This window comes from Cellulomonas soli (assembly GCF_052036975.1).
Classification (GTDB): domain Bacteria; phylum Actinomycetota; class Actinomycetes; order Actinomycetales; family Cellulomonadaceae; genus Cellulomonas; species Cellulomonas soli_A.
The window spans coordinates 1-40,545 of record NZ_JBQIAR010000021.1 but is presented as its reverse complement, the minus strand read 5'-3'; the positions used below and the strand labels follow the sequence as shown (position 1 = coordinate 40,545).

Genomic DNA, 40,545 nt, shown 5'->3' with positions numbered 1-40,545 from the left:
CTGCCCTGACTCCCCCGCCGACACGGCGGGACCTCGGGCGAGCGGGCGATGACGAGAGCCCCGCGCGGGCTGTACACTCGCGTTTACAACGATGCAATTGCCGGACAGCGATGTCCGCCCCCTCCAGGAGTGCCCCGATGACTCAGCGCGCCACCGTCCTGCTCCACCCCGACTTCCGTGTGGGGGCCGTCGACCGCCGCCTGTTCGGCTCGTTCGTCGAGCACCTCGGCCGCGCCGTCTACACGGGCATCTACGAGCCCGGTCACGACACGGCCGACGAGCACGGCTTCCGTCGCGACGTCGCCGACCTCACGCACGAGCTCGGTGTGAGCATGGTCCGCTACCCGGGCGGCAACTTCGTCTCCAACTACAACTGGGAGGACGGCGTCGGCCCGGTCGAGCAGCGCAAGCCGTTCATCGACCTCGCCTGGCGCACGATCGAGCCCAACACGATCGGCACCGACGAGTTCCTGCAGTGGGCCGAGCGCGAGGGCATCGAGCCGATGATGGCCGTGAACCTCGGCACCCGCGGCGTCGCCGCCGCCGCGGCACTCGTCGAGTACGTCAACGGCGAGGCCGGCAGCAAGTGGGCCGACATGCGCATCGCGAACGGCCGCGAGAAGCCCTACGGCGTGAAGCTGTGGTGCCTGGGCAACGAGATGGACGGCCCGTGGCAGATCGGCCACAAGGACGCCCACGAGTACGGCAAGCTCGCCGGCGAGGCCGGCAAGGCCATGAAGCTCGTCGACCCGAACATCGAGCTCGTCGTCTGCGGCTCGTCCTCCATGTACATGGACACGTTCGGCGAGTGGGAGCAGACGGTCCTGTCGTACACCTACGACATCGTCGACCACATCTCCATGCACGCGTACTACGAGGAGCTCGACGGGGACCGCGCCTCGTTCCTCGGCTCCGCCACCGCGATGGACCGGTTCATCCGCCGCGTCGTCGCGTCGGCCGACGCCGTCGGTGCGCGCAAGCGCTCGGACAAGACCATCACCATCTCGTTCGACGAGTGGAACGTCTGGTACCTGGAGTCGCGGTTCCCCGGCGAGGCGAACCTGCCGTTGCAGAAGGACGCCCCGCGCATCATCGAGGACATCTACTCGGGCCTCGACGCCGTGGTCGTCGGCGATCTGCTGAACACGCTGGTCAACCACGCCGACCGGGTGCCCGTCGCGTGCCTCGCACAGCTCGTCAACGTCATCGCGCCGATCATGACCGAGCCGGGTGGCGAGGCCTGGAAGCAGCCGACGTTCTTCCCGTTCGCGCAGGCCGCCCGGACCGCGCGCGGCACTGCCCTCGACCTGCGCGTCGACGCCCCCGTCTTCACCACGAAGCGTCACGGTGACGTGCCGACCGTCACCGCGGCCGCCACGTGGGACGAGACGGACGGCTCGCTGGCCCTGTTCCTCACCAACCGCACCGCCGAGCCGGTCGACGTGACGATCTCGCACCTCGGCGCGAGCATCACCCTGACCGCCGGCCTCGAGGTGACCGCGGACCACGAGCCGGCCGTCGCCGGACCGGCGCACGCCGCCACGGTCGCCGAGAAGCACGTGCGCGTGATCGACGCCCCCGCGGTGCGCATCGAGAAGGACGGCAGCACCGTCGTCACGCTCGCCCCCGAGTCGTGGACCGCCTTCGAGGGGTCCGCCGCGCGCGCCTGACCCGACGCGGCTCCGGTCCGCACCCACCGCCGCAGGCCGGTACCCCTCCCACCGGGGGTGCCGGCCTGCGGCGCGTCCACCCGACCCGGCACCCGCGGGGAGAGCACGCGCCGGACGCAGCGCGCCGCAGGCGAGGAGGTGCGAGGGTAGCCCCGACGGATGCCGCGTGACGTCGAGGGACGGAGGGCGTGTGGACCCGATGGTCGCGAGCTTCGCCGTGCTGGGCGGGGCCATCGTGCTGTTCGCCTGGAACCGGTTGCCCGTCGGCATCGTCGCGATCCTGACCGCGCTCGCCCTGTGGCTGACAGGTGCGGTCGACCTCGACACCGCACTGGCCGGGTTCGGGGACCCCATCGTCATCTTCATCGCCACGCTGTTCGTCATCAGCGAAGGCCTCGAGCAGTCCGGCGTCACGGCCTGGGCAGGCCAGGTGCTGACCGCGAAGGCCGGCACCGGGCGCACCCGCCTGCTCGTCGCACTCATGGCGCTGGGCGCGGTGATGGCCGCGGTCGTCACCCCGAACGGCGCGGCGGCCGCCCTGCTCCCCGTCGCGGTGATCGCGGCCCGCAAGGCCGGCGAGAGCACGTCCCAGATGCTGATGCCGCTGGCGTTCGCGGCCAGCGCCGGGGCGCTCCTGGCGTTGTCGGGCAGCACGGTCAACGTCATCGTGTCCGAGGCGCTGGCCGCCGAGACCGGCCGCCCGTTCCGGTTCTTCGAGTTCGCGGTCGTCGGTGTGCCGCTGGTGGCCGTGACCGTCGCCGTCGCGGCGCTCGGCGGGCGGTTCCTGCTGCCCCGACGGACCCCCGACTCGCTGCCCTCGGACTTCAGCCGGCACGTCGACACCCTGGTCGAGCACTACCAGCTGGACCACGGCTTCTTCCGGTTGCGGGTGGACGCCGGTGCGGCGGCGGTCGGTCACCCGTGGCCGACGCTGGCCGGTCCCGACGACCTGCAGGCGATCGGCCTGCAGGACCTCACCGGCGAGCCGGCGCCACTGGGGCGGGCCCTGGAGCCCGGCGACGTGCTCGTGGTGACCGGCGCCGTGGAGTCGGTCAGTGCGGCGGCCGCCGACCACGGCATGACGGTGGTCCGCACCCCGCTGACCCGGGCGACGCGCACCGAGCTGCTGAACAAGGAGGTCGGTGTCGCCGAGCTGGTCGTCCCGCCGCGCTCCGACGCGATCGGGCGCACGTTCTTCCCCGGGATCGTGCGCGACGACGTGACCGTGCTCGGCATCAACCGGCTCGGCCGGGAGCGCGGCGCCGAGCCGACGGCGCTCGCCGAGGGCGACATGCTGCTGGTGCACGGCACGTGGCCGGCGATCGAGGCGCTCGCGTACGACCAGGAGGTGCTGGTCGTCGACTCCCCCGAGCTGGTGCGCCGGCAGACCGTCGCACTCGGCAGCACCGCACCGCGAGCCCTCGCCGTGCTGGCGGTGACCATCGTGCTGCTGGCCGGGGGCATCACGACACCGGCGGTGGCCGGTCTGGTCGGTGCGGTGCTCATGGTGCTCACGGGTGTCGTCAGCTCGCAGCAGGCCTACCGCGCGATCTCGTGGCAGACCGTGGTGCTGGTCGGCGGGCTCATCCCGCTGTCGGTGGCGATCCAGACCAGCGGTGCGGCCGAGGTGATCGCCGACGCCATGATCCGGCTCGTGGGCGACGGCGGCGGGTACGCGCTGCTGGCCGCGTTGTTCCTGCTCACCGCCACGCTCGGGCAGGTGGTGAGCAACACGGCCACCGTGCTCATCGTGACGCCCATCGCGGTGGCGGCGGCGACCGAGACGGGCGTGGCGCTCGCCCCGGTGCTCATGCTCGTGGCCGTGGCGGGCGCCGCCTCGTTCCTCACCCCGATCGCGACACCGGCGAACATGCTCGTGATGGGCCCCGGTGGGTACCGGTTCGGCGACTACTGGAAGCTCGGGCTGTCCACCATGGTCACCTGGCTGGCCGTCGCCCTTCTCGTCATCCCGCTGGTGTGGCCGTTCACCTGACCCCCGCACCCCGACCCCGCAGACCGCCGCCCGCAGCGCACCAGTCGCACCACTCCCAGCACACGCAACACACGCAGCACACCAGGAGAGCAGAGGACCACCGATGACCAGCGACAGCACCGAGCTCGACCTCGTCCCGTCCGACACCGCCGTCCGAGCCGTGCAGGTCACGGTCGTCGCCGAGGCACCCGCGGGCGCGACAGTCGGCATCGGGGTCGGTTCCGACGGCGACGTCTCCGCCATCCTCGGCCTCAACCGGGGCCAGCTGGAACGCTGGGGCTTCGCCGGACGCTCCGGGCAGACCTTCGCCGTCCCCGGCGAGCGACCGACGGTGGCGGTCGGGACGGGCGTGTCCGCCGACCTGACGCCGGCCGTGCTGCGGGACGCCGCCGCGGCGTTCGCCCGCGCGGTCGCCCGCGACGACGTCGTCGTGACCTCGCTGGCCGACACGCCGGGCGTCGATGCGGGGCAGGCCGCGCAGGCCGTCGTCGAGGGCGTGCTGCTCGGTCGCTACCGGTTCGACGAGCTGCGCACGGCAGCCACCACTGTGCCGGTCGAGGAGATCGTGCTGGTGCTCGCCGGCGCCGACCAGGCGCGGCTCGAGCTGGCCCGGGCCGGTGCCCGCACCGGCCAGGTGATGGCCCGTGCGACGGCCGTCTCGCGCGACCTGGCCAACTTCCCGCCCGGGTACCTGACGGCCCCGGCGTTCGCCGACGTCGCGGTGCGGCTGGGCGAGGCCGCCGGCCTCGAGGTGCAGGTGTACGACAAGGCAGCCCTGGTCGAGCTCGGCTGCGGGGGGCTGCTGGGCGTCAACGCCGGCTCCGTCGTGGAACCGCGCATGATCCGCCTGACGTACACGCCCACGGGTACCCCCGCCGGGCACCTGGGCCTGGTCGGCAAGGGCATCACCTACGACTCGGGCGGCATCTCGCTCAAGCCGTCCAACGCGATGCATGCCGCGATGAAGATGGACATGGCGGGCGCCGGCTCGGTGCTCGCCGCCATGACCGTGCTGGCCGAGCTCGAGGTGCCGGTGACGGTGTCCGCGTACCTGGCCTGCACCGACAACATGCCCTCGGGTTCGGCCACCAAGCTCGGCGACGTGCTGACCAGCCGCGCCGGCCGCACGATCGAGGTCCTGAACACCGACGCCGAGGGGCGCCTGGTGATGGTCGACGCGATCGCCCTGGCCCTCGAGGACGGCGTGGACGCGATCGTCGACATCGCGACGCTGACGGGCGCCTGCCTGGCGGCCCTCGGGACGCGCAGCGCCGGGCTGATCGGCAACGACGACGCACTGGCCGCGCTCGTCGAGGACGCCGCCCAGCTGACCGACGAGACGGTCTGGCGTCTGCCCCTGGACCGGCGCTACCGCTCCCAGCTGGACTCGGAGGTCGCCGACATCAAGAACCTCGGCGGGGAGTTCGCCGGCGCGATCACCGCCGCGCTGTTCCTGGCCGAGTGGGTCGGCGCGACGCCGTGGGCGCACCTGGACATCGCCGGCCCGATGAAGTCCGACACGGACGACGCGTGGCGCACCAAGGGGGCCACGGGGTTCGGGGCGCGGCTGCTCGCGGAGGTCGCCCGCACCTGGTCACCGGAGGGCGCTCCGGCCTGACCGTCGACCCTGACGGGGTGCCCGTCGCACACGCCACGGCCCACCTGCCGGCACCTGCCGGGGTGGGCCGTGGCGTGTGCAGGCCGTGTCAGGCCAGATGGACAGGTGCCCCGGGGCCGAGCGGCAGACCCAGCAAGTACCAGACGATCAGCAACGCCGTCCATGCCACCATCAGCACGACCGTGTACGGGAGCATCAGCGAGATGATCGACCCGACACCGGTCTTGCGGTGGTACTTCTCGGCGAAGATCACGATGAGCGCGAAGTACGGCATGAGCGGTGTGACGATGTTGATCGGCGAGTCACCCACCCGGTAGGCGGCGAGCGCCAGCTCGGGTGCCAGGCCCAGCTGGATGAACAGCGGCACGAAGATCGGCGCGAAGATCGCCCACTTGGGCACCACACCGCCGATGAAGATGTCGATCACCGCGGTCATCAGCACGAACCCCAGCAGCAGCCACACCGGGTGCAGCCCGGCGGTCTCCAGCGCGTCGGCCATGTTGACCGCGGCGATCGTGCCCAGCTGGGAGTAGTTGAAGTAGGCGATGAACTGGCTGATGACCAGCAGCAGGAAGATCAGACCGGCCAGGCCGGCGATGGTCTTCGTCATCGGGTTGATGACGTCCATGGACCCCTTCACCGTGCCGGCGCCCTTGCCGTAGCACAGGCCCATCACGAAGAAGTAGACGAGGATCAGGAAGATGATGCTGCTCATGAGGGGCGACCCCTCGAGCAGCGAACCGGTCTCCGGGTTGCGCAGCACCGCGTTCGGCGGCAGGGACAGCGCCAGGACCACGGCCGTCACCCCGAGCAGGCCCCACCCGGCGAACCGCAGGCCGCGCCGCTCCGCGGCCGTGAGGTCGTGCTCGCTGGCGCTGCCGTCACCCAGCTGCGACGGGTCGGGAGCCTCGGCGTCGGCGTCGTAGCGCCCCAGCCGCGGCTCGACGATCTTCTCGGTGACCCACGTCGCCAGCAGCGTGACCAGGATCGTCGAGACGATCCCGAAGTAGAGGTTGCCGGTGATGGCGACCTGGTCGGCCGGGTTCGGGATCGACTCGTTGGTGATCTCCGTGAGCATCCCGTCGGCGGGGGTGATCAGCAGGTTGACGCCGAACCCGCCGCCCACGCCCGCGAACGCCGCCGCGAGTCCGGCCAACGGGTGACGCCCCAAGGAGTAGAAGACGGCGGCAGCCAACGGGATCAGCACCAGGTACCCGGCGTCGGTGGCGATCGAGGAGAGCACCCCCAGGAACACCACGATCACCGTGATGAAGCGCCGCGGCGTGACCTTGACGAGTCGTTTGATGAAGGCTCCGATGAGCCCGGTCGACTCGGCGAACCCGACACCGATCATCGCCACGACGATCACGCCGACGACGCCGAAGTCGTTGAAGTTCGACACCGGCGAGGTGAAGATGAACCGCAGCCCGTCGGCCGTCAGCAGCGACCTCGCGGCGACCGTGACGGTCTCGGTGACCGGCTCGTCGCCCTCGACGATCTCCTCCCCGAGCGACGCCTCGCTGTCGACGTCCGTGGTCACCACGGCCTGCTCGAAGGTGACCTCGGACCCGGCCAGGTAGAACACGTGCGACAGCACGAGCACCAGCGCGATGAGCGCCAGGAAGATCATCACCGGGTGCGGGACCTTGTTGCCCGCACGTTCGATCGCGCCCAGCATCCGATCGATACGAGAAGGTCGCTCCACTGCCTCTGCCGCCATGCTCGCCTCTTCCAGGGAGCGCAGACCGCTGCCGGGCGGCGGCCTGACGTGGGGATTCGCCGACGCGCGCAGACTATCGACGCCACGCACGCCGCGCGCGCGGACGGGGCCAGCGGTGGCCGACGCCCGCCGGCGGGTGTACGAACACCTCGGAGGACTCCGTCCCCACCGAGGAGGGACACCGCGATGCCCCTGCAGCTGGCGCCCGGTCTGCACCGGGTCGGTTTCGAGCCGGAGGTGCACGGCTTCGCGTTCCCGAACGCGTTCGTCGACACCCTGGTGACCTTGCCCGGCGGGTCCACGATCAGCACGGCGGGTCGGTGCGGCGGCATGGCCGCGCTCGCCCTCGACCACTTCCACGCCGGGCTGCCGGCGCCCCGGTGGGGACCCTCGCTGTGGGCTCCGTCGCGGGTGCCGCCCGACGAGCACTGGTTGTCCGTGGCGATCCGGGACCGGCAGCTCGACTCGTTCCTGGTCGGTTCCGCCCTGAAGTTCCTCACCTGGTCGCTGCAGGGCGACGGGCCGACCTGGGTGCTGCCCGGCATCACCCGCCGCACCGAGCAGGACGAGCTGCCCCGCCTGGCCTCCCTGCTGCGCGCCGGGGTGCCGGTGATCCTCGGCCTCGTCGTCGCCCGGGACCTGCGCAGCGTCGCCCAGAACCACCAGGTCGTCGCCTACGGCTACGAGTACGACATCGTGGCGGGTCGCACCACGATCCTCGTGCACGACCCGAACTCCCCCGGACGCGAGGTCACCCTGGTCGGCCACGACGACCGGGCCGGCTGGGTCGCCTCGAACGGGCGCGTGTGGCGGGGCTTCTTCGTGCACGACTACGTGCGGCACGAGCCGCCCGCCCTGACCCGCGACCCGGCGGACCCCGCACGACCGATCCGCCTCGGCGACCACCTGGTGCTCGTGCACGCGTGGACCGGGCGCGTGCTGCACGGCGCCGAGGACCGCTACCGGCACGCGGGGACGTCCGGCCAGCACCGGGTCACCGCCGACGACTCCGTCGACGGCACCCGCTGGCAGGTGCAGCCGCGCCACGACCGCCGGGAACGGACGGACGTCACCGACGCGGTGACCAGCGGTGACGTGGTGCGGCTGCGTCTGCAGGGCACCGACCGGCACCTGCACAGCCACCGTGGCGTCCCCTCCCCGACCACCCACCAGCAGGAGGTCACGACGTTCGCGGACCGCGACCGCAACGACGACTGGCGGGTGGTGGTCGACGGCGACGGCCCGTGGCTGGCCGGGTCGCGCATCCGGCTCGAGCACGTGCGCACCGGTGCGGCCCTGCAGACGCACCCCGCACCGGACGCGGGGGGCACCGACGGCGAGCAGGAGGTCACCGCCTCCTCGCTGCCCGGCCCCCACGGCTGGTGGACGACCCTCGAGGTCGGCTGACACGCGCGCGGGGCCCGCCCTGCGTCAGCAGGACAGGCCCCGTCGGTCGGCGGGCCGATCAGGCGGCCGCCGTGGCCCACTTCTGGTTGGCCGTCCCGGCGCACGACCAGATCTGCAGCAGCGCACCGTTCGCGCCGTTCCAGTCCGTGACGTCCAGGCACCGGCCGGCCTGCGGGTTGACCAGGTCACCGGCGTCCGTCAGCACCCACTCCTGCGCCGGGTTGCCCGAGCAGTTCGCGATCTGCACGGGTGCACCGTCACCGAACGGGCCCCACGCGACGTCCAGGCACTGCCCGTTCTGCGTGCGGATCGTGCCGTCGACCATCTGCCACTGCTGGTTGCTGCTGCCGGCGCAGTCCCACAGCTGCACCCGCACGCCGTCGCCGAAGTTCCACGCCGGCACGTCCAGGCACTTGCCGTTCCATGCGCTGATCACAGCGACCTTGCCGGTGCCGCTCGCCGCGCCGTCGTCGACCGTGCCGTCGTCGCCGGTCCCCCCGTCGCCGGTGCCTGCGTCGCCCGCACCGGCACCGGCGTCGCCGCCTCCGGTGGCACCGGTCAGCGGTGACAGGTCGATGCGGGCCGAGGTCGGGTCGCCCGAGTGCACGAGCGACTCGAACGCGCCGACGTCGTCGAACGCGAACGCGTAGGCGCGGCCGTCGACCATCGCGGCGTGCACGGCCTTCGCGTACAGGTTGACCGGTGACGACCGGTAGAACTGGCTGCCGTCGGTCACCGGCTCGACCGTGCTGGTGCCGAGCGTGCCGCGGTTCAGCGCGGCACACAGGGTCCGGGCGATCGGCCCGACCACCTGGTCGTTCGGTGCGGCGAGCGCACCGTCACAGCCCCACACGTCGGCCGACGACGGCGTGGAGAACGCGGCCACCTCGGTCCCGCGGGTGTCCGTGAACCGCAGCTTCCCGCCCGAGGTGCGGCCCGTGTAGGTGACGGACGGCTGGTCCTTGAACGGTGAGACGGTGAGGGTGCGGGTCGTGTACGCGGTCCATGCCGTGGCGATCGCCGGGTCGAGGTACCGGGTGTCGAGCAGGCCCGCGCCGGCCGCCTTGCCCGGGGCGAGCACGCGCAGCACGGTGCCGTCGTCCCGGGTGACGACCGTCGAGGCCCACGCCGGGTCGGCCTGCAGCGCCGCGACGACCTGGTCACGGCCGCCATCGACCATCTGCCCTGTGGACGAGGTGCGGCCGTCGGACCCGGTGACGGAGACGGCGTGCGGCACGGCGAACATGTCGACCTGCGAGCTGTTGATCCAGAGCCCGGCGTCGTTGTAGGTCAGCTCGCTCCAGTCGAACAGGATGTCGGCCGTGGGGTCGCCGGACGCCCACGGTGCGGGCTGCACGAGCCCGTCGGGCGTGAGCGAGAACGGCAGGGTGTCACCGAACGAGAAGTAGATCCGCCCGGAGAACCCGCGCGGCACCTTCACGGTGGTGCTGCCGCCGGTCGCGGTGCCGTTGATCGAGACGTCCGGTGCCGGTGACGGCGGGTTGCTGCCGGCGGGCCACGTGTGGAACGCGCCGGAGCCGTCGACCCAGCCCAGCTTCCCGCTGGCCAGGTCGGTGCCGAGCACGTAGAGGTGGACTGCGTCCCCCAGCCCGGTCTGGTTGGCCACCGTGATCGGCAGCACGTCGGGTCCGGTCGCCTGGGCGGGTGCCACGGCACCTGGTCCGGCCAGCAGGGCCAGTGCCCCCACGGCCAGGGCCGCTCCTCGGATGGTTCTGCGCATGGTCGTTCCTCTCGCCCCCCCGACGGTGCCGCGGGCGGACCCGCGGCGGTACCACGCCCGCCACCCGTCGGGCGGGTGGTGCGGACGCACATCCCGGTCACCCCTCAGGGGGGCGGATGTCCGAAATGTCACGAAAGGGTAACAGCGGGAGGGTGCCGGTTCGCCGCCCGACCTCGGCCTTCACCAGGCCCTCACCTCCTGTTCGGAGAGCCGGGCCCGGGCGCGACGACGCCCCGGTCCCTCCGAGGGAACCGGGGCGTCGTCGGTCGTGCAGGGGCCCAGAGGCGTCAGGCGGGCGAGAGCCCCGTGCCGCTGTCGCCACGGGTCGCGGCGGGCGGTGCGGCCGGCACATCCGTGCCGGAACCTGCCGTGCCGACCGGGGCGCCGACGGCGACCGGCTCGGCCGCGTGCTCGCCCTTGGGGACGCCGCGGAAGATGAACTCGCCGAGCAGCCCCTCGCCCTGCGCATCCACGATGACCTTCTGGCCGGCCTTGAGCTCGCCGAACAGGATCTTCTCGGACAGCGCGTCCTCGATGTCCCGCTGGATCGCACGGCGCAGCGGCCGGGCGCCCAGGACCGGGTCGTAGCCCTTCTCCGACAGGAGCTTCTTGGCCGCCTCGGTGACCTCGATGCCCATGTCCTTGTCGCGCAGGCGCTTGTCGAGCTTGGCGATCATCAGGTCGACGATCTGGAAGATCTCCGGCTGCGACAGCTGCGGGAACACGACCACGTCGTCGACGCGGTTGAGGAACTCCGGACGGAAGTGCGTCTTGAGCTCGTCGTTGACCTTGGCCTTCATGCGCTCGTACGACGTCGACAGGTCGCCGCCGGCCTGGAAGCCGGTCATGACGCCCTTGGCGATGTCCCGCGTGCCGAGGTTCGTGGTCATGATGATGACGGTGTTCTTGAAGTCGACCACCCGGCCCTGCGAGTCGGTCAGGCGACCGTCCTCGAGGATCTGCAGCAGCGAGTTGAAGATGTCCGCGTGCGCCTTCTCGACCTCGTCGAACAGCACGACGGAGAACGGACGGCGGCGCACCTTCTCGGTGAGCTGACCGCCCTCGTCGTACCCGACGTAGCCGGGGGGCGAGCCGAACAGCCGCGACACGGTGTGCTTCTCGGAGAACTCCGACATGTCGAGCTGGATCAGCGCGTCCTCGTCCCCGAACAGGAACTCGGCGAGCGCCTTGGCCAGCTCGGTCTTCCCGACACCCGTGGGGCCGGCGAAGATGAACGACCCACCGGGACGCTTCGGGTCCTTCAGACCGGCCCGCGTGCGACGGATCGCCTGCGAGAGCGCCTTGATGGCGGCGTCCTGGCCGACGACCCGCTTGTGCAGGTTCTCCTCCATGTGGAGCAGGCGGCTGGACTCCTCCTCGGTGAGCTTGAACACCGGGATGCCCGTGGCGTTGGCCAGCACCTCGGCGATGAGCTCCTCGTCGACCTCCGCGACGGCGTCGAGGTCGCCGGACTTCCAGGCCTTCTCCTTCTCCTGGCGCTTGAGGCCGAGCTGCTTCTCGGCGTCACGCAGGCGAGCGGCCTTCTCGAAGTCCTGCTCGTCGATCGCCGACTCCTTGTCACGGCGCGTGTTGGCGATCTCCTCGTCCAGCTCGCGCAGCTCCGGCGGGGCCGTCATGCGGCGGATGCGCAGGCGCGCACCGGCCTCGTCGACCAGGTCGATCGCCTTGTCGGGCAGGTAGCGGTCGTTGACGTACCGGTCGGCCAGCGTCGCGGCGGCCACCAGCGCGGCGTCCGTGATGGACACCCGGTGGTGCGCCTCGTACCGGTCGCGCAGACCCTTGAGGATCTCGATCGCGTGCTGCAGGTTCGGCTCGGCGACCTGGATCGGCTGGAAGCGGCGCTCCAGGGCCGGGTCCTTCTCGACGTACTTGCGGTACTCGTCGAGCGTGGTGGCACCGATGGTCTGCAGCTCGCCGCGGGCCAGCATCGGCTTGAGGATGCTGGCGGCGTCGATCGCGCCCTCGGCGGCACCGGCACCGACGAGCGTGTGGATCTCGTCGATGAACAAGATGATGTCGCCGCGCGTGCGGATCTCCTTGAGGACCTTCTTCAGGCGCTCCTCGAAGTCACCGCGGTAGCGCGAACCGGCCACGAGCGCGCCGAGGTCGAGCGTGTAGAGCTGCTTGTCCTTGAGCGTCTCGGGCACGTCGCCGCGCACGATGTCCTGCGCGAGGCCCTCGACGACGGCGGTCTTGCCGACGCCGGGCTCGCCGATGAGGACCGGGTTGTTCTTGGTGCGGCGGGACAGCACCTGCATGACCCGCTCGATCTCCTTCTCGCGCCCGATGACCGGGTCGAGCTTGCCGTCGCGGGCGGCCTGCGTGAGGTTGCGACCGAACTGGTCGAGCACGGCCGAGCCGGAGGGCTGACCCTCGGCGGGGCCACCGGCGGCCACGGGCTCCTTGCCCTGGTAGCCCGAGAGCAGCTGGATGACCTGCTGGCGCACGCGGTTCAGGTCGGCGCCGAGCTTGTTCAGCACCTGGGCGGCGACGCCCTCGCCCTCGCGGATGAGGCCGAGCAGGATGTGCTCGGTGCCGATGTAGTTGTGGCCGAGCTGCAGCGCCTCGCGCAGCGACAGCTCGAGGACCTTCTTGGCGCGCGGCGTGAACGGGATGTGCCCGCTCGGCGCCTGCTGGCCCTCGCCGATGATCTCCTGCACCTGGGCGCGCACGGCGTCCAGGGAGATGCCGAGGGACTCCAGCGCCTTGGCCGCGACACCCTCACCCTCGTGGATCAGGCCCAGGAGGATGTGCTCGGTGCCGATGTAGTTGTGGTTGAGCATCCGCGCCTCTTCCTGGGCGAGGACGACCACGCGGCGGGCTCGGTCGGTGAATCTCTCGAACATGTGCACTCCTCACGAGCGGCGTGCTCGCCGGGCCTCCGGGAACCTCCCGGGTGCACCGACGAGGCGGCGTTGTTCGATGCTAACGGCGGGGGGTGCACTCAACTGCCCGTGTTCGCCGCAGGCGTGACGCCGAGCACCCGACCGGTCGGTCGCGTCAGCGGGATCGACGGCGCGGGGCACGGTCGGGGTGGTCGGGCCGTCGGCGACCGGAAGGCCCTGCCGCACCGGCGGTGCACCGTGGTTTGATGGTGCACGCCGTCCATGTGAACGCTCACACGCACCGTCGCGCGACCTCCTGAGGCCCTCATGCACCAGTTCCCGTTGTCCGCCGTCCGCCTGCTCGACAGCCCGTTCCTCGACGCGCAGCGCACCGACCTGGCCTACCTGCTGGCCCTCGAGCCGGACCGCCTGCTGGCCCCGTACCGTCGCGAGGCGGGGTTGCCGGCACTCGCCGAGCCGTACCCCAACTGGGAGTCCCAGGGCCTCGACGGGCACACGGGTGGGCACGCACTGTCGGCCGCCGCGCTGCTGTGGGCGGCCACGGGCGACGAGCGGGCGCTGACGTTCGCCACCGCGATGGTCGACGGCCTGCGCACCTGCCAGGACGCCCTGGGCACCGGGTACGTCGGCGGCATCCCGCACGGCGTCGAGCTGTGGGAACGCATCGGCCGCGGTCAGGTCAGCGGCGACTCGTTCGGCCTCAACGGCGCCTGGGTGCCCTGGTACAACCTGCACAAGACGTTCGCGGGCCTGATCGACGCCGCCCGGTCCTGCCCCGCCCCGCTGGCCGGGCGTGCGCTGGACGCCGTGGTCCGGCTCGGCGACTGGTGGCTGACCACCTCGGCCGGGCTCGACGACGTGGCGTTCGAGGCCATGCTGCGCACCGAGTTCGGCGGCATGTGCGAGGCGTTCGCCGACCTGGCCGCCCTGACCGGTCGCGAGGAGCACCTGACCATGGCCCGCCGGTTCGCCGACCGGGCCGTGCTCGACCCGCTGCTGGCCGGGCGCGACGAGCTGACCGGCATGCACGCCAACACGCAGATCGCGAAGGTCGTCGGCTACCAGCGGGTCGCCGAGCTGACCGGCGACGTGGCGTGGGCGGGTGCGGCGCGCACGTTCTGGGACGCGGTCGTCGAGCACCGCAGCCTGGCGTTCGGCGGCGACTCGGTCTCCGAGCACTTCCACCCGCGCGACGACTACTCCTCGGCCGTGACCCACCGCGAGGGGCCGGAGAGCTGCAACACCTCGAACATGCTGGAGCTGACACGGCACCTGTTCCTGGCCGACCCGCGCCCCGAGCTCCTCGAGTTCTACGAGCGGGCGACCGTGAACCACGTGCTGTCCGCGCAGCACCCCGACGGCGGCTTCGTGTACTTCACGTCGGCGCGGCCCGGCCACTACCGGGTGTACTCGCAGGTGGACCAGGGGTTCTGGTGCTGCGTGGGCACCGGTCTGGAGAACTACGCGCGGCTGGGCGAGCTGGCGCTGACGCACGACGGCGGCGACCTGCACGTGCTGCTGCCCGTGCCGGTCCGCGTGGACTGGGCCGAGCGCGAGGCGATCGTCGAGCTGACCTCGTCGTACCCCGACGTGTCCGGTCCGTCCGAGGTTGCGCTGACCCTGCACCTGGGCGCGCCGCAGGCGTTCACGGTGCACGTGCGCCGCCCGGGCTGGCTCGCGGACGGCGCCGACCTCGGGCTGCAGGTGCGCGGCGCCGACGGCGTGGAGGTCGACGTGGCTCTCGACGGCATGCGCGTCGTGGCGGGCGAGCACTCCCTCGCGGTGACGCGCACCTGGTCGGACGGGGACCGCCTGACCTACCGACTTCCGGCCCGCGCCGCCGTCGACCGGCTGCCCGACGGCTCCGACTGGGCGGCGCTGCGGTTCGGACCCGTGGTGCTGGTGGCCCGCGGCGGCTCCGACGACCTGGTCGGCCTGCACGCCGACGACTCCCGGATGGGTCACATCGCTGCCGGCCCCCTGCACCCGCTCGGGGACGCACCGGTGCTCGCCGCCGACCGGGACGAGGACCTGGCCGCGGCGCTGACCGCGGTGCCGGGCGCGCCCATGCACTTCACGCTCGGCGGTGCCGCGGACCGGCCGGTGATCCTGGAACCGTTCCACGCCCTGCACGACGCGCGGTACACGCTCTACTTCCCGACGGCGGCCGCCGACCCGCAGGCTGTGGCGCGTCGCCGTGCCGCCCTGCAGGCCGCCGACGAGGCCGCCCTGGTGCTGGCCACGCGCACGGTCGACCACGTCGGCTGCGGGCAGCAGCAGCCGGAAGTCGAGCACGACCTGCTCGGGGACGAGACGTGGACGGGGACCGAGCAGGGCGTGCACTGGCGGACCGCGCGCGGCTGGTTCTCGTACAAGCTGCGTGACCCCGACGCGCGGTCCGCCGTGCTGCGGGTGACGTACCGGGCGGGCACCGGCACCTCCGGCGCGGCGAGCGTGGACGTCGACGGTGCGGTGGTCGCCCACCTGGACGTGCTGGCCGACGTGGGGGGTGCTGCGGTGCTGCGCACGCTCGACGTCCCGCTCGACGCGCTGCCCCGCCCGGCGGGTCCCCGGCGCGTGCGGGTGGCCGCGCACGGCGGGGCGCCCACCCCGGACGTGGTCACGGTGAGCCTGCTGACCGAGTAGCACCCGCCCGCCCACGGGCCCTGCTCACCACCGGTGCAGGGCGGGCTCCTCGCCGGAGAACCGCTCGAACACCGCACGCTCGTCGTCGGTGAACGGCCGCGGCGCGTGCGTCGCACGGTCCAGCTGCACCATGCGCGAGCGGGCGCACAGGTACGTCGTCTCGCCGGACTCGTCGAGGATCTCGTAGGCGAAGTCGACCGACGAGCGGCCGATGCGCGGCACCCACACCTCGACGGCGAACGGCACGGGGCGGAACGTCAGCGGCGTCACGTAGTCGATCTCGTGCTTGACGACCACGAGCAGCGAAGCCGTCATGGCGCCGTCCTCGTCGACCCCCATGCGGGGGAACAGCGTGAACCGCGCGTCGTCCAGGTACCGCAGGAACGCGGCGTTGTTCACGTGGCCGAACAGGTCGACGTCGGACCAGCGCACGGGCATGACGACCCGGCCGCGGCGGGGTTCGAGGGTGCTCACCCTGGTCAGGGTAGGCCGACCTCCGGCGCGGTGCGGGCCGAGGACGCCCGCCGCGTGAGCAGCACCCCGCCGAGCATGACCAGGGTGCTGACCAGCATCACCACGGCCATCGGGATGGCGCTGCGCTCCCCCGCGACACCGACCAGCGGCGCGGCCAGGGCGGCGACGGCGAACTGGGAGGCACCGAGCACGGCCGATCCGGCCCCGGCAGCGTGGGGCACCTCGGCCAGGGCGAGTCCCGTCGCGTTGCCGGCGACCAGGCCGAGGGACGCCACAGCGACGAACAGCAGGACGAGCGTGGGCCACAGCGGGGTGCCCAGCAGGACGGTGTCGACGACCAGCAGAGCACTGGCGGAGGTCATCGTGATGGCGCCGACGATGACGAGCCGCTTCGGACCGACGGTCTCGACCAGCTTGGTGCTCGCGATGCTGGAGGCCATGATCCCGACGGAGTTGACCGCGAAGACCACCGAATAGGCGCCCGTGGACAGCCCGAGCATGGTCTGCAGCACGAACGGCGAGGCGGAGATGTAGGCGAACATCGCACCGAAGCAGAAGACGACCGCGACGGTGCTGCCCACGTAGGCCCGGTTGCGCAGGATCTCGGCCATCTCACGCCCCAGCCCGGCCAGACCGCCACGGCGCCGCTCGGCAGGGGGCAGGCTCTCCCGCACGACGGCCACGGCGGCCAGCGCCATCACCGCACTCACCGCGGTGACGACCCAGTACACGCCACGCCATCCGATGCTGGGGGCCAGCGCCCCACCGAGCAGCGGGGCCAGGACGGGCACGACGCCCTGGATGATCATCAGGCCGTTGAACACCTTGGCGGCCCGCTCCCCGGAGGCGACGTCGGTGACGACGGCCCGGGCGAGCACCACCCCTGCGGCCCCGGCGAACCCCTGCACGAAGCGGGCCCCGATCAGCAGCCCGACGCTCGGCGCGAGCGCGCACGCGGCACTGGCCAGCACGCACACCACGGCACCGACCACCAGCGGACGACGACGGCCCCACTGGTCGGACAGCGGGCCGATGACCAGCTGGCCGAGGGCCAGGCCGATCATGAACGCCGTCAGCGTGAGCTGGACCGCCGAGGCGGAGACGCCCAGGTCGGTCGCGGTGGCGGGGAAGGCCGGCAGGGCGAGGTCGGTCGCCAGCGGCGCGATCGCGGTGAGCAGGGCGAGCGTGCCGATCAGGGCGGCGCTGCCGCCGGTGCGGACGGCAGCCGCGCCAGGCATCGCGTGCGGGGCGTCGGGGGTCGCGGCGTGCTCGAGCACGGGCGAGGCGGAGCTGGGCACAGGTGGTCCTTCGAGAGGTGTGGGGTGCGGGAGCGACGGCGCTCAATCGGTATTAGATCATATCTATCTCTGGATCGATACGATGACCCGATGGACCCCGACACCCCGGCCGCCACGGCCACCACCGACGAGGCCGCCTTCGCCGCGGCCGTGCACGCCGTCGTGCTCCGCCTGCGCCGCCTCGGCGAACGACGCCTGGGCCTGGACCTGCTGCCGATGTCCGAGCTGGAGGTCCTCGCGCACGTCATCGACCACCCGGGCACCACCGTGACCGCCGTCGCCCGCGAGCTCGGCCTGCAGAGCTCCAACGTCAGCACCACCGTGCAGCACCTGGTCACCAAGGGCCTCATGGAACGGCGGACCGACCCCGCCGACGGACGCCGCACGCTGCTGCGACCCACCGCCCAGGCGACGACCGACCGGCAGCGCATCGACGGCGCGTGGACCGCGGTGCTCGGTCAGTTCCTCGACGAGCTCAGCGAGACGGACCGCCACGCGGCGATCGCCGCAACCCCCGCGCTCGTGCGCCTCGCGGCGATCGACCTCGGGCGGCGCTGAGGCCGCGCGACCCCACGGCGTCGGCGGCGGCCAGGTCCACCACGCTCACGGTGTGACGATGGCGAACCCCGGGTCGGTGGCCGCCAGGTACCCCACGAGCGTCCCGAGCTCGCCCGGATCGCCGTCCACGGTGGCGGTCCCGTCCGCGAGCGCGTCGGCCAGGGTGACGGCTCCGGTCATCAGGTCGATGAGCACGGGGCGGGTGAGCCGGAAGGTCGTGACCCCGGGCGTGGGTGCGGGCACGGTGAGGTGGTGCAGGGCGCCGTTGCGCAGCTCGGTCAGGTAGGTGTCGTCGCCGGTGACGATCCAGCACAGGCGCAGGTGCGCGTCGGCGCTGGCGGGGCCGTCGATGCGCACGGCGAGGCTGTCGAACAGCTGGGTGACGGTCAGGGCGCGCAGCAGGTCGGGTGCGTTGGGGTTGGCCGGCGTGCCGAAGGCGCCGTGGCGCAGCTCGGTGGCGCCGGCCAGGTAGGCGGACCGCCAGGTGCCGTTCTCGGTGGCGTAGCCGAGCTGTTCGAGGGTGTCGGCCTGCAGGGCGCGCGCACCGGGGTGGTCGGCGCCGGAGAACAGCACGTGGTCGAGCACCTGGGCGGCCCAGCGGTAGTCGCCGTCGTCGAAGGCGCGCTGCGCGACGGCGACGGCCGCGTCGGCGCCGCCCATCGCCTCGACGTAGCGTCGACCGGCCTGCTCGGGCGGGTGCTGCCACAGGCGTGCGGGGTTGCCCTCGTACCAGCCCATGTACCGCTGGTAGATGGCTTTCACGTTGTGGCTGACGGAGCCGTAGTACCCGCGGGCGTGCCAGGCGTTCTCCAGGGCCGCGGGCAGGGTGAGCATCTCGGCGATCTCGGAGCCGACGTACCCCTGGTTGATCAGGCGGACGGTCTGGTCGTGCAGGTACAGGTACAGGTCGCGTTGCGTGTTCAGGTACTCGACGGCACGCTCGCGCCCCCAGGTGGGCCAGTGGTGGGAGGCGAGGACGACGTCGAGGTCGTCGCCCCACAGCGCCACGGTCTCGGTGAGGTAGTGCGCCCAGGCGTGCGCGTCACGGACCAGGGCACCGCGCAGGGTCAGGATGTTGTGCAGGGTGTGCGTCGCGTTCTCGGCGGTGCACAGCGCGTGCTGCTCGGGCAGGTAGAAGTTCATCTCGGCCGGCGCCTCGGTGCCGGGGGTGATCTGGAAGACCATCCGGAGCCCGTCGACGGTGAGCTCCTGGCCGGTGTGGGTCACGTGCACCGTCGGGACGATGAGGGTGGGTTCACCGGTGGACGTCGTCTGCCCGAGCCCGGCGCCGATCTGCCCTGCCGGGCCGCGTTCGACGGCGGCGCCGTACATGTAGCCGGCACGGCGGCCCATGGCGGTGCCGGCGAACACGTTCTCGGAGACGGCGTGCTCCATGAACCCGGCGGGGGCGACGACCTCCGTGCGACCGGCGTCGACGTCGTCCTGCGAGATCACGCCCTTCACCCCGCCGAAGTGGTCGATGTGCGAGTGCGTGTAGATGACGGCACGGATCGGTCGCTCACCTCGGTGCTCGCAGTAGAGGGCCCACGCCGCCGCGGCGGTCTCCCGGCTGATGAGCGGATCGACGACGACGACACCGCCGTCGGTCTCCAGCACGCTCATCACCGACAGGTCGAAGCCGCGCAGCTGGTACACGCCGGGGACGACCTCGAACAGCCCGTCGATCGCGGTGAGTCGACTCTGCCGCCACAGGCTCGGGTGGGCGGTCGGCGGGGCGTCCGCCTCGAGGAAGGCGTACGCGTCGAGGTCCCACACGACGCGCCCGTCGGCTGCCCGGACCTGCCGGTCGGTGCTGCGGGCGACGAACCCGCGCCGGGCGTCCTCCCAGTCGGCCGTGTCGTGGAACGGCAGGTGCTCGGCTGCGTCCTGCAGGGCGCGCGCGGTGGCGGGGGTGCTGGGGGACGTCATCGTCAGGCTCCCGGGGCGGTCGGGACGTGCGGGTTCACCCACCCGTCGTGTCCCGAGCGTAGGAGCCGGCGACGGGGGCTGCGCGGCGACGGGCGGGGACCGGCACGCGGTCGCCGACGGGCTGCACCGGGCGCGGCGGCAGACCCCGTCGCCGTGACGTAGGTCCGGGACACCGAACCTCACCCGGGTGCTACCGTGGCGGCCGAGCGAGAGCTCACTGACAGGGTTGTAACCCGCCACCGATGTGGGGCAAGGCCTGAGACGCAGTCATGCGCCTCAGGCCTTTTTTTGTGCCCAGACGCCGGCGACCCCGCCGAGAAGGAGACTCAGCATGACGTCCGCAACGACGCGTGACCGAGCAGAGGAGATCGTGGCCGCCATCGGCGGCCCCGCGAACGTCCTCAGCCTCACCCACTGCGCGACCCGCCTGCGCTTCGAGCTGAAGGACGCATCGGTCGTCGACCGCCCGGCCATCGAGAAGGTGCCTGGCGTGATGGGCGCGGTGCCGCAGTCCGGCGACCGCTACCAGGTCGTCGTGGGTGGCGCCGTGCAGTCCGTGTACACCCAGATGATCAACCTGCCCTCGATGAAGGGTGTCGGGAGCGGGCAGTCCGACGCCGACGTCAAGGCGGCCGCGCGCTCGAAGGCCCGCGGCAAGGTCGCCTGGCTCGACGCGTTCTTCGAGTACCTGTCCGACTCGTTCCGCCCGCTGCTGGGTGTGCTGCTCGGCGCCTCGCTGATCATCGCGTTCACCGCGGTGCTCGACGCGCTCGGGGTGGTCGACTTCCGTGCCGCCGACAAGTCCGCAGGCTGGGTGTTCGTCGACGCGATGTGGCGCGCGGTCTTCTACTTCCTGCCGATCATGGTCGCGTACAACGCCGCCAAGAAGCTCGGGGTCGACGCGTGGGTCGGCGCCACCGTCATGGGTGCGCTCCTGACGCCGAACTTCATGAGCCTGTCGGACCCGACGGTCGTCACCAGCACGGTGTGCTCGACCAACGCCACGCTGGGCACCCAGTCGTGCGTCGCGGACATCTTCGGGGTGCCGCTGCAGCTCAACGACTACGGCGGCCAGGTGTTCGTGCCGCTGATCATGGTCGCGGTGCTCGCGGTGGTCTACAAGCTGCTCAAGCGGATCTTCCCCGAGAACATCCAGATGGTCTTCGTGCCGTTCTTCTCGATGGTCATCATGATCCCGGTGACCGCGTTCCTCATCGGCCCCCTGGGCATCTGGCTCGGCTCCGGCCTGGGCAGCGGCCTGGCGTGGCTCAACGGCAACGCCCCCATCGCGTTCGCCATCCTCATCCCCCTGCTGTACCCCTTCCTGGTCCCGCTGGGTCTGCACTGGCCGCTCAACGCTCTGATGCTCATGAACATCGGCACCCTCGGGTACGACTTCATCCAGGGCCCCATGGGCGCGTGGAACTTCGCGTGCTTCGGTGCCACCGCCGGCGTGCTCGTCCTGTCCTGGCGTGACAAGGACGTGCAGATGCGGCAGACCGCGACCGGGGCGCTCGCGGCGGGTCTGCTCGGCGGGATCTCCGAGCCGTCGCTGTACGGCATCCACCTGCGCTTCAAGCGGATCTACCCGCGCATGCTCGTCGGCTGCCTCACCGGTGGTCTGATCATCGGCATCTTCGGCGGGGTCAACACCACCGTCTTCGCCTTCACCTCGGTGCTGACCATCCCGGTGTTCGAGCCGATGCCGCTGTACGCCATCGCCGTCGCCGCGGCGTTCGCGGTCTCGATGACGCTCGTCATCCTCTCCGACTACCGCACGCCCGAGCAGAAGGCCGAGGCCGCCGAGGCCCGCCTGCAGGCCGAGGCCGACCTCGCGCTCGAGGCGTCCACGACCGGCACCGCCGCTCCCGCCGCTGCCGTGGAGTCCGCACCGACTGCCGCTGTGCTCGCCCCCCTGGCCGGCACGCTCGTGCCGCTCGCCGAGGTGCAGGACCCGGTGTTCTCCTCCAAGGCGCTCGGTGACGGGGTCGGCGTCGCACCGGCCGACGACGCGGCCGTGCTCGAGATCGTCGCCCCGGTCAGCGGCACGCTGGTCACGCTGCCGGACAGCCGCCACGCGTACGGCATCAAGACGGACGACGCGGTCGAGGTGCTCGTGCACATCGGCATCGACACCGTGAACATGGCCGGCGACGGCTTCACCGCCGTGGTCGCCAAGGACGACCGTGTCACCGTCGGTCAGGTGCTCGGCACGGTCGACGTCGCGGCAGTGCGTGCCGCCGGGTACGACGCGACCGCGCTGGTGACGGTCATCAACACCCTGTCGCTGACCGAGGTGACGCCGCGACCCGCCGGGCCGGTGGTCCCGGGTGACGTCGTCGTCGACGTGGTCCCCTGAGGACCCGGTCCACCAGGTCCTGACCGTCCACGTACCGAGCGGCCACCCCGATGAACATCCTGCGCGTCTTCAACAACAACGTCGTCCTCGCCCGTGAGGACGACGGCACCGAGGTGATCCTCACCGGCTGGGGCCTGGGCTACCAGACCCGACCCGGGGAGCCCATCGACCCCACCAAGGTCGCGCGCACCTTCCGTCCGGTCGACGACCACGACCCGGACCGGACGGCCGCACAGCTGGCGGGGCTGCCCACGGAGCACGTGCAGATCGTCGGTCAGGCGCTCGTCGACGCCGGGTTGGCCCACCTCGCGGCCAACCCGGCGGTCGTCATCGCCATGACCGACCACGTCGGGTCCGCTCTCGCCCGGGCCGCGTCCGGGCAGGTCGTGGAGTACCCGCTGCTGGCGGAGGTCACGCACCTGTACGCGCAGGAGTACGCGCAGGGGCAGGCCCTCGTCGAGCAGATCAACGCACGGGTCGAGGTCCCGCTGCCGGCCTCGGAGGCCGTCGGCCTGACCCTGCACCTGGTGAACGCCGGCTTCTCGGCCGGCGACCTGTCCTACAGCTACAAGATGACCGGCCTGATCCAGCAGTTCCTCGACGTCATCAGCCAGCAGTTCGGCCGTGAGCTCGACGGGGGCAGCGTCAACGTCGGCCGGTTCATCACCCACCTGCGCTACCTGTTCGTGCGCATCCACCAGCGCCGCCAGCTGTCCGACCAGCGGCACTCCGCCGTCGGGACGGCGATCCGCGAGAACTACCCCGAGGCCTCGCGGTGCGCCGACCTGCTGGGCTCCCTCGTCGAGCTGCGCCTGGATGCCGCCCTCACCGAGGACGAGCTGTCCTACCTCGCCCTGCACGTCGCACGCCTCACGACCTGAGGCATGCGCCCACCGTCGCGCCGGCACACTCGGTCCGGCGCGGCGGGGCGACCGCTCAGCTGTCGGCGCCGTCGAGGACCAGCGCCCGGTCGCCGACGGGCTGCACCGGGCGGTTGTTCTTCACGATGACGTCGCGGAAGGCCGCCAGCTGCGCGGCGGACACCTGGACGGGCTGCTGCAGGACGACCCACTGCACGCCCTCGGTGCACGGCGGCGTGGTCAGGGAGCCGGTGTAGCGGTACGAGGCGCGGGACGCAGGCAGCAGCGCGGCGATGTCGAAGGTGTCGAGCGTGGCGGTGCCGTCGACCTCGGCCGGCAGCGCGGACAGGTACGGCGCGAGTGCGGGGTTCTCGGCGCCGGTGGTCAGCAGCACCGCCACGACGGTGATCTTCCCATCGGCGTCCTTGTGCACCAGGTGCAGCTCACCGGCGGCCAGGACGCCGTCCACGGTGTGCTCGGACGGTTCGTGCAGGTGGATCTGCGCCAGCTCGGAGCGGTGGCCGTCGAGGGTGAGCGTGGAGCCCTTCTGCGGGGCGAGCTGCACGGAGTGGCCGGTGTTGGTGAGCTCGACGGGGCCGGCGGTGTACGCGAACACCGGGTCGGTCAGGGTCGTCCCGGTCGCACCGGTGAGGTCGATGGGCGACTGCGCGGTGGCGTCGGCGCACTCGACGTACCCCGGGCTGAGCTCGGCCCAGTGCGTCGGGCCTTCCTCGCCGGTGTAGCCGAACTCAGCCGGCTCGAGCGCCGTCGAGTCGGCGGACTCGGACGCGGTGGGGCTGGCGGCGGCGGTCGCGGCGGGCTCGTCGGCGGACGAGCAGCCGGCGAGCAGGCCCAGCAGGCTGGGGACGGCGAGCACGGTGATGAGGACGGGGTGGCGCACGGAGGCTCCTCTGGGTGGTGGTGCTGTCGGTCGGCATGGCCGGCAGAGGACACCCCAGCCTGCGGACGGCCACGTGGGACCGCCCGGGACCATGAGCCACCTGAGCAGCCACTGAGCCTGATATGTCCGTTTCTCCGCATGGCGTGCCGTCCGTCACGCCCGGCCTGCAGGTGCGCTCAGTCGTGGGCGGCTGCCACCAGGGCGTGCAGAGTCGCGGCGACGGCCGGGACGCGCAGCAGGTCGGGGGTCGTCACGGCGTGCACGGTGCGCCCGGTCAGGCCGACGGCGGGACGCAGCACCACCCCGGGGTCACGGTCCGCGGTGGGGCGCACCAGGCCGGGCAGCAGGGCGACACCGAGGCCGGAGGCGACGAGGGCGAGGACGGCCATGTAGTGGTCGGTGGCGTGCTCGACGGTGGGCGTGAACCCGCGACCGGCGGCGTCGGCGAGCAGGTGCCCGCGGCAGCGGGGACAGCCGGCGATCCACGGTTCGCCCGCCAGGTCGGCGAGGTCGAGGGACGCGGCGCTGGCTGCGGGGTGTGCGGCGGGCAGCGCGACGTACGTGGGGTCGTCGAGCAGGGGTGTGCTGACCAGCCCGGCGCGGTCGTCCTGAGTGGGGTCACGGTCCACGCCGGGGTACTCGAACGTGAGGGCCAGGTCGCACCCGCCGGTGCGCAGCAGGGCGAGCGACTGCGGCGGCTCGGCCTCGTCGAGGGCGACGGTGAGTCCGGGCTGCTCCCGGCGCAGCGCCGCGAGGGCCTGCGGGACGAGGGTCGCGGCGGCGGACGGGAACGCGACGAGCCGCACCCGCCCCGAGCGCAGACCGGTCAGCGAGGCGACCTCGGCCTCGGCGGCCCGCAGCGCGGCCGTGACGGTCGCCCCGTGCCGGGCGAGCACCGCACCGGCCTCGGTGAGGCGCACGCTGCGGCCGCTGCGGTCCAGCAGTGCGGTGCCGAGCCGACGTTCGAGCCGGCGCACGTGCTGGGACACCGCGGGCTGGCTGAGCCCGAGCCGGGCCGCCGCACCGGTGACGGTGCCTGCGTCGGCGATGGCGCGCAGCATGCGCAACGCACCGACGTCGAGCCGTTCTGCCGGCGCGGTGAAGCTCTCCGGGGCGGGGTCGACCATGAGCCCACCATAGCCAGCCATCACGCGCAGTGATGCTGAGCCTCAGATCTCTGTCGTTGTGTGATGCCTGATGCCGCGGCACGATCGAGAGATGCCGACCGCTGCGCCGCTCCTGACCCCCGCCGACCTGCACGGACGGTTCACACCCACGCGCGGGCACCTCGACGCGGCCACCGCCGGCCTGCCGATGCGAGCCACCGTCCGGGCCCTGCGCGACCACGTCGACGCCTGGCAGCGCGGCGAGCTCGACCTGGCCCGGTGCGACCAGGACGTCGTCCGCTCCCGGGCCGCGTTCGCCCGCCTGGTCGGCGTCGACGCCTCCGACGTGGCCATCGGGTCGCAGGCCTCCGTGCTCGTCGGCCTGGTCGCGGCCGCCCTGCCGGACGGCGCCGAGGTCGTCGTGCCGCACGGCGACTTCACGTCCGTCGTCTTCCCGTTCCTGGCGCACGCCGACCGCGGCGTCACCGTCCGGCACGTGCCTGTCGAGGAGCTCGCCGACGCGATCCGCCCCGGGACGGCCGCCGTGGCGTACTCGCTCGCGCAGTCACGCGACGGCCGGATCGCCGACGCCGCCGCGATCGGCGAGGCTGCGGCACGCGTCGGCGCCCTCACCGTGTGCGACCTCACGCAGTCGGCCGGGTGGCTGCCCGTCGACGCCTCCGCGTTCGACATCACCGTCTGCTCGGCCTACAAGTGGCTCACCGCACCACGCGGCGTGGCGTTCCTCACCGTGCGCCCCACGGCGCTGGCCCGCCTGCGGCCGCTGCACGCCGGCTGGTACGCCGGGCACGACATCTGGGGGTCGGCCTACGGCCCGCACATGCGGCTCGCCGACGACGCGCGCCGCCTGGACGTGTCCCCCGCGTGGCCCGCATGGTCCGGTGCCGTGCCCGCGCTGGAAACCTTCGCCGCCACGGACGTCGAGGCCGTGCGTCGGCACGACGTGGACCTCGCCGACCGCCTGCTGACCGGCCTCGACCTGGCCCCGCGCGGCAGCGCGATCGTCTCCCTGCCCGACGACGAGTCGGGCACCGCGCGGTGCGCGCTGGAGGCCGCCGGGTGCCGGGTCGCGGGCCGCGGCGGCGGTGTGCGCCTGGCATTCCACGTGTGGAACGACGCGGACGACGTCGACCGCGCGCTCACCGCGTTGCGTCCGCACGTGCGGGCGGTCGCACACTGATCCCGTGCCGCACCACGACCACCCGTCCCTGACCGTCACCGCGCTGACCGGCGCAGGCATCTCCACCGGCTCCGGCATCCCGGACTTCCGCGGACCGCAGGGCACGTGGACGCTGCACCCCGAGCAGGCCGCACTGCTCGAGATCCGCCCGTACATGGCCGATGCCGACGTCCGCCGGCGCGGGTGGGCCGCGTGGGCCGACAGCCCCGTGTGGCACGCGCAGCCCGGCCCGGCGCACCACGCGCTCGTCGCGCTCGAGGAGGCAGGGGCGCTCGGCGCGGTCCTCACCCAGAACTTCGACGGCCTGCACCAGCGTGCGGGGTCCGCCGCCGACCGCGTCGTCGAGCTGCACGGCACGCTCGCCACCACGTCCTGCCAGCGCTGCGGCACCCGGCTCCCCACCGCCGAGGTGCTCACCCGGCTGCCGCACGACCCCGACCCGCACTGCCCCTGCGGCGGCGTGCTCAAGCCCGACGTCGTCTACTTCGGCGAACGGCTCGACGACCGCGCGGTCGAGAGGGCCGTCGCCGCCGTCACCGACGCCGACGTGCTCATCGCCGTGGGCACCACGCTCACCGTGCAACCCGTGGCCAGCCTGGCCGCGCTCGCGGTCGAGCACGGTGCACGGCTCGTGGTCGTCAACGCCGACCCCACGCCATACGACCGGTTGGCCGAGGAGATCGTGCGTGAACCCATCGAGCAGGCGCTGCCGGCGCTGGTCGCCCGGCTACTCGACGAGCTCGCCTGACAAGGCCGGGGCCTGTGCACCAGTGCCTGCACCGGCGCCACTGGCACTGCCGGGGCCAGTGCCAGTGCCCGGCATCGCACCGGGTGCGAATCGGCGCGCGTGCCCGAGCACGGGGACCAGCAGCACGAACGGCAGCAGGAAGGCCACGGCCAGCCCGGTGCCGTCCGAGACCAGCCCCACGACGACAGCACCGAGCACCGCTCCCGCGTAGTTGAACAGGTTGACGCGGGCGACGACCTCGTCGACCCGGTCCGGGGCCAGCTCACCGGCGGCCGAGAACGCGAGCGGCACCAACGCACCCACGCCCACACCCACCAGCGCGAACCCGGCGATCGCGGCCACCGGCGCGGGCACCAGCGCAACGGGCAGGAACCCGACCGCGCCGACCACCGTGGCCACGACCGCGACACGCACCCGCCCGGAGCGGTGCACCCAGCGGTCGCCGACCAGCCGCGTGACCAGGATCGCCGCCTGGTAGGCCGCGTACCCGAGCGGCACCACGGCCGCCGACGAGAGCAGCACGTCGTCCAGGTAGATCGAGCTCCAGGTGCTGACCGCCGAGTCGGCCACGAACGCGACGAGCACGACCCCGCCGAACACCCAGATGCCCCGGCGCGGCAACGGCGTGCGCGGCGCACCGGCGGCGTCACCGCCGAGCACCTCCGGCTCGTCGGGGGCCGGTGCGACCAGGGAGCCTCGCGCCCCGATCGACACCCCGGCGAGCACGACGCCCGCCGCGGCGAGTGCCCACGCGGCCGCCGAGGTGCCGCCCGCGAGCGCCGACATCGCCAGGGCCGCGAGGATCGCCGCGGCCGTGTAGCTGGCGAAGAACGAGGACATGACAGGCCGCCCGAGCCGGTGCTGCACGAGCACGCCCTGGATCCCGGCGGCCGCGTCCACCATGCCCAGCCCCACGCCGTACACCGCGAACCCGCCGACGAGCACGGCCGGTGCGGCGCTGGCGGCGACGAGCAGCACGGCCACGGCCTGCGCGGCCAGGCCGAGGCCGACCGCCGTGCGGCTGCCCCGGCGGGTCGCGAGCCGTTCGGCGAGCACGGATCCGCCGGCCGCCGCCAGGCAGACCAGGAGCACCAGCAGCGACACCTGGGTGTCGTCGATGCCCTGACGGTCCTTGAGCGCCGGCAGCGCGGTGACGACCGTGGCGTACCCGAACCCCTGCGCGGCGTAGACGGCGCCGACGGCCAGGCGTGCGCGTCGGGCGTCCAGCGGCCCGGTGGCCGGACCGGGGACGGCGGGTGCTCGTGCGGCCGGCACCTGTGGCGCCGGTCCGGTGCCGGGGTCGAGCGGTGCGTCGGTGCTGGTCATGGCGCGCTCCTTCGGTGGGAGCCGGCGCGCCGTCGAGCCGGTTGCGGGTGCTGCGGTGCGGGTGCTGCGGTGGTGCGTGTCGCGGCGGCAGGGCGGGTCGGCACTCGCCCCGCCGCCGCGGATCGGGGGTCGGGGCCGCACGGGCCCCGAGGTCCGTCAGCCCAGCTCGGGGTGCCGGGCCTTGACGATGCCGAACGCCTCGTGCGCCACCTCGACCGTGCGGGCGATGTCGGCCGAGGTGAGTGCGGCGTTGATGAAGTGGTTGTGGTGCGAGGTGAGGAAGACCCCGCGCTGCACGCACTCGGCGACCCACTCCTGGTGCAGCATGAGCGAGTCGTCGTCGGCGAGGCGCAGGTAGAACAGCGCGGGCGCCCCGGAGGCGACCAGGTGCAGCCCGTGGTCGGACGCCGCCGACACGAGGCCGGTGGTCAGCTCGGTGCCGAGCCGCTCGAACAGCGCCGGGCCGTCGAGCTGCTTGAGCTTGGTGATCGAGGCGATCCCGGCCGCGAAGGGCACGGCGCTCATCCAGTACGAGCCGGTGTACGACAAGCTCGAGACGACGTCCTTGAGCGACTCCTTGCCGCACAGCGCCGAGACGTTGTAGCCGTTGGCCAGGGCCTTGCAGAAGCAGATGAGGTCGGCCTCGAACCCGAAGTAGTGGTCCGAACCGGCCAGGTCGAGCCGGAACCCGGCCCGCACGTCGTCGACGATGAGCACCACACCGTGGTCGTCGCACAGCTTGCGGACGCCCGCCCAGTAGCCCTGCGCGGGCAGCTGGTTGTCGACGAAGTTGCCGTGCATGTACGGCTGCGCGATGAGCCCGGCGATCTGCCCGCGGTGCTCGGAGAACAGCCGCTCGAGCGCCGCGAGGTCGTTCCACGGCGCGTACAGGTTGTGCGCGACGTCCTCCTCGAGGATCCCGGGGTAGTCGAGCTTCTGCGTCCACGGGGCGACCCCGTGGTAGAAGCCGTCGAAGAAGACGATCTTCTTGCGCCTGGTGGCTGCGCGGGCGGTGAGGACTGCCAGCGTGGTGGTGTCCCCGCCGTTCTTGGCGAAGAACGCCCAGTCGGCGCTGGCCACGGTGTCCACCAGCAGCTCGGCGAAGTCGACCATCACGGCCGACGGGATCGTGACGACGTCCTCGAGCTTCGCCTGCGCCTGCGCGGCGGCGTCGACGTCCGGGTCGCGGTAGCCGAGCACGTTGGGGCCGTAGCCGCACATGTAGTCGATGTACTCGTTGTCGTCGAGGTCCCAGAACTTGGTCCCCTGCGCGCGCGAGGAGAACAGCGGGAACGCGGTCTGCGGGATGTAGCAGCCCTCGGACGGGCCCTGGTGGCCGTAGATGCCGGACGGGATCACGCGGAACGCCCGGTCGAACGCCTCGCGGCTCTTGGTGTACGTGTACGGCGGGGTGACGGTGGTCGCGGTCATGGGGCTGCTCACTCTCCGAGGTACTGGCCGACGCGGTCGAGGATGCGGTTGACGTTGTCGACCATCGAGACGGTGCCGCGCATCGCGATGGTGCCGTCGCAGATGCAGGCCATCGCGCTGGCCTGACCGGACAGCAGGCGGCCGGCGACGTCCAGGTCGGCGAACGTCATGGCGGCCCGCGGGTGCGGGGACGCCTCGGGCAGGAACGTCATGCGGTGCTCGAGCACCCGCAGCGTGTACGCGAACGCCCCCGTGACCTCCAGGGCCACGTCGCCGTCGGGGATCAGGTGCGCGCTGAACCGCCCCTGCCGGTCCTCGTTGGCCAGCTGCGCGACGGCGGCCGTGGCCACATGAAGGGTCAGGGCGGTGCTGGCCTCGCGGAACCGCTCGTCGACCAGGTCGTCCTCGGTCGGCTTGAGGTACCGGGCCAGGAGCTCGGTCAGCGGCGCGAAGACCCCGGTGAGGAAGCCCAGGCGGTGGAACCCGCTGACGGGGATCGGCTGGGCCGTGCCGTCGACGACCTTGTTGAACGCCGCCGGCCCGGTGAACGGCATGACGACCGTCCCGGTCGCCCGGTCGGGCACCATCTGGACCTCGCCGTCGCGGAACGCCAGCACACCGCGCGGCCCTCCGCGCACCACGAACGCGATCGACACGGGCCGTAGGTCACGAGCCAGCAGCGCGCGGGCCTCGGGCACACGGCGGCACAGCTCGGGGATCGCGCCCAGCACGGCGTACAGGTTCACATACGCCGCGGCGCGCGGTTCGGTCTCGGTCAGCATGCGCGGTGCTCCTCGTGCTCCTGGTCAGGGCGGTCGTCGGGACGGCCGTGGGGGCCGTGGTCGGGTTCGGGTTCCGGTGCGGGACCGTGGTCCCCCGCGGCGGCTGGGTCGGGTGGGGCGTCGAGCGGGGCCGCGAGCGCCGCGAGCCCCCGTGCGGCGAACGCGACGGTCGTGCGCGCGGCGGCCGTGTCGCGGTCGGCCAGCCAGGTGGTCGTCAGGCCCTCGGTGATCGTGACCAGCAGCCGCGCCGCGTCGGGCAACGGGACGAGCCACCGGCAACGGGACGCGCGAGCTGCCGTCTCGAGCGCGTCACCGGCCGACCGGCGGTAGATCGCGTACTGCGCCGCGAGGGCGCCCTCCTGCCCGGGGGTGCGCAGCGCGTAGAGCGTGAGCTCCAGCAGTGCGCGCTCGCGCAACGGGTCCTCGACGAGCAGGTCGACGAACCGGTCGAGCCCGGCACGCAGGACCTCGGCCATCGTGGGTGCCGGGTCGGTCGGTTCGCCGAGCGGCAGCAGCCCGTCCTCGGCGGCGAGCCGCTCCTGCTCGGTGACGTCGGCGATCACGGCCTCGAGCAGCTCCTCGCGGGAGGCGAACGCGTAGTGCAGGCTGGCCAGCTTCATCCCGGCCTCGGCGACGACCGCCCTGGTGGTGGCCCCGGCGACCCCCTCGCGCGCGATGACCCGCACGGCGGCGTCGACCAGCGCGCGGCGGCGCTCGGCGACGGGCATGCGGGTCATCGGGTCACTCCCCCGTGAGCCGACCGGCGACGGCCAACGTCAACCGGCGCGGCAGGAACCCGGCAGCCACGGCGGTGACCTTGTTGCGGTGCCCGGCCACCACCGACGGCGGGGTGTCGCGCCGGTCGAGCGCACGGAACGCCACGTCGACGACGGCGGGGACCGACAGCATCTGCCCGACCTTGAACTTCTCCGACCCTGCGGCCTCGAAGAACTCGGTCTCGGTCGGCCCGGGGGCCAGGGCGAGGACCTTGAGCCCGGTGCCGCGGGTCTCCTGCCAGACGGCCTCGGTCAGCGAGCGCACGTACGCCTTGGTCGCGGCGTACACGGCCAGGTACGGGCCCGGCTGGTAGGCCGCGGTGCTGGCCACGTTGACCAGCACCCCGTCGCCGGTGGCCAGCAGACCGGGCAGGAACAGCCGCGAGAGCATGGTCAGCGCGGTGACGTTGAGGGAGATCTCCTGGGCGATGCGTGCGGGGTCGGCCTCGGCGAACGCCCCGTAGGTGCCGAAGCCCGCGTTGTTGACCAGCGCGTGCACGGTGAGCCCGAGGTCGTCCACGTGGCCCAGCAGGGTTGCGGCCGCGTCGGGCTGCGCGAGGTCGAGCGGCACCACGTGCGCGGTGATGCCGTGCGCGGCGCCGAGCTCGACGGCGAGCCGGTCCATCGGCTCGCGGCGTCGGGCGACGAGCACGAGGTCGTACCCGCGGTCGGCGAACCGGCGGGCGAACTCCACGCCGAACCCGGCACTGGCACCGGTGATGACGGCGGCGGGGCGGGGTCGGTCGGTGTCGATGGTGGGCTCCTGGGACGGGTGCGGCAGAAGTGGGTCAACTGACCCACTCGGGGAGCCTGGCACCCCGACGCCCCTCGCACCAGGCTCTGCCGTGAGTGTTTACGCAGCGGTAACGGCCCACGGCGTGCCGCACGCACGGCACGCCCGCACCCGGACCCGGCCGCTCACCCGTTCGGGTGCGTGACGCGCTGCATCGGCACGATCCAGGGGCCGTCCTGCGCACCGAGGGCCACCCGGTCACGGACCGGCGCGTAGCCCAGCGCCCGGTAGTAGCCGACGTTCTCCGGCTTGGTCGTCTCCAGGTACGCGCCGTCACCACCGACCGCCTGGTGCACGGCCTCGAACAGCGCCTTGCCCCGGCCCTGGCGCTGCAGGTCGGGCCGCACACCGGCAGCCTCGACGTACCAGGCGTCGCCCGGCACGCCCTGCGACGTCAGGTCACCGAACCGGGCCAGCGCACGGCTGTGCTCCCGGGCGTTCCACGCCAGGTGCACCAGGCGCCACGCCTGCCGGCACCACCGCCCCACGCCCATGGGGTACGCCCCCGGCGGGTACACGGCGACCACCCCGGTCACGGTGCCGTCGTCCTGACGGGTCGCGAACACGCGACCGTGCTGCACGGCGTCCGCCAGCGTCATCCGGTAGAGCGCGTGCAGCTCGCGCGGGCGTCGCGCGGCGGACGGGAACAGGTACGTGTACCCGGGGTCGTGCGCGAGCGCGTCCGCCAGCACGCGCGCGGCGGCCGGCACGTCCGGTGGCGCAAGCGTCGTGACGCGGTCGGGCGTCGGTCGGACAGGGCTGTGCTGGTCACGGGGCGTCGACGCTGACATGTCGCGCATCCTGGCGGTGACCTGCGTCCAGGTTCAACCGGACGCCACCGGCGACCGCCCGCCGGGTGCTGGGCGCCGGGCCGCACGGGCCGCACGGCGCGCAGGGACGGTCAGAGCAGCGCGCGCTCGAACGCCTGCAGCGCAGGTCCGCTCGCCAGCACGAACCGCACCAGCTCCAGCCCGGACGGGCGGGTGTGTCCCTCGAGCACGCCGTTCTGCGCGCACGACGCCCACCCCTTCACGACCCCGGTCGCGACGTCCGCCACCTCGGCGACGTCCCAGCCGAACGCACCGGCGCCGATCGCCGGGAACGCGATGCTGCCGGCGCCGAGCTCGACGGCGATCTCCAGCGACCGCCCGAAGCACGAGGCCAGCGCCGTGGTGCTCGTCTGCCCCGCGTGCCGGTTCGGTCCCACCGTGTGCACCACCCAGCGCGCGGGCAGCCCGAACGCGGGCGTGGCCACCGCGTCGCCGACGGTCAGCCCGTCGGCGAACCGTCCCTGGGCCCGCAGCTCACGGCAGGCCTCCAGCAGCTGCGGCCCGGCCGCGGCGTGGATCGCACCGTCGACCCCGCCACCGCCGAGCAGCGAGGAGTTCGCGGCGTTGACGACCACGTCGACGTGCTGCTCGGTGATGTCCCCCTGGACGGCCTCGATCCGCATGCGCCCCATCCTTGCGTGCCCCGCCGTGCAGGTCATCTGACGAAGGTCACGGCACCCGCGCATCCACAGATGTCATCCACAGGCCTGTGCCCGCCGCGTGATCATGCAGGTGAACCTGTGGACGAAGGTGTGCACAGAGCGGTGGACAAAAGTGCCTGATCGGAGCCCTTGCGGACCCTGTGTGCCAGGACTAGACATCTTCCAACGGCCACGGAGGCCCGGGCAGGTCGGCAGCGGAGCCCCCCTGGGGTGCATCGCGCCGGAGCACCCGGTGCACCGCGGCCGGGCCGAGCGGAGAACGGGCGACCACCTCGGCGGGGAGACCCGTCGTTCTGCGGATGACGACGCAGGGGGAGCACCGGAGCCGCGATGCCAGATCGCAGTCGCCCCGCCCACGGGGAACCGGTCCGCCGGTGAACCGGGTGCCGGGACGCAGCCGCACCGTCATGGCGGCGTCCGCCCCACCGCTGGCCGGTGGAACCGGACCTGCGACCACGAGGGGGCCCTCCGGACGTTCACTCCGCGGGGCCCTCTCGCGTCGGCCCACCTCGGCCCCACCCCGGTCCGCCTCGGCCCGCGCGCCCGACCCCACCCCGCACACCTGGCTAGCGTGGACCCATGCCCAGCGTGACCGTACCCAGTGCGACCGTGCCCGCACCCGCCGTCGCCGGGGTGCTGCTGACGCCCGGCGCAGGTGCCGGGCGCGAGCACCGCACGCTGCTGGCCGTCGAGCGGGCCCTGGCAGGCACGCCGGTACGGCGCATCGACTTCCCCGCCCGCGCCGCCGGCCGACGCGCACCCGACCGGGCACCGGTCGCCGTCGCCCACGTCCGCGCGCAGGCGCAGGCGTTCGCCGACGAGCTCGGCGTCGGGACGGACCGGATCGTGCTCGGCGGGCGCTCGTACGGCGGGCGCATGTGCTCGATGGCCGTCGCCGAGGGACTGCCCGCCGCCGGGCTCGTGCTCCTGTCGTACCCGCTGCACCCGCCCGGCAAGCCTGCGACGTTGCGGGTGGCCCACCTGCCCGACGTGCACGTGCCCGTGCTGGCCGTGTCCGGGCTGCGTGACCCGTTCGGCACGCCCGAGGAGCTCGCCACGCACCTGGCGACCCTCGGTGGCCCGCACGAGCTCGTGCTCGTCCCCGGCGCCCACGCCCCCGCCGACGACGACGCGGTGGCCGACGCCGTGCGGGACTGGCTCGTCAGGCTGGGTCGGGGACCGACTCCAGCAGGATCGTCACCGGACCGTCGTTGACCAGCTCGACCGCCATGTCCGCACCGAACTGCCCGGTGGCGACCTCGAGCCCGCGGGCGCGCAACGCCGCCACGACCTGCTCGACCAGCGGCTCGGCGACCGCCCCGGGCGCGGCCGCGTTCCACGTGGGCCGCCGACCCTTGCGGGTGTCCGCGTAGAGGGTGAACTGGCTGACGACGAGCACCGGCGCCCCCGCATCGAGCGCGCACTGCTCGTCCCGCAGGATCCGCAGCTCGGCGATCTTGCGGGCGATCAGCTCGACCTGCGCCGGACCGTCACCCGGGGTGACGCCGACCAGCGCCACCAGTCCGGGGCGGTCGAGCGCGCCGACCACGGACCCACCGACCGACACCGACGCCCGCGTGACCCGCTGGACGACCGCCCTCACGGGCCGACCGGACCCGGCGCACCCGGGGCACCCGGGGCACCCGGACCGAACGTCGCCACGACCTCGCCCACGGGCTCCCCGTGCCCCAGCACCGCGGTACGCCCGACCGGGCCGACCACCGCAGGGTCGACCCCGGCGACCGCCAGTGCCGCCGCGAGCACCACGGCCCGCGGCCGTGCGGACCCGTCGGCGATCTTCACCGCCACCGCCGAACCGTCCGGCAACCCGGCGGCGTAGACCCCGTCCGCGCCGTCCTTGGCCACCAGGCCCGGCACCGCCTGCATGAACGCCGTCGCGTCACGGCCCGTGCCTGCCACGTGCCACGGGTGCTGCGCCATCGCCCGCGCCACCCGACCGGCAGGTCCGGTCTCACCGTTCGCGCCCGCGCGGGCCACCGCACCGAAGGCGCGGGCCAGTCCGACCAGCGTCGTGGAGAACAGCGGCGCACCGCAGCCGTCGACCGTCACGTACGTGACCGGCCCCCCGGTCAGCTCGGCGATCGTCTGCCGGACAGCCACCTGCAACGGGTGCCCCGGCTCGAGGTACGAGTCGGTCGGCCAGCCCGCCGCGACGCAGGTGGCGAGCATCCCGGCGTGCTTGCCGGAGCAGTTCTGCGTGAGGGACGCCCGCCCGAACCCGTCGGCGCGCCGCTGCCACGCCGCGTCCGCGTCGAGCGGCCAGTCGGGGGTGTTCTGCAGCGCGTCCTCCGCGAGCCCGGCGCCCGCCAGGACGGCCCGGACCACGTCCAGGTGCCCGTCCTGCGCGTTGTGGCTCGCGCACACCAGCGCCAGCTGCTCGCCGTCGACGTCGAGCCCGCTGCGCAGCATCGCAACGGCCTGCACGGGCTTCAACGAGGACCGTGCCCAGATCGTCACGTCCGGGTCGCCCAGCGCCCACCGCATGGTGCCGTCGGGGCCCACCACGACGACGTGCCCGCCGTGCACGGACTCCACGACCCCGCCGCGCACCACCCGGGCCAGCGGGACCGCCCGGGTGGCGATGTCGGCGACCACGCTCACCACCCGCCGCGCGACGAGGGACCGCGCGGACCCCGGCGGCGCGAGTACGGCGCGATGGCCGGCCGCACGTCCACCAGGTACACGATCGCGGCGACGGCGCTGGCCAGCGCCAGGAACGAGAGGAACCCCATGCCGAGGGGGTACGGGATGGCCATGAAGGCGATCGCCGCGGCGGCGCCGAGGATCAGGCCCCAGAACTGCTTGGTGCGCTTGCCGCCGTCGACGAACGCACGCGCGGGGCGCGTGGCCAGGTCGACCAGGGCCCACACCGTGAGCCCGAAGATCACCAGGTAGAAGGCCAGGAACATGTAGATCTGCAGGGAGGCGATCACGGGCCGAGCCTACGAGACGCGTCTGTGCCCGCACACGACACGTCCAGGAGACGTGCCCGGCACCGGGCCCCGCGGGCGACGTGTCACGTCACGGGACGACGTGCAGCCCCTCGGCCCGCGCGGCGGCGGACAGCCGCTCGTCCCACACCGCGACCACCAGGTCCGGCGAACGCAACGTGAGCGCGCTGGCCAGGTGCAGCGCGTCGCCGGAGCGCAGCGGGTGCCGCCCGACCAGCACGGAGGCGCTGGCGCTGATGTCACGGTGCAGCTCGACGACGTGCAGCCCGGGCCACAACCGCTCCCACGCCGACAACGCCCGTCGGGCTGCGTCCGGGTCGAGCGCACCGCTGCGCCGCGCGGAGGCCAGTGCGGCACGGACCTCGCTGTCGGCCAGCCGGGAGGTGGCCACCAGGTCGGCACCGTCCCACAGGGCCGCGCTCAGGTCGGTGCCGGGTTCGGTCACGCACAGCTTGAGGAGTGCGCTGGTGTCGAGGTAGACGACGGCCATCGGCGTCAGCGCCGCAGGCGGCGGACGAGGCCGGACACCGCGTTCGGCTGCCGTGCACCGGGACCGTGCGGGGCATGCGCGCCGTGCACCTCCGGCTCGGCGGCCGGTCGGGGTTCGTCGGGCGGGGTCAGCAGCCCGTCGCGGGTCAGCCGGGTCAGCAGGTCGGCCGAGGCGATGCCGCTCAGGCGCGCCACCGGGACACCGCGCTCCGTGATGACCACGTCCTCACCGGCCCGGGCGGCCTCGATCCACTGCTTGAGCTCCGCGCGCAACGCGCTGACCGCGACCTCCACCCCGCGACCGTACCGTGCCGGGTTCCCGCGCGGGCAGCCCCCGCCACGGGATGCCGCAGGTGGGCGGCCCGGCCGGGCCGCGACGGGTCACAGCGGTGGCAGCACGTCGCGTGCCTCGCGCGGCGAGACCCCGGCGATCTCGAGCAGGTCCACCACGAGCGAGCGTTGCAGGAGCACCAGGCTCTGCACCTGCCAGTCGTCGGGCGCCAGGATGAACGGGTCGAGCCGGGCGGCCGCCGCGAGCAGGCCGGCGCGGGCACGGTCGGGGGCGCGGCCGGTCGCCAGTGCGTCAGCCAGGTCGTCGGTGGCGGTGGCGATGTCGACCACGGTCGCCGCGACGGCCTGCAGGTCGTGCTCGACCCCCTCCGGCCCCGCTGCCTCCGGCACCGCACGGTCCGGCACCGCACGGTCCGGCACCGCACGGTCCGGCGCCGCACGGTCCGGCACCGCACGGTCCGGCACCGCATGGCCCTGCATCGCAGGGTCCTGCTCTCCATGGTCCTGCGCGGGCCGGGAGGCCTCGACCAGGGGCAGGGCACGCCGCGTGAGCACCCGGGCGTTGCGCATCGCGCGGTCGGTGAGCACCGCCGCCTGCACCAGAGCGGTCAGCTCGCCGCGGTGCCGCCGGGCCGCCGGCGACACCCGCGCCAGGTCCCGTGCTCCCGTCGCCGTGTCGAGCCACTCGTCGAACGCGGGCTGCGAGGCACGGCCCCGCACCAGCGCGTCCTCGATGTCCGACGACCGCCCTGCGGCGAATCCCCGCGCCGCGGTGCGCAGCACCCCGGCGAGCTCCTCGACACCGACCCGGGCCATGGCACGGGCCCGGCGCCGCGGGTCACTCGGGGTGAGCACCGCCACCGCGAGCGCGACGGCGCCGCCGACCAGGGCGTCGGTCCATCGTCCGAGCGGACCGCCGGACGCCCCGAGCGCGGGCAGCCCCACGATGACGATGGCCTGCACGCCGGCCTGTGTGGTGAGCATGGCGCCACGGTCGATGAACCGCGCGATCACCGCCGAGGCGAACAGCACTACGGCGACCTGCCACCACCCCGTGCCGATGACGTGCACGACCAGGTCACCGAGGCCGACGCCCAGTGCCACGCCGACGGACAGCTCGGCGACGCGCCGCAGCGGACGGTCGGAGGTGAAACCGAGCGCGATCCACGCGCTGACCGGCGCGAAGAACGGGTAGGGGTGCCCGAGGACGGTGTGCCCGATGGCGAACGCGATCGACCCGGCGACGGCCGCCTGCAGGATCGGGAACCAGGCGGCCCGCACCCGTGACCAGCCCTGCCGTACCCGGGCCTCCGCGACGACACGCGCCGCGTCGGTCAGCGGCAGTCGGGTCGGCAGGTTCACAGCATCGGGTGCTGGCCGAGCCCACGGGTCAGGGGGCCGCGCGCGGCAGGGCGGTCGGCCGAGACGCCTTCCCCGGCCACGACGACCTCCTGCCCTGCCGTCACCGCGCCGGCGTCGGAGTCGACGACCAGCTCGACGTCGACCGGCACCGACCGCTTGACCACGGCCAGCGCGATCGGGCCCAGCTCGTGGTGCCGGGCCACGCTCGTGACGTGCCCGACGACCTTGCCGTCGGCGTCCGCGCCCGTGCGCGGCCCGGTGCCGGCCAGGCGCACGGCGGCGCCCGTCTCGGGCAGCAGGTGCCCGGAGCCGTCCAGGTGCAGCATGACCAGCCGGCGCGGCGGACGGCCGAGGTTGTGCACGCGCGCGACGGTCTCCTGCCCCCGGTAGCAGCCCTTGTGCAGGTGCACCGCGGTGCGCAGCCAGTCCAGCTCGTGCGGGATCGTGCGGTGGTCGACCTCGTGCGACGCACGCGGGCGCCATGCCTCGACGCGGGCCGCCTCGCTGGCCCACGTGCCCGCCAGCGTCCAGCCGGTGGCCTCGCGTTGCGCGACCTGCTCGGCCAGCGACGCCCGGGGCACCAGCACGATCCGCCACGCCCGGTCCGCCCCGGGGTGCGCGGCGTCCTCCGGTCCGTACCGGGTGCCACCGGGCGCGGTCCGCGGCCACGGGTCGCGCCAGGTGACGGGTTCGTCGGCGGTGCCCTCGGCGTCGACGGGCTCACCGAGCGCCGCCCAGTCGTCGGTGACGTCGGCGACCTCGACGCGCAGCATGAACCGCATGCGGTCCAGCCACGTGCTCAGGCCCGCGGGACTCTCGGTGAGCAGCCACGTGGTCGTCCCGTCGTCGACCACACCGGCGGTGTGCTCCACGTGACCGTTCGGGTCGAGCACGAGCAGCTCGCTGGACGTGCGCGGCGGCAGGGCAGCGACGTCCTGCGAGGTGATCGAGTGCAGCCAGGTCAGCCGGTCCGGTCCGGTGACGGTGACCACACCCAGGTGGGACTGGTCGACGACCGCTCCCCCGCGTGCCAGTGCCCGCTGCTCGGCCGTCGGGTCCCCGTAGTGCCACGCGACGCCCGCGTCCGGTCCGGCGCCGTCGACCGCGCCCCGGCGACGCAGCAACGGGCTGGTGTGCCGCGGTGCCTCCGTGCGGGCGGCGGGCCCGGTGGGCGTCTCCGGGCTCGCGGCGGCGGTCCCCGTCGAGGCGTCGGCCACCACGTCAGGCCTCGTCGTCCACGCGGGCGAGCCGGGCCGAGGCGTACGACTGCATGGGGTTGCCGAACGCGGCCATGTCGTGCGCCCACATGAGGTCGCCCTGCACCAGGCCGTACAGGCGCTTGGCGGCGCTGACCTCGGCGCCCGTGGCGGTGCGGGCGATCAGGTCGGAGACCAGGTCGATCCGTCCGTTGCCGACCGCGCCGACGTAGATCGCCACGTGCCCGGACGGGTCGGCCAGCAACAGCTCGACGGGGTGCTGGTCGTCGGTCAGGCCGTCGGGGCGCTCCGGCGGCACGCGCCAGTAGCCCGACTCGGTCGACCACACGGGCGCCTCGTCCTCGGCGGGCGCGGGCGGGACCGGCGCGACGTCACCCTCGGCGCCCCCGGCCGGCTCCTCGACGAGCTCCGCGGCGTCGTCCGGCGCCACGACGAGTCGGATCGTCGAGGTGTACGACAGGTACGGCCCGCCGTCGTGGTCGAACACGACCTCCTGCACGAAGGTCGTCTCCTCGATG

34 protein-coding genes are annotated in these 40,545 nt (G+C 73.3%); 11 read left to right on the top strand and 23 right to left on the bottom strand.

The genetic code is table 11. The annotated features are described in order from the left end of the window. The first annotated feature begins 137 nt into the window (after window positions 1-137). The 3 genes from arfA to ACTHAM_RS16725 all read left to right on the top strand — a co-directional run bounded on the left by arfA (window position 138) and on the right by ACTHAM_RS16725 (window position 5,281). The gene (gene arfA / locus ACTHAM_RS16735; RefSeq protein ID WP_440689536.1) at window positions 138-1,670 is read left to right on the top strand and encodes an arabinosylfuranosidase ArfA; all 1,533 of its coding nucleotides are present in this window, start codon (window positions 138-140) and stop codon (window positions 1,668-1,670) included. A 199-nt stretch (window positions 1,671-1,869) separates the two neighbouring features. Continuing rightward, the gene (locus ACTHAM_RS16730; RefSeq protein WP_440689540.1) at window positions 1,870-3,663 is read left to right on the top strand and encodes an SLC13 family permease; all 1,794 of its coding nucleotides are present in this window, start codon (window positions 1,870-1,872) and stop codon (window positions 3,661-3,663) included. A 103-nt stretch (window positions 3,664-3,766) separates the two neighbouring features. Continuing rightward, entirely contained in the window at window positions 3,767-5,281 is a 1,515-nt protein-coding gene (locus ACTHAM_RS16725) for a leucyl aminopeptidase (RefSeq protein ID WP_440689534.1), read from the top strand. An 88-nt stretch (window positions 5,282-5,369) separates the two neighbouring features. Here ACTHAM_RS16725 and ACTHAM_RS16720 read toward each other — a convergent pair whose 3' ends face one another. Further along, window positions 5,370-6,959 carry an AbgT family transporter gene (locus tag ACTHAM_RS16720; RefSeq protein ID WP_440689532.1) on the bottom strand — a complete coding sequence of 530 codons (1,590 nt, stop codon included), beginning with the start codon at window positions 6,957-6,959 and terminating at the stop codon, window positions 5,370-5,372. A 228-nt stretch (window positions 6,960-7,187) separates the two neighbouring features. On the opposite strand from ACTHAM_RS16720, the gene ACTHAM_RS16715 reads away from it, so the two are divergent. Further along, window positions 7,188-8,408 (top strand): hypothetical protein, encoded by a 1,221-nt coding sequence (locus ACTHAM_RS16715; protein ID WP_440689530.1) that lies wholly within the window; start codon window positions 7,188-7,190, stop codon window positions 8,406-8,408. A gap of 58 nt (window positions 8,409-8,466) precedes the next feature. Here the strand turns inward: ACTHAM_RS16715 and ACTHAM_RS16710 are convergent, their stop codons facing one another. Next, entirely contained in the window at window positions 8,467-10,149 is a 1,683-nt protein-coding gene (locus ACTHAM_RS16710; protein ID WP_440689528.1) for a beta-1,3-glucanase family protein, read from the bottom strand. Between the two features lie 287 nt (window positions 10,150-10,436). Beyond that, complete coding sequence (locus tag ACTHAM_RS16705) at window positions 10,437-13,016, bottom strand: ATP-dependent Clp protease ATP-binding subunit (protein ID WP_440689526.1); 2,580 nt, start codon at window positions 13,014-13,016, stop codon at window positions 10,437-10,439. Between the two features lie 306 nt (window positions 13,017-13,322). On the opposite strand from ACTHAM_RS16705, the gene ACTHAM_RS16700 reads away from it, so the two are divergent. Further along, the gene (locus ACTHAM_RS16700; RefSeq protein ID WP_440689524.1) at window positions 13,323-15,662 is read left to right on the top strand and encodes a beta-L-arabinofuranosidase domain-containing protein; all 2,340 of its coding nucleotides are present in this window, start codon (window positions 13,323-13,325) and stop codon (window positions 15,660-15,662) included. Window positions 15,663-15,686: 24 nt separating this feature from the next. Here ACTHAM_RS16700 and ACTHAM_RS16695 read toward each other — a convergent pair whose 3' ends face one another. After that, window positions 15,687-16,136 carry an acyl-CoA thioesterase gene (locus ACTHAM_RS16695; protein WP_440689522.1) on the bottom strand — a complete coding sequence of 150 codons (450 nt, stop codon included), beginning with the start codon at window positions 16,134-16,136 and terminating at the stop codon, window positions 15,687-15,689. Between the two features lie 5 nt (window positions 16,137-16,141). Continuing rightward, entirely contained in the window at window positions 16,142-17,434 is a 1,293-nt protein-coding gene (locus tag ACTHAM_RS16690; RefSeq protein WP_440689520.1) for a multidrug effflux MFS transporter, read from the bottom strand. A gap of 90 nt (window positions 17,435-17,524) precedes the next feature. Between ACTHAM_RS16690 and ACTHAM_RS16685 the strand changes: the two genes are divergently transcribed. Next, a complete protein-coding gene (locus ACTHAM_RS16685) occupies window positions 17,525-17,992 on the top strand; it encodes a MarR family winged helix-turn-helix transcriptional regulator (protein WP_440689518.1) in 468 nt (155 codons plus the stop codon). A 45-nt stretch (window positions 17,993-18,037) separates the two neighbouring features. On the opposite strand, the gene ACTHAM_RS16680 is transcribed toward ACTHAM_RS16685, so the two are convergent. Further along, window positions 18,038-19,921, bottom strand: coding sequence for an alkyl/aryl-sulfatase (locus ACTHAM_RS16680; RefSeq protein ID WP_440689516.1), 1,884 nt, complete (start codon window positions 19,919-19,921; stop codon window positions 18,038-18,040). 331 nt (window positions 19,922-20,252) lie between these two features. On the opposite strand from ACTHAM_RS16680, the gene ACTHAM_RS16675 reads away from it, so the two are divergent. Together ACTHAM_RS16675 and ACTHAM_RS16670 are read left to right on the top strand one after the other, a co-directional pair. Further along, window positions 20,253-22,280, top strand: coding sequence for a glucose PTS transporter subunit IIA (locus tag ACTHAM_RS16675; RefSeq protein ID WP_440689514.1), 2,028 nt, complete (start codon window positions 20,253-20,255; stop codon window positions 22,278-22,280). A gap of 50 nt (window positions 22,281-22,330) precedes the next feature. After that, the gene (locus ACTHAM_RS16670) at window positions 22,331-23,161 is read left to right on the top strand and encodes a PRD domain-containing protein (protein WP_440689512.1); all 831 of its coding nucleotides are present in this window, start codon (window positions 22,331-22,333) and stop codon (window positions 23,159-23,161) included. A gap of 55 nt (window positions 23,162-23,216) precedes the next feature. Here the strand turns inward: ACTHAM_RS16670 and ACTHAM_RS16665 are convergent, their stop codons facing one another. Together ACTHAM_RS16665 and ACTHAM_RS16660 are read right to left on the bottom strand one after the other, a co-directional pair. Continuing rightward, the gene (locus ACTHAM_RS16665) at window positions 23,217-24,041 is read right to left on the bottom strand and encodes a carbonic anhydrase (RefSeq protein ID WP_440689510.1); all 825 of its coding nucleotides are present in this window, start codon (window positions 24,039-24,041) and stop codon (window positions 23,217-23,219) included. 176 nt (window positions 24,042-24,217) lie between these two features. Further along, complete coding sequence (locus tag ACTHAM_RS16660; RefSeq protein WP_440689508.1) at window positions 24,218-25,168, bottom strand: LysR family transcriptional regulator; 951 nt, start codon at window positions 25,166-25,168, stop codon at window positions 24,218-24,220. 91 nt (window positions 25,169-25,259) lie between these two features. On the opposite strand from ACTHAM_RS16660, the gene ACTHAM_RS16655 reads away from it, so the two are divergent. Together ACTHAM_RS16655 and ACTHAM_RS16650 are read left to right on the top strand one after the other, a co-directional pair. Beyond that, on the top strand, window positions 25,260-26,348 hold the full coding sequence (locus tag ACTHAM_RS16655) for an aminotransferase class V-fold PLP-dependent enzyme (RefSeq protein WP_440689506.1): 1,089 nt from the start codon (window positions 25,260-25,262) through the stop codon (window positions 26,346-26,348). Between the two features lie 4 nt (window positions 26,349-26,352). Then, window positions 26,353-27,096 carry an SIR2 family NAD-dependent protein deacylase gene (locus tag ACTHAM_RS16650; protein ID WP_440689504.1) on the top strand — a complete coding sequence of 248 codons (744 nt, stop codon included), beginning with the start codon at window positions 26,353-26,355 and terminating at the stop codon, window positions 27,094-27,096. On the opposite strand, the gene ACTHAM_RS16645 is transcribed toward ACTHAM_RS16650, so the two are convergent. The 7 genes from ACTHAM_RS16645 to ACTHAM_RS16615 all read right to left on the bottom strand — a co-directional run bounded on the left by ACTHAM_RS16645 (window position 27,076) and on the right by ACTHAM_RS16615 (window position 33,657). Continuing rightward, entirely contained in the window at window positions 27,076-28,422 is a 1,347-nt protein-coding gene (locus ACTHAM_RS16645; protein WP_440689502.1) for an MFS transporter, read from the bottom strand. The two genes, ACTHAM_RS16650 and ACTHAM_RS16645, sit on opposite strands and share 21 nt — an antisense overlap. A gap of 156 nt (window positions 28,423-28,578) precedes the next feature. Next, window positions 28,579-29,853 carry an aminotransferase class III-fold pyridoxal phosphate-dependent enzyme gene (locus ACTHAM_RS16640; protein ID WP_440689500.1) on the bottom strand — a complete coding sequence of 425 codons (1,275 nt, stop codon included), beginning with the start codon at window positions 29,851-29,853 and terminating at the stop codon, window positions 28,579-28,581. 8 nt (window positions 29,854-29,861) lie between these two features. Beyond that, complete coding sequence (locus tag ACTHAM_RS16635; RefSeq protein ID WP_440689498.1) at window positions 29,862-30,635, bottom strand: hypothetical protein; 774 nt, start codon at window positions 30,633-30,635, stop codon at window positions 29,862-29,864. Beyond that, window positions 30,629-31,372, bottom strand: a complete 744-nt coding sequence (locus tag ACTHAM_RS16630) for a TetR/AcrR family transcriptional regulator (RefSeq protein ID WP_440689496.1) — start codon at window positions 31,370-31,372, stop codon at window positions 30,629-30,631. Before ACTHAM_RS16630 ends, ACTHAM_RS16635 begins: the two co-directional genes overlap by 7 nt. Before the next feature lie 4 nt (window positions 31,373-31,376). Continuing rightward, window positions 31,377-32,228 carry an SDR family NAD(P)-dependent oxidoreductase gene (locus tag ACTHAM_RS16625; protein ID WP_440689494.1) on the bottom strand — a complete coding sequence of 284 codons (852 nt, stop codon included), beginning with the start codon at window positions 32,226-32,228 and terminating at the stop codon, window positions 31,377-31,379. A gap of 101 nt (window positions 32,229-32,329) precedes the next feature. Next, window positions 32,330-32,995 (bottom strand): GNAT family N-acetyltransferase, encoded by a 666-nt coding sequence (locus ACTHAM_RS16620; protein ID WP_440689492.1) that lies wholly within the window; start codon window positions 32,993-32,995, stop codon window positions 32,330-32,332. A 110-nt stretch (window positions 32,996-33,105) separates the two neighbouring features. Further along, window positions 33,106-33,657 carry a macro domain-containing protein gene (locus ACTHAM_RS16615; RefSeq protein WP_440689490.1) on the bottom strand — a complete coding sequence of 184 codons (552 nt, stop codon included), beginning with the start codon at window positions 33,655-33,657 and terminating at the stop codon, window positions 33,106-33,108. A 618-nt stretch (window positions 33,658-34,275) separates the two neighbouring features. On the opposite strand from ACTHAM_RS16615, the gene ACTHAM_RS16610 reads away from it, so the two are divergent. Then, window positions 34,276-34,911: an alpha/beta hydrolase family protein gene (locus ACTHAM_RS16610; protein ID WP_440689488.1), complete on the top strand. Its 636-nt coding sequence runs from the start codon at window positions 34,276-34,278 to the stop codon at window positions 34,909-34,911. Here the strand turns inward: ACTHAM_RS16610 and dtd are convergent. The 8 genes from dtd to ACTHAM_RS16570 form a co-directional block, all read right to left on the bottom strand. Further along, the gene (gene dtd, locus ACTHAM_RS16605) at window positions 34,859-35,299 is read right to left on the bottom strand and encodes a D-aminoacyl-tRNA deacylase (RefSeq protein ID WP_440689486.1); all 441 of its coding nucleotides are present in this window, start codon (window positions 35,297-35,299) and stop codon (window positions 34,859-34,861) included. The two genes, ACTHAM_RS16610 and dtd, sit on opposite strands and share 53 nt — an antisense overlap. Next, entirely contained in the window at window positions 35,296-36,312 is a 1,017-nt protein-coding gene (locus tag ACTHAM_RS16600; protein ID WP_440689484.1) for an asparaginase, read from the bottom strand. Before ACTHAM_RS16600 ends, dtd begins: the two co-directional genes overlap by 4 nt. Window positions 36,313-36,314: 2 nt before the next feature. Continuing rightward, the gene (locus ACTHAM_RS16595; protein WP_440689482.1) at window positions 36,315-36,650 is read right to left on the bottom strand and encodes a DUF2516 family protein; all 336 of its coding nucleotides are present in this window, start codon (window positions 36,648-36,650) and stop codon (window positions 36,315-36,317) included. 88 nt (window positions 36,651-36,738) lie between these two features. Beyond that, window positions 36,739-37,158 (bottom strand): type II toxin-antitoxin system VapC family toxin, encoded by a 420-nt coding sequence (locus tag ACTHAM_RS16590; RefSeq protein ID WP_440689480.1) that lies wholly within the window; start codon window positions 37,156-37,158, stop codon window positions 36,739-36,741. Window positions 37,159-37,163: 5 nt separating this feature from the next. Further along, the gene (locus ACTHAM_RS16585) at window positions 37,164-37,451 is read right to left on the bottom strand and encodes a type II toxin-antitoxin system Phd/YefM family antitoxin (protein WP_440689478.1); all 288 of its coding nucleotides are present in this window, start codon (window positions 37,449-37,451) and stop codon (window positions 37,164-37,166) included. Between the two features lie 87 nt (window positions 37,452-37,538). Beyond that, complete coding sequence (locus ACTHAM_RS16580) at window positions 37,539-38,810, bottom strand: FUSC family protein (protein WP_440689476.1); 1,272 nt, start codon at window positions 38,808-38,810, stop codon at window positions 37,539-37,541. Beyond that, window positions 38,807-39,934, bottom strand: coding sequence for a CAF17-like 4Fe-4S cluster assembly/insertion protein YgfZ (ygfZ, locus tag ACTHAM_RS16575; RefSeq protein WP_440689538.1), 1,128 nt, complete (start codon window positions 39,932-39,934; stop codon window positions 38,807-38,809). The genes ACTHAM_RS16580 and ygfZ overlap by 4 nt, the downstream gene beginning before the upstream one ends. Before the next feature lie 97 nt (window positions 39,935-40,031). Then, a partial coding sequence (locus ACTHAM_RS16570) for an FABP family protein (protein WP_440689474.1) occupies window positions 40,032-40,545 on the bottom strand: 514 nt, incomplete at its 5' end.

Excerpts from the sequence above, each read along its gene's own strand:
- arfA (WP_440689536.1), top strand. The coding sequence starts at position 138 with ATGACTCAGCGCGCCACCGTCCTGCTCCACCCCGACTTCCGTGTGGGG.
- ACTHAM_RS16730 (WP_440689540.1), top strand. The coding sequence starts at position 1,870 with ATGGTCGCGAGCTTCGCCGTGCTGGGCGGGGCCATCGTGCTGTTCGCC.
- ACTHAM_RS16725 (WP_440689534.1), top strand. The coding sequence starts at position 3,767 with ATGACCAGCGACAGCACCGAGCTCGACCTCGTCCCGTCCGACACCGCC.
- ACTHAM_RS16720 (WP_440689532.1), bottom strand. The coding sequence starts at position 6,959 with ATGCTGGGCGCGATCGAACGTGCGGGCAACAAGGTCCCGCACCCGGTG.
- ACTHAM_RS16715 (WP_440689530.1), top strand. The coding sequence starts at position 7,188 with ATGCCCCTGCAGCTGGCGCCCGGTCTGCACCGGGTCGGTTTCGAGCCG.
- ACTHAM_RS16710 (WP_440689528.1), bottom strand. The coding sequence starts at position 10,149 with ATGCGCAGAACCATCCGAGGAGCGGCCCTGGCCGTGGGGGCACTGGCC.
- ACTHAM_RS16705 (WP_440689526.1), bottom strand. The coding sequence starts at position 13,016 with ATGTTCGAGAGATTCACCGACCGAGCCCGCCGCGTGGTCGTCCTCGCC.
- ACTHAM_RS16700 (WP_440689524.1), top strand. The coding sequence starts at position 13,323 with ATGCACCAGTTCCCGTTGTCCGCCGTCCGCCTGCTCGACAGCCCGTTC.
- ACTHAM_RS16685 (WP_440689518.1), top strand. The coding sequence starts at position 17,525 with ATGGACCCCGACACCCCGGCCGCCACGGCCACCACCGACGAGGCCGCC.
- ACTHAM_RS16680 (WP_440689516.1), bottom strand. The coding sequence starts at position 19,921 with ATGACGTCCCCCAGCACCCCCGCCACCGCGCGCGCCCTGCAGGACGCA.
- ACTHAM_RS16675 (WP_440689514.1), top strand. The coding sequence starts at position 20,253 with ATGACGTCCGCAACGACGCGTGACCGAGCAGAGGAGATCGTGGCCGCC.
- ACTHAM_RS16670 (WP_440689512.1), top strand. The coding sequence starts at position 22,331 with ATGAACATCCTGCGCGTCTTCAACAACAACGTCGTCCTCGCCCGTGAG.
- ACTHAM_RS16660 (WP_440689508.1), bottom strand. The coding sequence starts at position 25,168 with ATGGTCGACCCCGCCCCGGAGAGCTTCACCGCGCCGGCAGAACGGCTC.
- ACTHAM_RS16655 (WP_440689506.1), top strand. The coding sequence starts at position 25,260 with ATGCCGACCGCTGCGCCGCTCCTGACCCCCGCCGACCTGCACGGACGG.
- ACTHAM_RS16645 (WP_440689502.1), bottom strand. The coding sequence starts at position 28,422 with ATGACCAGCACCGACGCACCGCTCGACCCCGGCACCGGACCGGCGCCA.
- ACTHAM_RS16640 (WP_440689500.1), bottom strand. The coding sequence starts at position 29,853 with ATGACCGCGACCACCGTCACCCCGCCGTACACGTACACCAAGAGCCGC.
- ACTHAM_RS16635 (WP_440689498.1), bottom strand. The coding sequence starts at position 30,635 with ATGCTGACCGAGACCGAACCGCGCGCCGCGGCGTATGTGAACCTGTAC.
- ACTHAM_RS16630 (WP_440689496.1), bottom strand. The coding sequence starts at position 31,372 with ATGACCCGCATGCCCGTCGCCGAGCGCCGCCGCGCGCTGGTCGACGCC.
- ACTHAM_RS16620 (WP_440689492.1), bottom strand. The coding sequence starts at position 32,995 with ATGTCAGCGTCGACGCCCCGTGACCAGCACAGCCCTGTCCGACCGACG.
- ACTHAM_RS16615 (WP_440689490.1), bottom strand. The coding sequence starts at position 33,657 with ATGCGGATCGAGGCCGTCCAGGGGGACATCACCGAGCAGCACGTCGAC.
- ACTHAM_RS16610 (WP_440689488.1), top strand. The coding sequence starts at position 34,276 with ATGCCCAGCGTGACCGTACCCAGTGCGACCGTGCCCGCACCCGCCGTC.
- ACTHAM_RS16590 (WP_440689480.1), bottom strand. The coding sequence starts at position 37,158 with ATGGCCGTCGTCTACCTCGACACCAGCGCACTCCTCAAGCTGTGCGTG.